Source organism: Exiguobacterium sp. s34 (genome assembly GCF_018617435.1).
In the GTDB taxonomy this organism is placed as follows: Bacteria; Bacillota; Bacilli; order Exiguobacteriales; family Exiguobacteriaceae; genus Exiguobacterium; species Exiguobacterium aestuarii.
Genome location: NZ_JACSKE010000007.1, coordinates 1 through 57,671 on the forward strand (window position 1 = coordinate 1; position 57,671 = coordinate 57,671).

The 57,671-nt window shown below is 46.6% G+C and carries 59 protein-coding genes and 2 riboswitches (1 of these 61 running past the window's edge); of the genes, 23 read left to right on the forward strand and 36 right to left on the reverse strand.

All coding sequences use genetic code 11. The features are described from left to right. Window positions 1-361 precede the first annotated feature (361 nt). A complete protein-coding gene (locus KNO87_RS13495) occupies window positions 362-1,204 on the forward strand; it encodes a VanW family protein (RefSeq protein WP_214814655.1) in 843 nt (280 codons plus the stop codon). Between the two features lie 26 nt (window positions 1,205-1,230). Here the strand turns inward: KNO87_RS13495 and KNO87_RS13500 are convergent, their stop codons facing one another. From KNO87_RS13500 to KNO87_RS13525, 6 genes are all read right to left on the reverse strand, one after another. Beyond that, complete coding sequence (locus KNO87_RS13500) at window positions 1,231-2,586, reverse strand: NCS2 family permease (RefSeq protein ID WP_251126225.1); 1,356 nt, start codon at window positions 2,584-2,586, stop codon at window positions 1,231-1,233. Window positions 2,587-2,674: 88 nt separating this feature from the next. Continuing rightward, a riboswitch (purine riboswitch) is annotated at window positions 2,675-2,776 on the reverse strand. A 134-nt stretch (window positions 2,777-2,910) separates the two neighbouring features. Beyond that, the gene (gene guaA, locus KNO87_RS13505) at window positions 2,911-4,434 is read right to left on the reverse strand and encodes a glutamine-hydrolyzing GMP synthase (RefSeq protein ID WP_251126226.1); all 1,524 of its coding nucleotides are present in this window, start codon (window positions 4,432-4,434) and stop codon (window positions 2,911-2,913) included. Window positions 4,435-4,545: 111 nt separating this feature from the next. Continuing rightward, a riboswitch (purine riboswitch) is annotated at window positions 4,546-4,646 on the reverse strand. A gap of 41 nt (window positions 4,647-4,687) precedes the next feature. Beyond that, complete coding sequence (locus KNO87_RS13510; RefSeq protein WP_214814656.1) at window positions 4,688-6,787, reverse strand: transglutaminase domain-containing protein; 2,100 nt, start codon at window positions 6,785-6,787, stop codon at window positions 4,688-4,690. Then, window positions 6,784-7,854, reverse strand: a complete 1,071-nt coding sequence (locus KNO87_RS13515) for a DUF58 domain-containing protein (protein ID WP_214814657.1) — start codon at window positions 7,852-7,854, stop codon at window positions 6,784-6,786. Before KNO87_RS13515 ends, KNO87_RS13510 begins: the two co-directional genes overlap by 4 nt. Continuing rightward, on the reverse strand, window positions 7,851-8,801 hold the full coding sequence (locus tag KNO87_RS13520; RefSeq protein ID WP_214814658.1) for an AAA family ATPase: 951 nt from the start codon (window positions 8,799-8,801) through the stop codon (window positions 7,851-7,853). Before KNO87_RS13520 ends, KNO87_RS13515 begins: the two co-directional genes overlap by 4 nt. 172 nt (window positions 8,802-8,973) lie before the next feature. Continuing rightward, window positions 8,974-9,579 (reverse strand): flavin reductase family protein, encoded by a 606-nt coding sequence (locus tag KNO87_RS13525; protein ID WP_214814659.1) that lies wholly within the window; start codon window positions 9,577-9,579, stop codon window positions 8,974-8,976. A gap of 243 nt (window positions 9,580-9,822) precedes the next feature. Here KNO87_RS13525 and KNO87_RS13530 point away from each other — a divergent pair, with 243 nt between their 5' ends. Both KNO87_RS13530 and KNO87_RS13535 read left to right on the forward strand, forming a co-directional pair. After that, window positions 9,823-11,664 (forward strand): ATP-binding protein, encoded by a 1,842-nt coding sequence (locus KNO87_RS13530; protein WP_214814660.1) that lies wholly within the window; start codon window positions 9,823-9,825, stop codon window positions 11,662-11,664. Between the two features lie 196 nt (window positions 11,665-11,860). Next, window positions 11,861-12,178, forward strand: coding sequence for a hypothetical protein (locus tag KNO87_RS13535; RefSeq protein WP_214814661.1), 318 nt, complete (start codon window positions 11,861-11,863; stop codon window positions 12,176-12,178). A gap of 52 nt (window positions 12,179-12,230) precedes the next feature. Here the strand turns inward: KNO87_RS13535 and KNO87_RS13540 are convergent, their stop codons facing one another. Continuing rightward, on the reverse strand, window positions 12,231-13,493 hold the full coding sequence (locus tag KNO87_RS13540; protein ID WP_214814662.1) for a helix-turn-helix domain-containing protein: 1,263 nt from the start codon (window positions 13,491-13,493) through the stop codon (window positions 12,231-12,233). Window positions 13,494-13,738: 245 nt separating this feature from the next. On the opposite strand from KNO87_RS13540, the gene KNO87_RS13545 reads away from it, so the two are divergent. The 3 genes from KNO87_RS13545 to KNO87_RS13555 all read left to right on the forward strand — a co-directional run bounded on the left by KNO87_RS13545 (window position 13,739) and on the right by KNO87_RS13555 (window position 16,296). Further along, on the forward strand, window positions 13,739-14,395 hold the full coding sequence (locus KNO87_RS13545; protein WP_214814663.1) for a hypothetical protein: 657 nt from the start codon (window positions 13,739-13,741) through the stop codon (window positions 14,393-14,395). A 64-nt stretch (window positions 14,396-14,459) separates the two neighbouring features. Next, complete coding sequence (locus KNO87_RS13550; protein WP_214814664.1) at window positions 14,460-14,813, forward strand: hypothetical protein; 354 nt, start codon at window positions 14,460-14,462, stop codon at window positions 14,811-14,813. Between the two features lie 184 nt (window positions 14,814-14,997). Continuing rightward, entirely contained in the window at window positions 14,998-16,296 is a 1,299-nt protein-coding gene (locus KNO87_RS13555; protein ID WP_214814834.1) for an N-acetylmuramoyl-L-alanine amidase family protein, read from the forward strand. Window positions 16,297-16,330: 34 nt separating this feature from the next. Here KNO87_RS13555 and KNO87_RS15465 read toward each other — a convergent pair whose 3' ends face one another. The 7 genes from KNO87_RS15465 to glmS all read right to left on the reverse strand — a co-directional run bounded on the left by KNO87_RS15465 (window position 16,331) and on the right by glmS (window position 25,294). Then, on the reverse strand, window positions 16,331-17,701 hold the full coding sequence (locus KNO87_RS15465; RefSeq protein WP_251126835.1) for a GNAT family N-acetyltransferase: 1,371 nt from the start codon (window positions 17,699-17,701) through the stop codon (window positions 16,331-16,333). Window positions 17,702-17,847: 146 nt separating this feature from the next. After that, window positions 17,848-18,996 (reverse strand): mannitol-1-phosphate 5-dehydrogenase, encoded by a 1,149-nt coding sequence (locus KNO87_RS13570; RefSeq protein WP_214814665.1) that lies wholly within the window; start codon window positions 18,994-18,996, stop codon window positions 17,848-17,850. Continuing rightward, a complete protein-coding gene (locus KNO87_RS13575) occupies window positions 18,997-19,428 on the reverse strand; it encodes a PTS mannitol transporter subunit IIA (protein WP_214790991.1) in 432 nt (143 codons plus the stop codon). Between the two features lie 47 nt (window positions 19,429-19,475). Beyond that, window positions 19,476-20,897 (reverse strand): PTS mannitol transporter subunit IIBC, encoded by a 1,422-nt coding sequence (locus KNO87_RS13580; protein WP_214814666.1) that lies wholly within the window; start codon window positions 20,895-20,897, stop codon window positions 19,476-19,478. A 167-nt stretch (window positions 20,898-21,064) separates the two neighbouring features. Next, window positions 21,065-23,095 carry a BglG family transcription antiterminator gene (locus tag KNO87_RS13585; RefSeq protein ID WP_214814667.1) on the reverse strand — a complete coding sequence of 677 codons (2,031 nt, stop codon included), beginning with the start codon at window positions 23,093-23,095 and terminating at the stop codon, window positions 21,065-21,067. Continuing rightward, entirely contained in the window at window positions 23,085-23,354 is a 270-nt protein-coding gene (locus tag KNO87_RS13590) for a PTS sugar transporter subunit IIB (RefSeq protein WP_214814668.1), read from the reverse strand. Before KNO87_RS13590 ends, KNO87_RS13585 begins: the two co-directional genes overlap by 11 nt. A 143-nt stretch (window positions 23,355-23,497) precedes the next feature. Continuing rightward, the gene (gene glmS, locus KNO87_RS13595; protein WP_214814669.1) at window positions 23,498-25,294 is read right to left on the reverse strand and encodes a glutamine--fructose-6-phosphate transaminase (isomerizing); all 1,797 of its coding nucleotides are present in this window, start codon (window positions 25,292-25,294) and stop codon (window positions 23,498-23,500) included. Window positions 25,295-25,707: 413 nt separating this feature from the next. Between glmS and KNO87_RS13600 the strand changes: the two genes are divergently transcribed. Then, a complete protein-coding gene (locus KNO87_RS13600) occupies window positions 25,708-26,043 on the forward strand; it encodes a hypothetical protein (protein WP_214814670.1) in 336 nt (111 codons plus the stop codon). 31 nt (window positions 26,044-26,074) lie between these two features. On the opposite strand, the gene KNO87_RS13605 is transcribed toward KNO87_RS13600, so the two are convergent. The 6 genes from KNO87_RS13605 to KNO87_RS13630 are packed head-to-tail and all read right to left on the reverse strand — an operon-like array spanning window position 26,075 to window position 29,126. Further along, window positions 26,075-26,818, reverse strand: a complete 744-nt coding sequence (locus KNO87_RS13605; RefSeq protein ID WP_214814671.1) for an endonuclease/exonuclease/phosphatase family protein — start codon at window positions 26,816-26,818, stop codon at window positions 26,075-26,077. Between the two features lie 26 nt (window positions 26,819-26,844). Next, window positions 26,845-27,315: a hypothetical protein gene (locus KNO87_RS13610; RefSeq protein ID WP_214814672.1), complete on the reverse strand. Its 471-nt coding sequence runs from the start codon at window positions 27,313-27,315 to the stop codon at window positions 26,845-26,847. Further along, window positions 27,302-27,820: a hypothetical protein gene (locus tag KNO87_RS13615; protein WP_214814673.1), complete on the reverse strand. Its 519-nt coding sequence runs from the start codon at window positions 27,818-27,820 to the stop codon at window positions 27,302-27,304. The genes KNO87_RS13610 and KNO87_RS13615 overlap by 14 nt, the downstream gene beginning before the upstream one ends. Then, complete coding sequence (locus tag KNO87_RS13620; RefSeq protein ID WP_214814674.1) at window positions 27,799-28,254, reverse strand: hypothetical protein; 456 nt, start codon at window positions 28,252-28,254, stop codon at window positions 27,799-27,801. The genes KNO87_RS13615 and KNO87_RS13620 overlap by 22 nt, the downstream gene beginning before the upstream one ends. Next, window positions 28,255-28,683, reverse strand: coding sequence for a hypothetical protein (locus KNO87_RS13625; protein ID WP_214814675.1), 429 nt, complete (start codon window positions 28,681-28,683; stop codon window positions 28,255-28,257). Further along, on the reverse strand, window positions 28,683-29,126 hold the full coding sequence (locus tag KNO87_RS13630; RefSeq protein ID WP_214814676.1) for a hypothetical protein: 444 nt from the start codon (window positions 29,124-29,126) through the stop codon (window positions 28,683-28,685). The genes KNO87_RS13625 and KNO87_RS13630 overlap by 1 nt, the downstream gene beginning before the upstream one ends. A gap of 206 nt (window positions 29,127-29,332) precedes the next feature. Between KNO87_RS13630 and KNO87_RS13635 the strand changes: the two genes are divergently transcribed. The 7 genes from KNO87_RS13635 (at window position 29,333) to KNO87_RS13665 (ending at window position 34,911) form a co-directional block, all read left to right on the forward strand. Beyond that, window positions 29,333-30,043 (forward strand): GntR family transcriptional regulator, encoded by a 711-nt coding sequence (locus KNO87_RS13635; protein ID WP_214814677.1) that lies wholly within the window; start codon window positions 29,333-29,335, stop codon window positions 30,041-30,043. A 154-nt stretch (window positions 30,044-30,197) separates the two neighbouring features. Beyond that, entirely contained in the window at window positions 30,198-30,545 is a 348-nt protein-coding gene (locus KNO87_RS13640; RefSeq protein WP_214696899.1) for a PTS lactose/cellobiose transporter subunit IIA, read from the forward strand. Further along, the gene (locus KNO87_RS13645; protein WP_015880671.1) at window positions 30,542-30,850 is read left to right on the forward strand and encodes a PTS sugar transporter subunit IIB; all 309 of its coding nucleotides are present in this window, start codon (window positions 30,542-30,544) and stop codon (window positions 30,848-30,850) included. Before KNO87_RS13640 ends, KNO87_RS13645 begins: the two co-directional genes overlap by 4 nt. Before the next feature lie 15 nt (window positions 30,851-30,865). Beyond that, complete coding sequence (locus KNO87_RS13650) at window positions 30,866-32,272, forward strand: GH1 family beta-glucosidase (RefSeq protein ID WP_214814678.1); 1,407 nt, start codon at window positions 30,866-30,868, stop codon at window positions 32,270-32,272. Between the two features lie 12 nt (window positions 32,273-32,284). Next, entirely contained in the window at window positions 32,285-33,613 is a 1,329-nt protein-coding gene (locus KNO87_RS13655) for a PTS sugar transporter subunit IIC (RefSeq protein WP_214696903.1), read from the forward strand. Window positions 33,614-33,688: 75 nt separating this feature from the next. Then, entirely contained in the window at window positions 33,689-33,847 is a 159-nt protein-coding gene (locus tag KNO87_RS13660) for a hypothetical protein (RefSeq protein WP_214814679.1), read from the forward strand. A gap of 101 nt (window positions 33,848-33,948) precedes the next feature. After that, complete coding sequence (locus tag KNO87_RS13665) at window positions 33,949-34,911, forward strand: quinone oxidoreductase family protein (RefSeq protein ID WP_214814680.1); 963 nt, start codon at window positions 33,949-33,951, stop codon at window positions 34,909-34,911. Window positions 34,912-34,944: 33 nt separating this feature from the next. On the opposite strand, the gene KNO87_RS13670 is transcribed toward KNO87_RS13665, so the two are convergent. The 7 genes from KNO87_RS13670 to KNO87_RS13700 form a co-directional block, all read right to left on the reverse strand. Continuing rightward, window positions 34,945-35,442, reverse strand: a complete 498-nt coding sequence (locus KNO87_RS13670; protein WP_214814681.1) for a hypothetical protein — start codon at window positions 35,440-35,442, stop codon at window positions 34,945-34,947. 99 nt (window positions 35,443-35,541) lie between these two features. Further along, window positions 35,542-36,894, reverse strand: coding sequence for a GH1 family beta-glucosidase (locus tag KNO87_RS13675; RefSeq protein ID WP_214814682.1), 1,353 nt, complete (start codon window positions 36,892-36,894; stop codon window positions 35,542-35,544). A 24-nt stretch (window positions 36,895-36,918) separates the two neighbouring features. After that, window positions 36,919-37,848: a carbohydrate ABC transporter permease gene (locus KNO87_RS13680; RefSeq protein ID WP_214814683.1), complete on the reverse strand. Its 930-nt coding sequence runs from the start codon at window positions 37,846-37,848 to the stop codon at window positions 36,919-36,921. 3 nt (window positions 37,849-37,851) lie between these two features. After that, the gene (locus KNO87_RS13685; protein ID WP_214696921.1) at window positions 37,852-38,754 is read right to left on the reverse strand and encodes a carbohydrate ABC transporter permease; all 903 of its coding nucleotides are present in this window, start codon (window positions 38,752-38,754) and stop codon (window positions 37,852-37,854) included. A gap of 59 nt (window positions 38,755-38,813) precedes the next feature. Continuing rightward, window positions 38,814-40,124 (reverse strand): ABC transporter substrate-binding protein, encoded by a 1,311-nt coding sequence (locus KNO87_RS13690; RefSeq protein ID WP_214814684.1) that lies wholly within the window; start codon window positions 40,122-40,124, stop codon window positions 38,814-38,816. 201 nt (window positions 40,125-40,325) lie between these two features. Next, entirely contained in the window at window positions 40,326-41,339 is a 1,014-nt protein-coding gene (locus tag KNO87_RS13695; protein ID WP_214814686.1) for a LacI family DNA-binding transcriptional regulator, read from the reverse strand. Between the two features lie 147 nt (window positions 41,340-41,486). Continuing rightward, the gene (locus KNO87_RS13700) at window positions 41,487-42,359 is read right to left on the reverse strand and encodes a TetR/AcrR family transcriptional regulator (RefSeq protein ID WP_214814688.1); all 873 of its coding nucleotides are present in this window, start codon (window positions 42,357-42,359) and stop codon (window positions 41,487-41,489) included. 164 nt (window positions 42,360-42,523) lie between these two features. Here KNO87_RS13700 and KNO87_RS13705 point away from each other — a divergent pair, with 164 nt between their 5' ends. The 3 genes from KNO87_RS13705 to KNO87_RS13715 all read left to right on the forward strand — a co-directional run bounded on the left by KNO87_RS13705 (window position 42,524) and on the right by KNO87_RS13715 (window position 45,509). After that, the gene (locus KNO87_RS13705; RefSeq protein ID WP_214814690.1) at window positions 42,524-44,020 is read left to right on the forward strand and encodes a DHA2 family efflux MFS transporter permease subunit; all 1,497 of its coding nucleotides are present in this window, start codon (window positions 42,524-42,526) and stop codon (window positions 44,018-44,020) included. Window positions 44,021-44,162: 142 nt separating this feature from the next. Then, window positions 44,163-44,786, forward strand: a complete 624-nt coding sequence (locus KNO87_RS13710) for a glucosaminidase domain-containing protein (protein WP_214814692.1) — start codon at window positions 44,163-44,165, stop codon at window positions 44,784-44,786. A 162-nt stretch (window positions 44,787-44,948) separates the two neighbouring features. Then, a complete protein-coding gene (locus KNO87_RS13715) occupies window positions 44,949-45,509 on the forward strand; it encodes a GNAT family N-acetyltransferase (RefSeq protein ID WP_214814694.1) in 561 nt (186 codons plus the stop codon). Here KNO87_RS13715 and KNO87_RS13720 read toward each other — a convergent pair. Both KNO87_RS13720 and KNO87_RS13725 read right to left on the reverse strand, forming a co-directional pair. Beyond that, window positions 45,433-46,545, reverse strand: coding sequence for a HAMP domain-containing sensor histidine kinase (locus tag KNO87_RS13720; RefSeq protein WP_214814696.1), 1,113 nt, complete (start codon window positions 46,543-46,545; stop codon window positions 45,433-45,435). The genes KNO87_RS13715 and KNO87_RS13720 overlap by 77 nt on opposite strands. Continuing rightward, entirely contained in the window at window positions 46,542-47,234 is a 693-nt protein-coding gene (locus KNO87_RS13725) for a response regulator transcription factor (RefSeq protein ID WP_214814698.1), read from the reverse strand. Before KNO87_RS13725 ends, KNO87_RS13720 begins: the two co-directional genes overlap by 4 nt. Before the next feature lie 166 nt (window positions 47,235-47,400). Between KNO87_RS13725 and KNO87_RS13730 the strand changes: the two genes are divergently transcribed. Both KNO87_RS13730 and tnpB read left to right on the forward strand, forming a co-directional pair. Next, window positions 47,401-47,874: a DedA family protein gene (locus tag KNO87_RS13730; protein ID WP_214814700.1), complete on the forward strand. Its 474-nt coding sequence runs from the start codon at window positions 47,401-47,403 to the stop codon at window positions 47,872-47,874. 209 nt (window positions 47,875-48,083) lie between these two features. Continuing rightward, entirely contained in the window at window positions 48,084-49,172 is a 1,089-nt protein-coding gene (tnpB, locus tag KNO87_RS13735; protein WP_214814701.1) for an IS200/IS605 family element RNA-guided endonuclease TnpB, read from the forward strand. A gap of 122 nt (window positions 49,173-49,294) precedes the next feature. On the opposite strand, the gene KNO87_RS13740 is transcribed toward tnpB, so the two are convergent. Further along, a complete protein-coding gene (locus KNO87_RS13740; RefSeq protein ID WP_214814703.1) occupies window positions 49,295-50,308 on the reverse strand; it encodes an ABC transporter permease in 1,014 nt (337 codons plus the stop codon). Beyond that, window positions 50,301-51,029, reverse strand: a complete 729-nt coding sequence (locus KNO87_RS13745) for an ABC transporter ATP-binding protein (protein WP_214814705.1) — start codon at window positions 51,027-51,029, stop codon at window positions 50,301-50,303. Before KNO87_RS13745 ends, KNO87_RS13740 begins: the two co-directional genes overlap by 8 nt. Before the next feature lie 171 nt (window positions 51,030-51,200). Between KNO87_RS13745 and KNO87_RS13750 the strand changes: the two genes are divergently transcribed. After that, window positions 51,201-51,809 carry a TetR/AcrR family transcriptional regulator gene (locus KNO87_RS13750; RefSeq protein WP_214814707.1) on the forward strand — a complete coding sequence of 203 codons (609 nt, stop codon included), beginning with the start codon at window positions 51,201-51,203 and terminating at the stop codon, window positions 51,807-51,809. A 32-nt stretch (window positions 51,810-51,841) separates the two neighbouring features. On the opposite strand, the gene KNO87_RS13755 is transcribed toward KNO87_RS13750, so the two are convergent. Further along, window positions 51,842-52,225 carry a hypothetical protein gene (locus tag KNO87_RS13755; protein WP_214814709.1) on the reverse strand — a complete coding sequence of 128 codons (384 nt, stop codon included), beginning with the start codon at window positions 52,223-52,225 and terminating at the stop codon, window positions 51,842-51,844. A 188-nt stretch (window positions 52,226-52,413) separates the two neighbouring features. On the opposite strand from KNO87_RS13755, the gene KNO87_RS13760 reads away from it, so the two are divergent. The 3 genes from KNO87_RS13760 (at window position 52,414) to KNO87_RS13770 (ending at window position 55,487) form a co-directional block, all read left to right on the forward strand. Then, window positions 52,414-53,910 carry a phytoene desaturase family protein gene (locus KNO87_RS13760; protein WP_214814711.1) on the forward strand — a complete coding sequence of 499 codons (1,497 nt, stop codon included), beginning with the start codon at window positions 52,414-52,416 and terminating at the stop codon, window positions 53,908-53,910. A 113-nt stretch (window positions 53,911-54,023) separates the two neighbouring features. Continuing rightward, window positions 54,024-54,749, forward strand: a complete 726-nt coding sequence (locus KNO87_RS13765) for a hypothetical protein (protein WP_214814713.1) — start codon at window positions 54,024-54,026, stop codon at window positions 54,747-54,749. Window positions 54,750-54,758: 9 nt separating this feature from the next. Then, a complete protein-coding gene (locus KNO87_RS13770; RefSeq protein WP_214814715.1) occupies window positions 54,759-55,487 on the forward strand; it encodes an AAA family ATPase in 729 nt (242 codons plus the stop codon). Window positions 55,488-55,610: 123 nt separating this feature from the next. Here the strand turns inward: KNO87_RS13770 and KNO87_RS13775 are convergent, their stop codons facing one another. The 4 genes from KNO87_RS13775 to KNO87_RS13790 form a co-directional block, all read right to left on the reverse strand. Next, window positions 55,611-56,072 (reverse strand): hypothetical protein, encoded by a 462-nt coding sequence (locus KNO87_RS13775; protein ID WP_214814717.1) that lies wholly within the window; start codon window positions 56,070-56,072, stop codon window positions 55,611-55,613. Between the two features lie 16 nt (window positions 56,073-56,088). Then, on the reverse strand, window positions 56,089-56,550 hold the full coding sequence (locus tag KNO87_RS13780; protein WP_214814719.1) for a hypothetical protein: 462 nt from the start codon (window positions 56,548-56,550) through the stop codon (window positions 56,089-56,091). 129 nt (window positions 56,551-56,679) lie between these two features. Next, entirely contained in the window at window positions 56,680-57,153 is a 474-nt protein-coding gene (locus KNO87_RS13785) for a DMT family transporter (protein WP_214814721.1), read from the reverse strand. A gap of 12 nt (window positions 57,154-57,165) precedes the next feature. Further along, window positions 57,166-57,671, reverse strand: the 3' portion of a protein-coding gene (locus KNO87_RS13790) for a Crp/Fnr family transcriptional regulator (RefSeq protein ID WP_214814723.1). 154 nt of this gene lie beyond the right edge of the window; the window shows 506 of its 660 coding nt (coding positions 155-660); its start codon lies off the right edge, out of view; its stop codon occupies window positions 57,166-57,168.

Consider the following 57,671-nt stretch of genomic DNA (forward strand, 5'->3'; position numbering starts at 1 on the left):
ATATAGCTCTTAAATTGACGAAGCTTGCGCTTCATTCAAAAATTGTAAAACTTATTTTTGCCTCATCGTTCAGTTTTCAAAGTTCGTCTGTCGCTCTTGGCGACTAAATGATAATAACATTTATTTCTTTTTGGTGTCAACAACTTTTTTGTTTGTTCAACGTTTGTCGTTGGCAACAGAGATAACTATATCACCTGCTTTTTAATCTTGCAAGCATTATTCTAAAAAAACTTTAATTAATTTTTCGAATCCTTAAAAGCCTATAACTCATTCACCTAAAAGGAATCGCAACTTGCTTTGAAGAATACAACTATATCTATTGATGAATCATCCACTTACATTCTACAAGGAGTTACATACAATGATGCAAACCGATCTGCAGCAACCTAAAAAACGTTCACCACTCAGAATTTGGTCTGGCACACAAGTTTACACACTCAAACGACGATTAGAATGGATGACGGATAAAAGGAAATACGTCTCGAAACAAAACGCTGAACCTTTACCTTATCTAATCCACACACACCGAACTCCTCTCTATCGACAACTACGTGATATCGATATGGACGTACAGCATAACAAAGTAAAGAATCTGAAGATTGCAATCGCTAAATTAAACGGCGCCATTTTAATGCCGAACGACGTCTTTTCTTATTGGAAGATGATCGGAAAACCAACAAAGCGAAAAGGTTATGTCGACGGCATGATTCTTCATTACGGGAAGGTCACTTCAGGAATCGGTGGCGGTCTCTGTCAACTATCCAACCTGATATATTGGATTACACTCCATAGCCCATTGACTGTAACCGAGCGTTATCGCCATAGCTACGACGTGTTTCCTGACTACCGCAGAGATCAACCATTCGGGAGTGGCGCGACGTGTTCTTATAATTACCTTGACCTACAAATTACAAATCAAACCGCACAAACGTATCAACTTCTTCTATATATAGAGGGAGATCATCTCGTCGGTGAATGGCGCTCTAATATTCCAAATAAAGAACAGTATCGTATATATGAAGAAAATCATCACTTCACCCGCGAATGGTGGGGAGGCACCATCCGACACAATCAGATTTTCAGAGAAGTCACCTCAATGAACGGCACCCACCTCCGGAACGACTTCATCACAGAAAACCATGCCATTACGATGTATGATCCTTTCCTCCCCGAAAACACTGCATACAAAAAAGCCGACTCTTAACAAAAGAGCCGGCTTTTTAAATCGATTTATGCGTGTGGTAAGAACATGAAGTATGCCAAGAAGATGATTAACATCCCGTACATGATCGGATGGATTTCTTTCGTTTTCCCTTTCGCAATCATCATGAGTGGATAAAGAATGAATCCGAGCCCGATTCCTGTTGCGATTGATGACGTCAACGGCATCATGATAATCGTCAAGAAAGCAGGTACTGCAATCTCAATCTTCTTCCAATCGATATCAAGAAGAGCTGAAGCCATGAGCACACCAACAATGATGAGCGCAGGAGCCGTTACCGGTGCTGTAACAACTGCCAAAAGTGGCGAGAAGAACAATGCCAAACCGAAGAACAATCCTGCGAATACCGCTGTCAAACCTGTACGTCCACCTGCAGCAACACCTGCTGAAGATTCAACGTATGAAGTCGCTGTAGACGTTCCGAAGATCGCCCCCGCTACCGTTGCTGTTGAGTCAGCCATCAACGCCTTACTTGCGCGTGGTACTTTATTTTCTTTCATGATCCCCGCTTGACGCGCTACTGCAACGAGTGTTCCAGCCGTATCAAAGAAATCGATGAAGAAGAAAGTCAAGATAACAATCAGCATTTGAAGAGTGAAGACGTCACTGAAGTTGATGAATGCTTGGCCGAACGTTGCCGACATGCTTGGTGGCATCGATACGACATCAGAGATTGCTGTTGGTGTCGGAACAAGACCGAAGATCATTCCAACAATCGCCGTCAACAACATCCCGATGAAAATACCACCTTTGATATCGCGTGCCATAAGCAACGCGCTGACAACAAGACCGAATACAGCGAGAAGCGTCGTCCCCGTTCCTAGTGAGCCAAGACTTACGAGTGTAGCTTCGTTCGCTACTACGATTCCTGCGTTCTTCAATCCAATGAAAGCGATGAAGAAGCCAATCCCTGCAGCGACTGCCATTTTAAGTGGAGCCGGAATCGCGTTTACAATCGTTTCGCGAATACCTGAAAGCGTCAATACGATAAAGAAGAGACCTGACACGAGAACTCCGGACAAAGCCGTTTGCCAAGGAACACCCATTCCGATGACAACACTATATGCGAAGAATGCGTTGAGGCCCATGCCCGGCGCAATCGCAATCGGATAGTTTGCTAAAAGTCCCATTGTCAACGAACCGACTACTGCGACAAGACCTGTTGCGACGAAGACCGCTCCAGTATCCATACCCGCCGCTCCAAGAACGTTTGGGTTAACGAAAAGAATGTACGCCATCGCAAGGAATGTTGTGAATCCTGCAATCAATTCAGTACGGACACTCGTTCCGAGTGCTGTGAGTTGGAAGTAACGATCGATCCGACTCGTTGTAGGTTGTTGTTCTTGCTTGAGCTGTGTGCTCATTTGTTTTCCTCCTTGTACTCGCCGTAAAACGAGAAAAGGTCCCCGGCAAATGACCGAGGACCCCACGCGAAACATACGAGGGCATACACCCTCATCTATGTCTCGCCGTAGTGAAATCATTTAAGGTGATTTCGTAGAGACTCTCGGGCCATATCCCCGACATTATACGGCAAAATATTTTATAATTGTTCGGTTATAATAATAACGTTCTTATCGTATCAGCGTGAAAATAGAATGTCAACTATATTCACGGATTTTAAACTGAAAAAAAACGTTAATGTTCGGTTTTAAGACAAAACAGAGGGGGATTCCCCTCTGTTCGACTTATTCCCATTCGATCGTTGCAGGTGGCTTAGACGTAATGTCATACAGCACACGGTTGACGTGACTGACTTCATTGACGATGCGGACAGAGATTTTCTCAAGCACATCCCATGGAATGCGTGCCCAATCTGACGTCATGCCATCGATTGAAGTGACTGCACGGACGCCAACTGCATAGTCGTACGTTCGTTCGTCACCCATGACTCCGACCGAGCGAATCGGTGTGAGCACCGTGAAGTATTGCCAGATGTCTCGTTCAAGACCAGCTTTCTTCACTTCTTCACGCAAAATCGCATCAGATTCTCGGACGATTTCAAGCTTTTCTTCAGTGATTTCACCAAGTACACGAATTCCAAGACCTGGACCTGGGAACGGCTGACGCCAAACGATATAGTCAGGAAGACCGAGTTCGGTACCGAGGGCTCGGACTTCATCTTTAAAGAGCGTGTTGAGCGGTTCGATCAATGTGAAGTTCATGTCTTCCGGTAATCCACCGACATTATGGTGTGATTTGATTGTTTGTGCTGTATCTGTCCCACTCTCGATGATGTCTGTATAGAGCGTTCCTTGTGCGAGGAAGTCCATATCGACAAGCTTCGATGCCTCTTCATCAAATACGTAGATGAACTCGTTTCCGATGATCTTACGTTTTTGCTCAGGGTCTGAGACACCAGCCAACTTCGTCAAGAAACGTTCTTGCGCATCGATTTTGATGACCTTCATGTTAAATCCGTCAGCGAACGTCTTCATGACGCTATCCGCTTCCCCTTTACGTAGGAGACCATGGTCGACGAACATACACGTCAATTGATCACCAATCGCGCGATGAACGAGTGCGGCAACGACTGAAGAGTCAACGCCGCCAGAAAGGGCACAGAGCACTTGCTTGTCGCCGACGATTTCTCGAATTTTTTCGACTTCGAGGTCAATGAAGTTTTCCATCGACCATTCGCCTTTAGCACCACACACTTCATAAATGAAGTTTTTCAAGATGTCGTTCCCGTATTCTGAGTGACGCACTTCTGGGTGATATTGAACGCCATACATTTTCAACTCATCGTTTTTGATTGAAGCTACCGGGCAAGACGGGTTCGTTCCATCGACGATGAATCCTTCCGGCGCTTCCATAACGAGGTCACCGTGGCTCATCCATACTGTATGCTCGACCGGAAGACCTTTATAAATATCAGAAGCCTCAGGTGTTGAGAACAATGTCGCTTTCCCGTATTCACGGTGAGCAGCACGTTCGACACGACCACCAAAATGATGCGTCATCAGCTGCATGCCGTAGCAGATCCCGAAAATCGGAATTCCTAACTCGAAGATTTCTGGGTCACAACGATATGCACCTTCTGCATATACACTGTTCGGTCCACCAGAGAAGATGATGCCGACCGGGTTCAATTCGCGAATCTCTGCTGCAGTCATCTTATGTGAATGCAACTCGCTGTATACGCCAAGGTCACGGACACGACGCGTGATCAACTGGTTGTACTGCCCACCAAAATCGAGCACCAAAATCATTTCTTGTTCTACTTTCACGAAATCTCCACCTTTCTGCCTTCTCCTCAAAAAAAGGACGAGCCTCTCCCCCAGATCATCTAAACCGAAGAAGAAGCACGCCCTTTTCTTTGTATACGAAACGTGCTCCTTCATAGTCGGTCCATTTACGGTGGTCCGGTAGAGACTCTCGCGCCAATTCACGAGTATATACGAAGGAATGCCATGTTCAATTATCTAACTAATGCGTCTATCTTACTTGATGCATCCCGCCACTTCAACTCATAATTCTGCGAATCACGATTTTCCAATATTCTTTATATTTTGAATTCGGTTCTTGTTCAGCATAAACCGCTTGCTCAAACAAGGCTGTCAGATGCGTCATATCGTTCGTCTCATAGTAGGCATCGACCTCTTTTGCAAGCTCAGAAGGCGTTCGTCCCTCGACTTTAAATCCATTTGCACGGAGTCGTTTCATCAAATAGCGATGCATCGATACGAGGCTTGTATCTGTGAGTGGACGACTCATCCACCAGACGTACATAATTTGTCGCTCAATGATTTTTCGGTTCCAAATGACAACGGCCGCGAGGAAAAGAATAACGATCCATCCCCATACCGGGATACTGCGGGATTCTTCCTGAACCTCACCAGTCGTAACATCATCGATTAACAAATCTTCTTGTGGACGATTTTGCGTGTTGTTGTCCTGATTTGCCTGCGGATCATTCGTAGCCGGTGTCGTATCGTCTGTCTCTGTCTCTTGATCGATTTGTAGTAAATTCGCATCTGAGAAACTGATTGTCGCCTCTAGTGGAACCCAACCTGCACCTTCGACAAAGTACTCCACCCAAGAATGGGCATGACGGTTACGAATCGTATGTTCTTCTTCACCCTGAACAACCCCTCGCGTATCCCCCATCGTAAATCCTTTTACCCAACGTGTCGGGATTCCATTTGCCCGTAATAAAATGGCTGCTGACGTCGAGAAGTTATCGCAATACCCGATTTGTGTATCGAACAAGAATTGGTCAACATAATCTGTGTCCCCTTCCGGTTGTGCCACATTTTCGGTATCGTATTGGAATTCTCCGTTTCGGAAATGCGCTTCTACCGCTTCTGCTTTTTCATTTGGTGTCTCGCTTTCAGCAGTAATCTCCGTGGCCAAGTCGCGTACACGATCTGGTAAAGAATCCGGTAGCTGTAAATAGACCTGTTGCTCTTCTTCTGTGAGCGATGTGATTTCTTCATTTAATGCAAGCTGTTCTTCAGAGAAAGCCGGGACACTATAACGAAGTTGGATCGTTCGCGGAGTTGATTGTTCCTCATTTTCAAATACGATTTTTCCGGACGGTTGCATCGTGATTGTCTCGTTCGGAAAAGCTTGCTCCACGTCACCAACTAAAAATTCCGTACCGGACTCTGTTTCTGCCGCCTGGGGATATTCCCCTCCATACGGAACGAACGACTGTCGGCGTTCAAAACGTAGGAGTGCCTGTTCCGGGGTCGTGTCGACATCCGAATCCACTAATTGTCCCCGATTATAGTCAGAATCGAGCACCGGTGCCTCAATCCAACCTTTTCCGGTATAAATGGCTTTTGATTCAATTCGCCAGTATCGAGCCGGTACTCCACGCGCGATAAAGACAATCCCGTCATCCTGTTCGAACGGACCACCTAGCGATTCGTCGTTCACCCCATACCCGACCCGACCAGGTCCGTTCCCATCGCCTTCGGTTGTCGCATTCCGAAAACTCGTTGTAATTTGATCAGACCAATCGCCTTCTAATGTCGGGGAAGCACTCGCGAGCGCGACAACGACACTTAGTAGCAAACCGATACTGACGAATCGCACGAGCGACTGACTTGGACGTTTCGCTAAATCCGTGACAAATAATAAAAGGAGCGATGTGACGATTGCAAAAAGGATATTGCCTTCCCCGTCATACAGTGTCCATGTATCGAAATAGGCCATGACACCAAGTGTCGAAACAATCATCCCGAGTGCAAATCCGTAACTCGGGTATGTCCGACTAACAAGAATGGCAAATAGTAGACCAATGAGTGCCATCGCAGAAAAAAAGATGGCTTCGTTCGGTAACTCTCCGCTTATGACGCCGAAAAAATCATCCATCCAAAGACCGAACCAGTCAAATATACTTCCATGATAAAGGTATAAGACAACCAGGAAGTTGAGAAGCGAGATTCCAAGGAATGCGCCCCACGGGAGAAGACTGACAAACATCGGTACGATGAGAAGGAAATAAAACGGCCAACTTACATCGAACGTTGTACTCCCGACAATCGGCTCAATCCAGAAAGACAGCAAGTAGGCGGCGAGCGCCGTATATACGATTCGAGTGATCCATGTCTTCATCCCGTCACCTCGCTTACTGCTGTGTATAGGTGATAACTACCTTGCGTCTCATGCATGAGCTCACGAATCGAACTTGTTTCAAACGGACTAATCAAAATCAAATCACCATTTTGTTGAGGCAGATTTCGCTTCACCCGCTCGACAAGTCGCCCTTCCGCTTCTGGAGTCGCGGTCAACAAGTAATGACCGACGTCGGCACTTTGGTCCGGAAGATGGAACAGACGGACCTGTTCTTCGATAACGTATAGCTCAAAGGGTAAGTTTTTTCGCTCTAACTGTCGGATCGCACCGACGAGTAAGGACAAAGATCGTTCAAATGCTTCTTCATAGCCGGCAGAGACAGCCGGGACAAAGACGAGCGAAAGTTTCTTTTCTTGCTCTTGGTCAAACGTTTTCGTCATCAAATTGCCTCGACGTGCGGATGCTTTCCAGTCAATCCGCCCGATTCGGTCCCCTGCCGCATATTCACGGACTCCACTCGTCGTATTGGCCACTTCCGTATATGTCCGCATTTGACGATATTGTTCACCACGACCTCCGACGTGTTCATCTCTTGGAAGATCGAACGGGAGTTCAGCGGGTGACACCTCGACGACCGTCTCGAGTCGTAACGTTCGCTTTCGATCGAACAAACCAAATACATCGCGTACATGGAGAATCGTTCGGTCAAAGACGTGAATTCCACGCTTAATCGCATCGACCTCGTAATGGACGACTTCAGCACGTCGAAAGAAACGGTCTACCGGCACGATGATGGCCTTGTCTTCGTCAATTAATCGTTGGGGCAACCGTTCTTCTAACGTCACCATCCCAATCAAAAAAGGATATTTGCGTTCGATTCGTAATTCGACGTCCATCGCTTGTCCGGAGACGAGACGTTTCGTCGTAACCCGTCGAGATACATTTGCCGCCGTGACCGGATAGATCATAAATAGTGTCCAATAGACAGTCAACACTGCGAACGACCACCATAACGTCGAAGCAACGATACTTCCTTCGATACGGGCAAATGCATACAATCCGAATGCCGCCGCCCATACAACGAACAGCTTCATCCAGTTTTTCATACTTCATTGACCTCGCGATCCATCGGAACAGGTAATGCATCAAGCCAACCTTGAATCAATTGATTCGGTGTTTTTCCTTTATAACGTGCCTCCGCCGTCAGTAAGACACGGTGTCCGAGGACACTCGTCGCCATCGCCTTGACGTCATCTGGTAATACGAATTCACGATTATGGATATATGCCCACGCCTGCGACGCTTTCATCAATGCAAGAGTAGCCCGCGGGCTTCCTCCTAAATACGTATGCGGATCCTTCCGCGACTCATGCACCAATCGCACAATATATTGTTTGACCGCACTCGAAACATGCACATCCCTCACTTCGCGCTGCATCAGTTCAACTTCTTGTTTGGTGATCACACTATGAAGCGCCTCGAGCGGCTCTTCTTTTTCAAAGCGACTTAAAAGTGCAATCTCTTCATTGAATGTCGGATAGCCCATCTCAATTTTGAGTAAAAAGCGGTCCAACTGTGCTTCCGGTAACGGGTACGTCCCTTCATGCTCAATCGGGTTTTGCGTCGCCATGACGAAAAATGGTGAGGGTAGCACTTTCAACTCGCCATCCACTGTCACACTCCGCTCAGCCATCGCCTCTAGAAGAGCCGACTGTGTCTTTGGTGAAGTTCGGTTGATTTCATCCGCCAAGATAATATTCCCCATGAGCGGGCCAGGGCGATATTCAAACTCTCTCGTTTTTTGGTTATACATCGAGATACCGGTCAAGTCAGACGGTAGCATGTCTGGCGTAAATTGGATTCGTTTAAAATCTAAATCAATCGCCCGACTAAACGTACGGACGAGCATTGTTTTTCCGACACCTGGTACGTCTTCTAGAAGAACATGACCTCCCGCCAATAAGGCAGTCAGACTTTTGGCGATGACTTCTTCTTTTCCGACAATCACAGTTTCAATGGCAGTTATAATCGATTGGACAGTTGGACGGTACATGACGGATTCCCCTTTTTCTCTGAATCTAGGATGACTTGAAGTTAGAATGTTCTGACTTTATTGTGACATAAGAGCGTATCGGAATGAAAGGAATACTACATGCAAATACGCTCCTTATTCTTTTACCCAAAAAACGTACCCGTTCTTTAGAAAAAACGGGCACGTTTGTCGATTATTCAGGTCGCTTCACATCAAAAAGGTCGCCAAGTGTCGCATAACTATTTCCAGCCATACGACTGACCGGCGCCAATCGTCTCGCATCGATTCGCCCGTGTTCATACAATTCCCAATCGATGTGAAAACGGACGACCCGGGCAATCAAGAAATCTACAGTCGTTTGCCCTTCATGTTCAATCGGCACATGTTGATGTAATACGCATTCGAAACGAATTTTGGCTTCTTTGACACCAGGTGTCGTAATGACATCACTTGGTTGAAGCGTGAATGTTGTGCGTGATAACTCACTCTCATCCGCGTCGAGATTGGCAGCCGTCTCATTCACATCGAATACATTCGTTTCATCCACAACGTGAATGACCAACTCATTTGTAAGAAGGACATTTCGTGCCGTATCTTTCATCACTCCGCCTTTTCGCTGGACAGAGACGGAAACGAGGGGAGGATTGGAAGCAACCACATTGAAATAACTGAACGGAGCCGCATTGATGACGTCTCCATTCCGGGTCGTTACAAAGGCAATTGGTCGCGGCACAATACTACCAATTAAAAATTTATACGTGTCTCGCTCAGTTAACGCAGACGGTTCGATCGATAACATTTATTCACGCTCCTCATCCTTTTTATCTTAACTTCAAGGTAATGACCTTCTTAAATATTGTCAACTTAGAGAAGGTTGACAGGTGTATTTTTTACTCCTTTTGGGTAAATCGCATTATGTGGATGTGATTTCATGCACTTCGTATAAGCAAATTGTTTCATTTTCCTTTGCCTTTTTCATAAAATGCAGGGCAAGGAAAAGATGACCCATCGTTTTTTATGTTCAAGGAAGGAAGTAAAACGAATGATCAGCAAGTGGATTGAACAACTAAACAGTCGTCAAATACTCAGTATTTTATATAGCGTATGTGGATTTAGTCTCATTTTAACTGCGATTGGAGCCTGGTTTGTCCGAGATGGGAATGTGTCTACGCTCGAACTCACCTCCCTACGGTGGATTTGGATGATCGGACTCGTCATGTTCATCAGCGCCATCCTATTAATTGGACGTCCGCTCATTAAACGAATGGCCGATCAAAACAGCAGACTGAAAATGAAGAAAGAAAAACTAGAAAACGTGATCAAAGAATCAAAGTTGAATGAAATAAATCTCCAATATCGAAATGAATTGATTGAAGTATTGGCATCGAAAGAATCTTTATTTGATTACTCTTCTGTCATCGAAAAAATCGTCTTACTCACGAAATCTGAATTTGGTGCGTTGTTACTCACAAAAGACGGAGAAATCACCTCTGTCGTACCAAAAGAAATGACGGAAGATCAACAAGAGAGTCTTAAGAAAGAATCACTGTTGCTTAAACGTGTCATGATTTCTAAATCACCTGCTGCCACGTCGAAACGGGTCGTGGATGCTTTACACACGTATCCATATTACATTTACGAAACAGTCATCCCGATTATGGACCCGTCTGATAACAGCCTGATCGGTTGCCTCTATTTGGCCCGCTACGATGAACAGTATGATGCGAGTGAAAAATCAGAGTTGAATGCCTTCGCTAGTCAGCTCGCCATCTCACTTCTTCGGATGCAACTTTATCGTCAGATGCAGCAAGATCGAAAAGAAACGGCACAGTTGATCAATTCCGTTCGCGAAGCTATTTTATATGTGAACTACGAAGACGACACTGTCGTTGGGAATCGCGCATTTATTCGTATGTTTGATGATCTTCACTTCGATTATAAGGGATATGAAGAATTGTCAGCGATTGATATTGACATCGAGCAGCTCGCAGAACGCGTCGACCAACATGAGCAATTCGTTCGTTACTTCGAACGCGTCTTTTCACAAGATCCACCGGACGACGGACTTACGATTTCTATCGATCAAGGCGATTGTTTCATTCAGCTTTATGCTGAAAGCGTCTATCGAGACCGTCGACTTCGCGGAACGATGCTCGTCTTACGTGATGTCACAGCCGAGACCGAGGTAGACCGAATGAAGTCCGAGCTCGTTTCAACCGTATCACATGAGTTGCGGACACCCCTTTCATCAATTTACGGATTTACAGAGCTCATGTTGTCACGCGATTTGAAAGAAAATCGACGTGAATTGTATTTAAAAACGATTCATGATGAGGCAAAACGACTATCTTATCTCGTCAATGATTTCTTGGACCTTCAAAAGATGGAGTCTGGGAAACAAACATTCGAGTGGGAGCCAGTCGACTTGTACAAACTCGCTACTGACAGTGTCACGTTTTATCAAGAAACGACTGATCAACATGAATTGTTTATCGACGCCGATCCTGAAGAGAATTTTATAATCGATGCAGACTTAGAAGGAATGCGTCAGTTGCTCGGCAACTTATTAAGTAACGCCATCAAGTACTCACCAGACGGTGGGAATATACTCGTGTCACTTGAACGAGTAGACGAACAAGTCGTGATGAAAGTGAGAGATCATGGAATGGGCATTCCAAGCGCCTCTCTCCCTCACCTCTTTGGAAAGTTTTATCGTGTCGACAACTCAGATCGTCGTAAAATCGGCGGTACAGGTCTTGGTCTCGCTATTTGTAAAGAAATTGCTAAAGCCCATGACGGACAACTTCATGTAGAGTCAGTTTATGGGGAAGGAAGTACCTTCATCTGTGAGCTACCAACTTCAAAAGAGCACATCATGCAATAACACGGTCTTCGTGACCGTGTTATTTTTTACTCATTTCAGAGAAATAGGAAGGAGTTCTTTTACAAAATATAGAAAACCAAGAATAATGATTGATGTCATTCGGAAAGCCATACCCTATTCATTTTTTTCGCACGTTTTAGAGTGAAAACAAGATATACTGAATATAAAGAGATTGCTAAGATCGGAGGTATTGCCATTGGATCATCGTGACCCACCTTTTTCAGAAATTGGAGACTTTAAACAATGGGGGCGTTTTGAAATCGATGTCCCTCACATAGGGGAGCAGGCGAAGTTCCAAACGGCTGCCGCGATAGTTCGAAAACATATTCCGTTGCGGCTTGGTGGATTTTATATCATTGCGAGCGAGGAGCAAATTTTGCATAGCGGTTCGCATGACGGAAATCTGCAAAAGCATTTAATTCATTTATTGCAGCAAGTCCTTAACGGTCATTTATCAGATGAGCGCCTTGTTCAAGAACAGGTATGGACGGTGCATTATTTTACAACACCATAGAACGTCTGTAAGGACATTTAGTTTCATAAAAAATGACGCTCTCTATTGAGCGTCATTCTGTTTGTGACATGATTGAAATTACTTTCTCATAATATTCTGTCGCCAACTTATATTTTCCTGAACCTTTTAATTCTCGTGCTAGCCAAAGTGAATATTTTTGAATATATACGTAATCATTAATTGTCTCAAAATAAGCAACAGCAGCTTTCAACGCGATAATTAATGCATCTTTATCATGCGTACGATAGCAATACTCATAAATTTTAAAATGATGATCAAATTCTTCTAATCCGCTACGATCATTCTTGATTTCATATCCTTTTTCGAGCCAACTTAATATTTCTTCTGTATTTTGATAATTTACATAACCTTCAATAAGAGAAAGTACGCTGTATAATTTACTTTTCACTTCTAATTTATAATCGAAGCTTTGCATAAAATATTCAAGTGCTTTCTCTTGATCGCCCAAAGAAGAATAAATCTCGCCCATATTATTGTAGAGCATTCCAAAATAATCTGTGCGGTCTGTTGCACTAATTACTTTTACTGCTCGATGGTAATGTGCTAACGCTTCAGAAAAACGTCTTCTTCTTTTTAGAGATAGTCCAATTATTAAATGGCATTCTACAATCCTTTCAAGATAGAAATGTTCTTGAAAGTACTCGAGAGCACTTTTTACATTCTCAATAGCTGGTAGGTATTCAGTGAAGCGATAATAGGATGCTCCAATAATATATCTCATATCAGCTAATTCCCAGTCAGGGATGTTTGCTTGGGAAATTTCTTTATTTAAACATTCTAATAGTTTAAACGACTCTTCTTTTGCATTCTGATCAAAAAGAATTAAACTTTTCATCACCATAAAACGTAATTTATTCTCTTTTGATAATTGGTCTTCAACCCATCCGATTTGCTTTATATAGTCGCCTTCTCCATCAGGCATAATTTGAAATCTAGCCAAAGTCATTAATAACGTAATATATAAATCTTTTGATTGGTTTACGACTGGATGATATAAATATTTTTGAATTTGTTTTTGCTTTCCGGAGTCCTCTCTAGTCAATAGAGCGTCTCTAAGAGTATCTCTAATTTCGATTTCGATTTTTTTCGCCTGCTCCGCAAAATCGTAATATAGCGGAACATCTAATTCTAATCTTTCAAATAGTAATTCTAAAACTTCTTCACTAGGAGAAGTTTGGTTGTTTTCAATTTTACTCAAATAAGAAACTGAGCATATTCCCCTTGCTAAAACTGCTTGTTTCATCTCCTTACGCATTCGTTCAATCTTAATTAAATTTCCATAATTATATTCCATTTAAGCGATAGCCCCTTCGACCTAAGTAATTTCTTTTCTTGCATTTTCTACGTTTTATCGCATTCTTAGGAAAATTCATTTCAAATATATATAAATATCGCATGTTATTTGCAGTAGTTTCCCAACCTATAACAGTTCGAAAGACCTGATACCCATGATAAAATTTAACTATAGAACATCACTTCTTAGTCAAAATGTATCATTTGTTCTAAGTATCGCTAAGCTTTTGGAGGTGAATATAACAGATGGGTAAGTTGAATTTTCTTTTAGCAGAAGATTATATTAAACCAAAAATCTATTTTCGTTCTAAAGCTTCTGAAAATAGTATTAATTTTTCTAAAGTTAATAAAAATAACTTTTATGGCCTTGATCATCTATCCCAAATGTTACTCTCATCAAGTGGGTTCATTGTAAATGCTTTTCAAGTTGACTACTATCAATTACTACCAAAATTAATTATTGAAACACTCAGTTCAAATCAGATACACAAAAAACTGTATATTGTAGGTCCTGAGTTATCCCTTTCTATTATAAAACGTGGTCTCAAAACCAACTATGATAAACATTTTTATAATTTTCATTACTTGGGAATCGAAGAAGATCAAGATGGTTTGTTTAACCATTGTCTCAACCTTTTAAAGGAGGGACATATAGTATACGTTCTCCCGGAGGCTTCATTTCACTGGAAACCGAGCCATTTAAGAGAAAATCAATATAATGTCATCCCATTATGCAGTAGTTTTTTGAGTCAAAGTGCAGACGTCCCGGTGTTAACCACCTCTTTAAATGATGACTCAAAAATTGTATTATTTGAGCCAAGCTATCCGAATGAATATAACGGCTGTATAAATGAGTGTATTGAACAGCAATGTGACTCTATTTACCAATTGCTCAAATCTTAGTTTTGTAAATTATCATAGCTTTCATGGCTATGTAATTATATCAAATAATAATGGAGGCATTATAATGAAAAAAGTAGCAGGAATTCTATGTATCGCTGGAGCAGTTTTACTACTAGGAAGTTCAATCAAGCCACTCGGAGAGGATCTTCCTCGTATCGCAGAATTCAATAATACGATTCGTCCGATGGGTGAAGATCTTCCTCGCATCGCAAAACTTAACACTGATATCCGTCCTATGGGTGAAGATCTTCCTCGTATCGCTGGAATTAATGATATGATTCGTCCAATGGGTGAGGACCTTCCCCGTATCGCAAAAATTGAAGAGCCAATCAAGCTATTTGGTGAAGATTTACCGCGAATCGCCTTTTTAGAAGAAAAATCAAATTCATCATTTGAAGAACTTCCAAGATTAATCTAAATATCACAAAGACGCCTCGTGCGTCTTTTTTTGTTGTCAAAAGACCTCTTTATTTCAAAAAAAGATAAATAAATTAAATATTAATGCCCATTTTTTTCTTTATTATCTATATAATAATAGTGATTTGTTGATCGAATTATTGAAATGTTCAACTATTTTCTGCAAAGGAGTCACTATTTTGAATATGCTAAAGTCCAAATTACATACAAAATTATTTATTAGCTCGACACTCATTGTTTCTGCTGTTACGTTCACACCATTTGATTTCCAATCTGCTACACCTTTCAATCATCGCGTGGAAGCAGCCGCGAAATATTACACGACTACTGTAAATTTAAATCTTCGTAAAATGGCCTCGACCTCGGGAACGATTTTAACGACAATTCCTTCTGGGAAAACCGTAACTTATTTAAGTACATATGGATCATGGTACCGCGTTTCTTATAACGGAACTGTTGGATATGTGTCTTCTCAATATCTTAAAGCATATCAACCGACCACTGTGAAAACTTACACGACCACGGCCAATTTGAACCTTCGTAAAATGGCCTCCACTTCAGGCACGATTTTAACGACCATTCCGAGCGGGAAAGAAGTGATTTACCTCAGTACATATGGCTCGTGGTACCGTGTTTCTTATAATGGAACAATCGGTTACGTATCTTCTCAGTATGTAAAGGTCACTTCTTCATCTACCATCACGCCGGATTCAACAACGACCTACTATACTACAGCCAATTTGAACCTTCGGAAGATGGCCTCGACTTCGGGCACGATTCTACTGACAATTCCTTCTGGGAGTGCCGTGACGTATTTGAGCACGTACGGTTCCTGGTATCGCGTCACGTATAAAGGTGTCACTGGCTATGTCTCTTCACAGTATGTGACAACGTCAAGCGGAAGCGATACGTCTAAAAAAACTATCGTCATTGATGCGGGACATGGTGGGAATGATCCTGGGGCCGTTTATGGGTCAGTATATGAAAAAGTCATTGCACTTGATATGGCCAAGCGATTGATGAGTACATTGACGAACACATATGACTATGACGTCAAGTTGACACGTTCGACTGATACGTATCTTTCCCTGTCAGAGCGAGTCTCATTGAGCAAATCGTATAAAGCTGACGTTTTTGTTAGTCTCCATGCAAACTCATCTGTTTACACTTCTGCGAATGGACACGAGGTACTCGTGCCGACAACAGAAAGTTATACGACAAATCCATATATTTCTGCGAGTCGATTGCTTGGCTCATCAATTAATCGAGAGATCGGTTCACGTATTTACGCCGTTCAAAACCGTGGTGTGAAATACCAAAATGTATACGTCGTCGGAAAAAATGTCGTGCCTTCAACACTCGTCGAATATGGCTTTATCAGTAATTCAAACGATCGTGCTTATTTGACGAATGGAACGAATCGCCAACAAATGGCGAATGCGACAGCGACCGGTATCCATCAATTCATGCGTTCGTATTACTAAAAAATAAGGAACTTAGCATTCATCGCTAAGTTCCTTATTTTATATTCACTTCCCAGATCATATGAGACGCTCCCTGTCCCCAATAATGCTCGAGGATTAATGACGGTTCACCCAATTGTTTTTGCCAATAGGCCTGAGCGCTAGGAAATCCCGCATCCAAATAAAAGACGTGGTGCTCTCGCGCGAGGATTTCTCGTTTCATCTCTTCTAATAAAAACTGCCCGACTCCTTTGCGTTGCATACGAGGAAGGACATAGACACTCCCTAGTTCAATGGCATCTCGCTTGATTTCCAAATGTCCCGATATGATATCGTTCGGAGGCAGCAATGCCCCCGCTCCAACCAGAACTCCTTCTTGTTCAACCACGTACAGTTGAACATGGTCGTCTTCAAAATGATCCTGAATCGTCGTGTTCAGGCGTGCCACTTCCTCATCGAGCAGGTCAGCGTCTTCAAAACGCTCTCGCCGAATCAAATCACTCAAACTCTCCATAAATAAGCGCTGCAAAGATTTAACGTCGGATTGCTCGAGTGTGCGAAAGTTCAAGACGTCCACTTCCTTTTCTCTTTTATATTGTGATTCTTTACCCTCACGAATTCGGTGCGTAACACTCGGGTACGAAGGAATGAATTCTTCGAGCGGTTCATAATTCAACTTCCCATACGTTTTCCAGATGATGATGATGGCTGCCGTCAATACCGTAATCGTTAGATGAATAAAACCAATTGGATATCCATTCTCTGCGTGTAACCCAGTCATAAAGAGCATCACGTTAAACATGGTATGCATGAGAAAGGCTGACCACAGATTACGAGAGGTAGCATTGTATAACCAGCTGATGAGAACGCTATATGAGATCACGGTCAACCCATATGCCCAAAATGGAAAGTTCGCCTGCCCTGTTCCGACCATAAAGAATAGCGGGATGTGCCAGCTCGTCCAAATCGCACCAAGCCCGATACTCGCCCATAGTGGAGACAGTCTCGATTGCAGCGCATCCAGCAAGTATCCGCGCCATCCATACTCCTCTTGGAGGGTTCCGCCGAGAAATAACATATAAAGAAAATAAGGCACAATCCACCAAGGTTCTCGAACGATTAATGCATCGCTACGATCTGTCCACCAATAAGCGATAAGGAATAAGAATGGAACCAATAAGAACGGAATCGCATAGTACTTCCAGTTTATCCTGAACTGAAGACTCTTTTGAAACAGGTGTCTTACACCCGCACGACCGCGAAGTCGATACATCGTCAGAAAGCCAGAAATGCTTGGTCCGAATGCTCCTATGATGACGATTGCCACAATCGGTAAATCGGTCCACCAATATAGGCTCGCCCAGACAATCCAAGAATATCCGAACGTGATTGTGATAAATCGAATGATTTCTGAAGTTTTGTACATAACGAGTCTCCTTCCTGTTGATAAGTACCCGTTATTTCATCATGAAATACCCAACCCACTCATTCTTCTCAATTTGTTCAATAAGGCCTCAATAAAAAAGAACACATATGCTTTCACATATGTGCTCATCACTATATCTCATTCTCTTAAGAAACTCGCTCTTTTTCTTCTTCTCGAATCAAATGATATTGGTCGAGAATCAATTGCGTCAATGTGTCTCCCTCATGGAGCTGCAAATATTTTTCAATCGTTAACGAGATACCGTGTTCTTCAATCGACAAATTCAGTTCTGACGATTCCGAATCCTCCGGGTTATGGTAATGGAGGGCAGCCGCAATCCCGTAGGCGAGTTCGTTCGGCTCGATTCCGTTATCCATCAACTCACGCGCTGGTTTGACGAGACGATCGCTCGGTCCGAGCTTACGAATCGGCGAACGCGCCACACGTGACACTTCATCCTTTAATTTCGGATTTTCAAAACGCTTGATGATTTTTTGGATGTATTGGCTATGCTCTTTCGCCTCAAAACCATATTTCTCAAGCAGTAACCAACCCGTCTCATACAAGGCTCCTTGAACGACTTGACGCACGCGGCGATCCTTCAGCGCCTCGTCAATCGTCGCCTTTCCGAACAACGAACCGATATAAGAGGCGATGGCATGTCCTGTATTGACTGTGAAGAGCTTCCGCTCGATGTACGGTCCGATCTCTTCGACCCATGTCACACCTTGAATCGGTGGTTGCGCGTTCAGTCCTTGTGTCTCGATGACCCATTCATGGAACGTCTCGACTTCTACGTAAAGCGGGTCTTCATGTTGTTGGAGTGGCACGATCCGGTCGACCGCCGCGTTCGGGAAGAAGACGTTCGCCTCCCCGACGCCACCACATGCCTCTACTTCTTGACGAAGAATGGCACTCCCACCAATCATATTCTCACATGCGATGACATAGACCGGTGCGTCCTCGACTTCACGCGCCCGGAGCCCTTCGCTGATCAATGGCGCTACTTTTGAAAGAAGTGAGGGTCCGACAGCCGTCGTTACGAGGTCTGCTTCTGCAATCAAAGCTGCGACGCGGGCTGGTTCTTTCAAACTGTTAACCCCACGTACCCGGTCGACAATGATCCGATCGACCCCATCCTCTGCGAATCCGACCTCATAATGACGTTTTGATTCGAGTGCTTCGATGACCGTGTCGTTAATGTCGACGAACGTCACTTCATAACCACTTTGATTGAGCAACAATCCGATAAACCCGCGTCCAATGTTTCCTGCCCCAAAATGAACAGCTTTCATTTATGCCACCTCTTCCATGAAGAGCGCCAAGATTTCCTCTTTCGTCTTCGCCTGAACAAGGCGCTCCACGTTTTCTTCATCCGAGCAGAGGATCGCGATTTGCGAAAGGAGCTCTAAATGTTCATCATTCACGCCTGCAATCCCGATGACGAGTTTTGCCGTCTGTCCACCAAAGTCGACACCGTCCGGTACTTGCAGGAACGAGATTCCCGTCTTTTGAACCGCTGACTTCGCTGCTTCTGTACCGTGTGGAATGGCGACGTGATTACCGATATAGACGTTTGCGATCGCTTGACGTTCATGCATCGCCTCTACATACTCCGGCGTCACACAACCGGCGTCCTGTAGGACTGTTCCGGCCGCTGTGATCGCTTCCTCTGTCGTTGCGAATGTTTGGTTAAGTCGAATCATCTCTGTTTGAATGAATGGCATTTTAATTTCCTCCTAATGGCTAAACCGTATCTCTATCTGTTCTGTTTTCAAGAAATTTTACTGCGTTCGGCTTTAATTTCTTCTACCAATTGATCATAGTAATCGGCGTTCAAGAAGTTCGTCACTGAACGATGGATTGCATTCGGTGCTTGCGCTTCTGCGCGCTCGGTTAAGTCCTCATGGGTGATGACAAACTGTGCATCTTTCGGTAAGTTGCTGATTGACGTGTTCGTCACTTTGATTGGCAAGTTCGCTTTGTTGACCTTGTTCCGGAGAACCGATGCCCCCATCGCACTTGAACCCATACCTGCATCACATGCGAAGATGATGTGGTCCACTTTATCAAGACGATCTGTCACAAGAGCAGATGCGTAAGACTGTTTGCCTTTCATCGCGCTCACGTTTTGTGTCGCTTCTTCGAGTGATACTTCCTCTGCTGCGCTTGATTTCAAGATGACGCTCGCCACAGCGAATGTGACCGCTGCTGACAAGAGAATCCCTGCCACGAGTCCGAGGTATGAACCACGTGACGCCATCGCGAGAATCGCGAAGATACTACCTGGTGAAGCCGGTGCGACGAGACCAACATCAAAGAGAACGAATGTGAAGATCCCTGTTGCGCCCCCTGCGATCATTGCCAAAATCAAAATTGGCTTCATCAATACGTATGGGAAGTAAATCTCATGAATCCCACCGAGGAAGTGAATGATTGCCGCACCCGGTGCTGTACGTTTCGCTGCACCTTTAGCGAAGAACATATATGCGAGAAGTAATCCAAGACCTGGTCCTGGGTTTGCTTCAAGTAAGAAGAGAACGGATTTTCCAGCTTCTGCGACTTGATCGACACCGAGTGGGCTCAAGATCCCGTGGTTGATGGCGTTGTTCAAGAAGAGAACTTTTGCCGGTTCGATGAAAAGACTCGCGACCGGAAGCAATTTCGCTCCGACGATCCAGTCAACGCCTGCTGCCATCACTTTATCGAGGGCGCTCATGATTGGACCGAAGATTTCGAACCCACCAAGCATGAGAAGACCACCGATGATCCCGACCGAGAAGTTGTTGACGAGCATTTCGAATCCTGCTTTGACTTTGCCTTCAAGGGCACGGTCGACTTGGCGGATGATATAACCACCGAGTGGACCCATGATCATCGCTCCAAGGAACATCGGAATGTCTGTCCCGACGATGACCCCCATCGTGGCGAGCGCTCCGACGACCCCGCCTCGTACGTCGTGAAGTAATTTACCACCCGTGAAACCGATGAGTAATGGTAAGAGATATGTGATCGTTGGACCTACGAGTTCTGCCAAGTTTTCGTTTGGCCACCATCCTGTTGGAATAAAGAGTGCTGTGATAATCCCCCAGGCAATGAAGGCACCGATGTTCGGCATGACCATCCCACTGAGGAAACTACCGAACCGTTGTACTTTGACTCGGACCCCGCCCGAGCTCGCTTGCGTATTCGCCATGTATAAAACCTCCAGTCGTTTAAATGTGAAAGGTTGAATGTGTAGTGTAGCTAACCGGTTTGTGCTCTACACCTGTATTGTATGCCTGGAGTAAGCGCTTTCTCAATTCAATCCAGTTCACACTTTGGCAACATTCTGTGCCAAACAAAAAAATGACCATGGTTCGGTCATTTTTCATACAACGTCTCATGAATCATTTTCTTCATGCATTCATGCAACAACAAACGAAGGTCCTCTTTCGTCCCCGTGCTGTATAGACGCATGTGTTCCTCACTCTCAATGAGCGAACCACTAATCGCGCTTAAAAATTGAAGTTCGACATCCCGTGCTTCTTCTGGTGCCAAGAGCACGAGCAGTCGTGTCACGGGTTCAGTCGATTGATCCATCATGAGAAGCGGGATTGACGTCGTTAAATCAAACGCGAATACACTCGCTTTCTCAATTGAAGTGTGTCGTCCGTGAAACAATGCGAGTTTCGTACCCGGCACCCCAAGACCTGCGACCTCGTGACGACGAAGCAATTGTGCGGATAACTGAATCCCGCTTTGCACGAGTTCCCGTTCCTCGAGATGTGTCCCGATATCAACCAGAATATCCTCTAAGCGGTCTGTATTGTTGAGTGTGACCAAGTCAAACTGATGATCCATCCGCTCGAACGTCTCTACGAGCTCTCCTAGTTCGGCAAAATCAAGCATCGTTGAACGTGGTTTCGGCGTTAACGTTTGGAATGATTGCGGTAACGACAATAAAAGATGACGGACACGCTGTACTTCCTCACTCGTCAATAACGGATTGACAATCAACGTTGGCACGGAGAGCGGTGGTAACGGAACGGTCGACAAAATCACATCATATTCTTCAAGTCGATGTTGTTCTAAACCAAATAGAGACGAGTTGACAACGTCTTGCATCTCCGGGAACTCTTGACGTACCCGATTGACGAGCATCTTCGACGAACCGAGTCCGGCCGAACAGACGACAAGCGCCCGATATTCACGACGCCGTACTGGCTTGACGAGCGCTGCCGCGAAGTGCATCGCCCAAAAAACAGTCTCTTCTTCGGAGAACGTATTCGTCCCAAAGACGATATCGGCAGCCTGTTGGATTGCCGAACGAAGTCCCGGGTAGTCGCGGTCGATATGGGGTTTCACCGTACTCGTCTCCGGCAAAGCCTGCGTGTTCATACTCGATAGGATGTGCGCGAGCAGCCCTCGTTCAAGTGCCGCGTCATCCGTAAAGGTGAATCCATAGATGAGTGAGACGTGATGAATCAGTTTATGCACCCGAATCTGCATGATCCATCGTTCTTCTTCATCTTCTTTCATTTGATCTTTAATCGAGCGGAGACGATTCGCCTCCTCCGCGAACCAGACACGTTCCGCCATCGAGTAAGTGATCCCCAGTGCCTCTTCCATATCGGTGGCGACTTTCAAATAGTCCTCAGACCGTCCTTTCGTATACATCTCTAAAAAGAATCCGGACGCTAGCCGCTCTTGTTGCACTCCATAGGCGAACGTGACCCGCATGATGGTGCGGTCATCCATCCGTTCAAACGAGCGTGACTTCAAATAATCATAGCCGTCTCGAAGAGCTTCGAGCATCTCTTCACATGGCACGGTCTTTAAAAATGCTGGAATGTAGTCATCCTCGCCACGGACGAAGCGATAAAAGGCAAGCGTGTCCCAGTGGGCAAGGAGGGCGTTAATCAATAGCTTACGCTTCTCTGACTCATAGCCGAGCACTCTTGCACCGACACCCTTTTTTCGCTCGACTTCCAAATGATATTCTTCGAACCAACGATCCAATTTCTCTAGGTCTTGTGTCAACGTGCTCGGCGACACGTGCATCTGTTTGGCGACCGCCTGCAATTTGAGCGTATCGCTCTCGAACAAGAGGCGCCACGCCAGCTCAAATAAGCGGTCCTCGCTCGTCGGGATCGCTTCTGCAGATAAGATGAGGTCTTCTCGTAACTGTTGTTTCGCCGACGGTTTGCCGACAAGGCTAAGTCCATGCCCCCGTTGCCAGGCAAGTTCGAGCTCGAACTCTTTCAAGATGCCTTCAAGTAATTGTCGTTCGCGTTGAATCGTGCGTTCAGACAAATTCACCGCCTGCGCGATTTCGGCGAGCGGTGTCGATGTCTCGGTTGCCAATAAGTGTAGTAAGATTGACCGCTCTCGTGCGGTCCACTCATGTCTCATGCTCATCCATCCATTCTTCGACAAGTAGTCGGTATTCCTCGAGCGACAGGAGTTGTCGGACTGATCGAACACGTGCGGTTGGATGGGTGACCGGGGTCGCCCCTTCCTGATAGAGAATCAAATCCACCTCGTTTGGGATGTTTTGAATCGTTCCGTGCGTAATCGTACAAGACAAGCTCCCATCGCTTGCCTGTGCAAATAACTTCGCCGCTATCGCACTCGTCACAAAACCGCTGTGGCAAGCAATGTATACGTTCATGTCAGCCCTTCTTTCGTCGCTTATCTTTATCTAATCATAAGTTGGAACCGCTTACTTCTCCTACTATTTTGCTTGTTGGCAAAGATATCGGCAAGTAGTAAAAAGCACCTCTCGTAATGAAAGGTGCTTCTTCACTATTTAATTTATTCCACCGTCACCGATTTCGCCAAGTTACGTGGCTTGTCGACGTCACAACCACGGGCGAGTGCCGCGTAATATGCCATCAATTGAACTGGCAATACGTTGATGAGCGGTGCCAAGAGTGGCTCGACATGCGGCAAGATGAAATCATCGTTCTCGTGTTCCACACCTTGCATGGAGATGATACAAGCGTTCGCGCCACGAGCGACGACCTCTTTGACGTTCCCACGAATATTCAAGTTCGTTTTCGGTTGTGAGATGAGTGCGATGACCGGTGTCCCGTCTTCGATCAAGGCGATTGACCCGTGCTTTAGTTCCCCACCCGGGTACCCTTCCGCTTGGATATACGAGATTTCCTTCACCTTGAGCGCTCCCTCAAGACAAACAGACGCGTCGAGCCCACGCCCGATGAAGAACGTATTCGGTGTCGTCTTCAAGTAACGTTCCGCAAGGTCTTCGAACAACTCTTTTTGCGCCATGATGGAATCCATGATCGTCGCGACACGAGCGAGTTCCGGCATAAGGTCGAATGGTAACGCTTTACCCGTCGCACGAGCGATGTCGTATGCGAGAATCGCGAGGACGGCAATCTGAGCCGTGTACGCTTTCGTCGAAGCGACCGCGATCTCCGGTCCGGCATGGAGGAGCATCGTCTCGTTCGCTTCACGTGAGAGTGTCGATCCCGGGACATTCGTCATCGTGAGCGCTTTATATCCGCGCTTCTTCACTTCGACGAGCACGGCTCGGCTGTCCGCTGTCTCACCGGATTGTGATAAGAAGACGAACAACGGACGTTCACTTAAGAGAGGCATGTTGTAGCCAAATTCAGAAGAAACATGCACTTCTGTCGGAATACCGGCAATGCGTTCCAAAATATCTTTTCCGACGAGTCCGGCGTTATAGCTCGTCCCACACGCGACGATATAGATGCGGTCCGCTTCCGAGACGAGCTCGCGCACGCCTTCTGTGAGTTCGATGTCGCCGTTCTCGTTCTGGTAGTGCTGGATGATGTTGCGGATGACGGCCGGTTGCTCGTCCATCTCCTTCAACATGTAGTGCGCGTACGTGCCTTTCTCGATGTCTGACGCATCGATTTCGGCCGTGTACGGTGCACGCTCGAGTACGTCACCGTCGAGCGTCTTGATCGTTGCCGATTCACGTGTGAGGATGACGATCTCGCCGTCGTGGAGCTCGAGGTACTGGTCCGTCACCTGGAGCATCGCCATCGCGTCCGATGCGACGACGTTGAACGTGCCGTCCCCGAGTCCGACGAGAAGCGGTGACTTGTTCTTCCCGATATAGAGGCGCTCTTTGTCTTCTGAGTCGATCATCGCGATCGCGTATGAACCGTGGAGGTCCGAGAGCGTCTTGCGGAACGCCGCCTCGACATCACCGAGCTCGACGAAGTGCTTCTCCATGAGCTGGACGATGACTTCCGTGTCCGTCTCTGAAAGGAACGGGACCTCGAGTGTCGCTTTTAACTGTTCATCATTCTCAATTACACCATTGTGGACGAGCGTGAAGCGTCCTGTCGTACTTTGGTGCGGGTGGGCGTTCGGTACGCTCGGTACCCCGTGTGTCGCCCAACGTGTGTGACCGATTCCGATCGTTCCTTCTGCGTCAGCCGATACGATGTCACGGAGTGCTTGGATTCGTCCAACTTCTTTGAATATACGAACGTCATCACCGACCAAGGCAATCCCTGCCGAGTCATAACCACGGTACTCGAGCTTTTCAAGTCCTTTCAATAAAATCTCTTTCGTTCCAACTTGTCCGATCATCCCTACGATTCCACACATAAACAAATCTCCTCTATTCTTCGATTTCTCGAAAAAGGAAACGGGCTTTTTAGAGTGATGTCATCAAGTCTCGCTTTGTCCGTCCGGTCGCCCGAGCGTTTTATCGAGACTCTCTCAGTCGTGACACGCGACTGGAAGGCATCCGCCGAATTCCTCGATCACCTTCGTCCTCGTCAACTCCGCAGAGTTCTGGCGCTTTTATCTCATATCCAGCCGTTTCTCCAGATACGCTTTCATGCTATCGAGTACAAGATGTGTTGGATAGTGGAATCGTAAAAATAGTCGTTCAATACTTTTTTACCGTTCATGTAAAAGTCACCACTTTCACTAAAAAGCCATCCGTTCATCAGGTTTTCGAGTGGGGATAGAACGGGCATGATACAAGTAACGAGTAAAGAAATGAGGGGAAACACATGGGTGGCATCTTCCTATTGATCGGCATACTGTTATCCGTCTTATCCAGGTGGCTCGAATTTGAAGGGAATAACACGTTAGGAGACGTCATGTTGTTTCCTGCGATTTTTTTCATGGCCATGGCATTCTTATGCAGTTTTCCTTACTTCAAAGACTGGTGGGACGACCGCTCCACACGTAAGAAAGCATTTTTATTCGTGATCTTTGCCGCAGTTGCCATCCTCTGTCTACAAGCCGCTTTCTGGTTTGTCGTCTGGCGAGATCAATGGCTCGGGCTCCTTTTCGTCATACCGTTCTTGGCATGTGCGGGGTTCATCGCTCGGTTGTTCAAATAATTAGGAGGATGCGCCGCAGCACATCCTCCTTTTAGTTCACGATGACATCGACGACCACTCCGTAATGATCACTCGGTACAATGTCGGTACCCGTTTGCATGTCCCCGAACACGTTGACATCCTGGATCTCAACATCTTTCCACTCGGAACGGATCAAAATCCAATCGTATCGTTCAGACTGCGTAAGATGAGAAGATTGTAAGTACGGATTCTGTTTTACGTCTAGCGTCGGCAGTGGCTCTTCCGCAACAAACGTCGTCACGTCCCGCCACCCTACATCCGATAAGTCATGATAGATAGTGGATTGAGGGTGATCATTGAAATCTCCACACAACACTTCGATCAACTTCTGGCATCCTTTGCTTAACCAGTCTTGAACCGCTCTCATCTGACGTTCTCGAATCGAAGGAGAGCGCCAGTTCAGATGGACGTTGGTGATGCCCCATTCCTGGCTTCCCCGTCCAAGCGTCACTCGTGTCGCACAAAAGTTTGACTCTTCAACATCTTCTTCCCAAATCGCTTCAACTGAAGACAAGGGAATCTTGCTCAAAAAAGCGAGTCCTTCGTCTGGTGAGTCAGGGTAAGGATGAAAAACGCAGAACGGATACCTTGTTTGTTCAGCAATGTCATGAGCCACACTTCCCTGTTCATAAGAACGGACTTCTTGCAGGGCAATCACATCCGCGTCGATTCGTTTTACTTCTTGGCAAACCGCTTCGATTCGCTCTTGCCATAACGTTTCATTGTTCCAAATGTTATATGTCGCAATCCTCACTTCATATTCCTACTTTCTAGAGTGAGTCACGCGCTCCCCCACTTCTGTTCTTCCTTTAACTCTCGTTCCGTGACATAGTTCTCATCAAGACGAACCATATATCGCTCATACCATTTATGTCCGATGACTGATATGACACCTCCAGTGACCATCAATCCGATAAAGTAAGGTGTCTCAATTTGTTTCGTGATCCATCCGAACATGAGGATTAGCAAAACCGGGAACGTCAAAAAATTAAAAATCGACATCAAGTGTATGTGACGTTTGGCGTCTCGATTCGTTAAATATTTCAATTGAATCGTTTCTTTCTTCCAAGATTTCTTAATCGCAAATAGGCCTGCAAATTGACCAATCAAAAGAACGGTTTCTGCTGACACCCATCCTTTTTCAGTCGCAACAAACAGCGAAATACAGATCATCCACGACAGAAAAGTGAAGACTCCATTCTTCTCAGACTCAACACTGGCGAGCTCTCTCATTTGATCACGTTTGTTCACGACGTTGCTCCTTCTCGTATTCACGGACCTCACGAATCTCTTTCAAATCTTTATCCGTCAAATAGTTCTCATCATAGGACTGAATAACGCGGTCGAACCGTTTCGCCAAGTATTCAATCCCGAAAAACGTCAGCTGCGAAAGGAGGAACACACGGAATGATTGTGGACCTGTCGTTTCACTCGTGAAATAAAAGAGTCCATAAATCCCGACACCCGTCAAAGCGAGCGTGTGTGCAATCATTTTGAACGATAAGAGGTTACGTGCCGTTTGATTTTTCACGAAACGCAGCCACATCTGGTATCGAACAAAAATACCTGTCAACACGACAGCGAGCACCGCATATAATGCTCCCGTGACGACCCCATCTGAGAGTGTCCAATACGAGGCGTAAATCAAAAAACTGACAACAAGCCCGATGCCGATGATTCCGACACCCCATCCGGTCCAGCGGTCTACTTTTAAAATCGTATCGATTTGTGATTTTACTTTTGGTGATAATTCCATACGTCACCTCTCCCTTCTATCACTTCCTCGTACGTCGGTAGCTCTGGTTCAATATGTTGGAGTTGTTTCGTAAACCACTTCTGGCGAATCGGACTGAGTACTCCCCATATTCCAAAAAAGAGACCAATCATGAGACCAAATTCTTCTGCTGTCAGCAGGGTCACCATGAGTGTAGTCAACAAAATCGCGTCCATCCATTCAAACATGTATTGGAAAATGAGGACTCGATGCGCTTTTGGATGTTTTGTCATTCGCCACATGATGCGCATCTCTTGAAAACCCGTCACGACGATGAGTACAGAGACCGACACCATAATAGGAATCAACCATATTTTCTCTAACAAGAGGGCGACAATGACGGCCGTGACATACAAGATCAAGACGGGTACGGCATAACGTCGCATCCGTTGCACCCACTTTACATCTTGCTCCATCTATACCGCCTCCTTGTCTATTTTCATATACCCTTCGTCTTGTCGTTTCGTTTGTTTGTTCACGTTCAACGTCCATAGTATCGCGCCACCGATGAACACCGTCACATAAATGTACGCTACGTTAGACGTGAACAATAGTTGATCATTCAATGCGAGAAAACAGGCAACACTATTAATCACGTCCCGAGCAAGCTGACGATGATACAACCCTTTCAACTTTGGTTGAAACCCCAAACGCATCTGATAACGCTTCACGTATAAGATGTTCAATGGAATGAGTGCACAGGTGATATACAGCACGCCCCATGTGAGCTCATCGGTCAATAAGCTAATCGGTAACATCAGTACCACAAATGTTCCAAACAGGCCGAAAATCCATTGGTCGAATAAACGTTTCCATGCCTTCTCTTGCGTCATGCGTTCATTCATCATTTTTGCCGTTCCTGATCCAACTGATGTAATAGCGGGGCATGTTCCTTTAGTTTCTTTTGAAACATGCGCGACACCTGATCGCTCACCGCTCCCCATACAAGCAGTCCAATCGCTAACGCCAAACTGTCATATTGAAAGATGAGAAGAGCTGAAACCAGGGAGACAAGCACACCTGAACTGATCAAGTCATAAAGTAGGTTCCACTTCAGTAATTGCACTACATTTCGATCATTCATATGCGTACGACGCATCCGATACTTCTTCACGTCTAACCCAATCATAGCGATTCCAATCAAGAGAAATGGAACGGTCAACCAGACATAACGACCAAAGAACGATAGGACAATGGCGACCACAATAAACGTCAGCATTACGTAACCGACCCGAAGATGTGACTTCCGCCATGCTGTTTCTTCCGTATACCAATGTGTCTCAGTCAAATCAAACACATCCTTTCTCTAGCGTGCATTTCTCTTATATACGTAATCTCACCCTTCATTGTTTCACATTTTCCGAATATTCCCTCAATGATTCGTTCGACTTTTTTCAACAATTGATAAATGAAACGTATCCGCTTACAAAGGTTATCTGCTATACTGGTAGCAAATTCATTCCTACAAATTTTTTGTGAAAGGTGTAGAACTGTATGTCTCCGAAGTACAAGCAAGTTGCGAGTCAGATTGAATCAGACATTGTCAATCATGTCTACCAACATACGAATAAACTATTGACCGAGGATGAGTACGCCAATAAATACGGTGTCAGCCGCAACACGGTCCGAAAAGCGATCGAAATTCTCGTCAACAAAGGATATGTCTATCAAGTTCAAGGGAGTGGCGTCTTCGTCCGCGACCACTACAATAGCGATTACATCAATCTTGAAAAACTCCAAGGTCTCACGAGTGACTTCAGTGGTCGGAAAGTCGAGACGCGCGTCTTACATTTCGAACAGACGGTCGCGAACGATGAAGTCGCGGAGCGGATGAAGTGCCCAATTGGTACACCCGTCTATTTCGTGAAACGGCTACGTCTCGTCGATGATCATCCGTTCTCGGTAGAGGATTCGTACTTCCGAAAAGAGCTCGTTATCTACTTAGACGAAAACATCGTTCAAAAGTCGATCTATACGTATTTACGAAACGATCAAAAGCTCGCCATCGGATTTGCTGATCGTGTCATTTATGCGGATTTCCTCGATGCAGACTCAGCTAGCCTGCTCGACCTGAAAGAGAACGACCCTGCTTTGATTGTCGATAACACCGTTTACTTAACAAACGGACAAATCTTCGACGTCTCTCGTTCCACCCATCATTTTAAACATGTCAAAATGCTCAAAGTCTCGAACATCAAGTCCTAAACGCGCCCGAGAGATGCTTTTCTCGCGCGCATTTTTTTATGCCATTTTCTAAAAAGTAAGGGTTTACACGAAAACGCTTTCGTGCTACTATCAACATGTAGAAAATAATTTGTACCTATGAATTCCATTTATCCATACAAAAAGGAGAGATATTATGGTTTCGGAAACAATTGAAATCTCACCGGAAGATATTTTCGGTCTCATCGCCCTCTCGGGTGACGCCAAAGCGAGCTACCATCAAGCGATGCTCCTCATGCAAGAAGGAAAAAAAGAAGAAGCAGAGGCAGCAGTCGTTGCTGGTGACGCGACATTAAAAGAAGCACATGCGATTCAAACGAAATTCGTGACGCTCGAAGCACAAGGTAAATCGGCAACGGTCGGTGTCCTCATGGTGCACGCGCAAGATCACTTGATGAACACGATTCTCGTCAAAGAAATGCTTGGATATATGATGAACATGCAAAACGAAATCAACGAATTGAAAGGAATGGATCAAAAATGATTAAAATCGGACTCTTCTGTGCGGCAGGAATGTCAACAAGTATGTTAGTAGAAAAAATGAAAGCGGTTGCCTCTGAACGTGGCATCGAAGCTGAAATCGCAGCTTATCCAGAATCAGAGATGGAAACTTACGTTGACAACATCGACGTTGCACTTCTCGGACCACAAGTGAAGTACCTCCTTTCAAAAGGAAAGCAAATCTGTGAACCAAAAGGTGTTCCAATCGACGTCATCAACACAGTCGACTACGGCATGATGAACGGTGCGAAAGTATTAGACCACTCATTGAAACTTGTAAATAAATAAACTGAGGTGACTACTTTGAAAATGCCTAAAGATTTCTTGTTCGGCGCTGCTTCGGCCTCTTACCAGGTCGAAGGCGCATGGAACGAGGACGGGAAAGGCCTCTCGAACTGGGACGTCTTCTCGAAAATTCCTGGTAAGACATTTGAAAACACAAACGGCGACGTCGCAGTCGACCATTACCATCGTTATAAAGAAGACATCGCGCTCATGGCGGAGATGGGACTCGAATCGTATCGCTTCTCGATCTCATGGCCACGTGTCTTCCCGAACGGTACGGGTGAAGTGAACGAAAAAGGACTCGAGTTCTATAACAACTTGATCGACGAATGTTTGAAACATGACATCGTCCCATTCGTCACGCTCTACCATTGGGATCTTCCACAAGCACTTGAAGAAAAAGGCGGCTGGAAGAACAAAGAGACGGTTGACGCATTCGTCCGTTTCGCGGATACTTGCTTCCAATCGTTCGGTGATCGTGTGAACCACTGGATCACGTTCAACGAAGCGGTCATCTTCTGCTCACTTGGATACTTAACAGGCGCACACCCGCCAGGCATCGAAGGCGACGTCAAAGGTTATTTCCAAACGACGCATAACGTTTTCGTCGCTCACGCCCGTGCTGTCGAGCTCTTCAAACGAAACGGTCACACTGGCGAAATCGGGATCACACACGTGTTCAACCCAGCGTTCAGTATCGATGACGCAGAAGAGAACAAGTTTGCTGAAATGCACGCGAACGCTTATGCGACACATTGGTTCTACGATCCAATCTTAAAAGGTGAATATCCGGAGTACGTCGTGAACGGTTTAAACGAACAAGGTCTTCTCCCTGAAATGACGGAGGAAGAACTCGACGTCTTGAAACGTACTGCTCCGATGAATGACTTTATCGGTCTCAACTACTACAGCCCGCAGCGCGTCATGAAAAATGACTCTGCGCTCGTCATGGCTGGTGGACGTGAGAACTCGACAGGTCGCCCTGGTAACCCATCGTTCGATGGTGTCTACAAGACAGTTAAGATGGACGACAAAGTGTACACGAAATGGGATTGGGAAATCTCACCGGAAGCGTTCCTCGATGGCATGCATATGTTGAAAGATCGTTACGGCGACGTCAAAATCTATATCACAGAGAACGGTCTCGGTGATGTCGACCCGATCGTCGACGGCGAGATCATGGATACGCCACGGATCGAGTACATCGAAGGTCACCTTCGCGCAGTAAAACACGCTGTTCAACAAGGCATCAACGTTGCCGGTTACTATGCTTGGTCTGCAATCGACCTACTTAGCTGGTTAAATGGTTATAAGAAACAATACGGGTTCATCTACGTCGACCACAACAATGGTCTCGCACGGAAGAAGAAACAGTCGTTCCACTGGTATAAAGAGATCATCGCCACGCGCGCTGAAGACCTATAAGGAGGTTCCCCTATGAGCCGCTTAGAAAGAGTATTTGAAAAGTTCACCCCTGCTTTTGTTCGCTTTGCGAACGCCAAGCCCGTCCTTGCGATTAAGGACGGGTTCATCCTCACGATGCCGATGACAATCATCGGATCGTTGTTCCTTCTCATCCTGGCGTTACCGATTCCAGGTTGGGCTGACTTCATGTCAGGTCTATTCGGAGCAGACTGGTCACTCCCGCTCACGCAAGTCGTCGGTGCGACGTTTGACATCCTTGCTTTAATCGGTGTTTTTGGAATCGCTTACTCATACGTCAAGAACGAAAAGATCGAAGGCGTACCAGCTGGTATCCTTGGAATCATCTCGTTCCTCATCATCACACAAGCTTCTGTCTTGTCTGAATCTGGGGAATTCGTTGGTGGCGTCATTCCAAAAGTATGGACAGGTGGACAAGGTGTCCTCGCTGCCATCATCGTTGGATTGACAGTCGGATTTATCTACTCGCAGTTCATCAAACGCGGAATCAGCATTAAAATGCCAGACGGTGTTCCACCAGGCGTATCGAACTCATTCTCTGCACTTGTTCCTGGTTTGGCAATCATCTCACTCGCCGTTGCGACGTTTGCGATTTTCCAAGCGGTTGCAGAGCGTACGTTCACAGAAGTCATCTATGATGTTCTTCAAGCTCCACTTCAAAACTTGACGGATACACTCGCAGGAGCCGTCATCATCATGGTGCTCATGTCTGTCATGTGGTGGTGTGGAATTCACGGAGCCGCAATCCTTATGGGAATCATGGGACCTCTTCTCACAGCGAACGCGCTTCAAAACCAAGCGATCATCGATGCTGGTGGTACGCTCGTCGCTGGCGAGAACGCAAAAATCGTTACGATTCAATTCCTCGATGTGTTCACGAAACTTGGTGGATCAGGGATTACAATCGGCTTCATTATCGCGACACTGATCGTCGCACGTTCGGCACACTTGAAGCAGCTTGGGAAGTTGTCACTTGCACCAAGTATCTTCAACATCAATGAGCCGGTCATCTTCGGGATGCCAATCGTCTTCAACCCGATCATGTTCGTCCCATTCGTTGTCGTGCCAGCTATCGCTTCATTCATGGTTTACTTTGCCATCCTTTGGGGTTGGGTCGAGCCGTTCAACGCGCTTCAAGTACCATGGACGACACCTCCAGTCATCTCTGGATTCTTGATCGGTGGATGGCGTGCTGCCCTCTTACAAATTGCAACAATCGCTATGGCCGTTGCGGTGTATCTTCCATTCGTTCGCATTCAAGACCGCGTCTCGTATGGTGAAGAATTGAAAGCACAAGAAGAAGCAGACAAAGCATCAGCCTGAAACAAAAACGACAGCCCTTCTCAGCAATGAGGAGGGCTGTTATGATGTAGGAAAAGATTGGAAAGTTGGAGTAAGATGAAAAGAAATGTCACCGTCATGTTCGCGCTATTTGCCTCATCCTCGTTTGCAGCAGGTCTTGCCTTTCAGTCAGTCATTCCTTTCATCGTAGGTATCTTATTCATTTTAGCGGCCGGCTATCAAGCAGGAAAGCAAATCGAGACGAAGAAAGCCTGAGTTCATCAAATTGGACTCAGGCTTTGTCTTGGGCATCTCTACAAGTGATTCAAGCAACATATGCTATAGTTTGAGTGAATCTAACGAAGGAAGTGATCAGTATGAAGGCACTCGTCTTCCATCAGTTTGGCGGTCCTGATGTCTTAACGTATGAAGAAGTCCCGACACCGATGCCACAAGTCGATGAAGTATTGGTCCGCACGAAAGCAATTGGACTGAACTATGCCGATGTATATCGTCGAAAAGGGAATTATCATCTTGTCGGAGAACCTCCATACATTCTCGGGTATGAAGGGGCAGGCGTCATCGAGGCGGTCGGAGCGAACGTCACGTCGCTACAAGTCGGAAATCGAATCGCCTTTGCGGATGTCCCGCATGCCAACGCAGAATTCGTCGCTGTCCCACTCGACAAGGCGATTCCCCTCCCAGACACCATTTCATTTGAAACGGCCGCATCGGTCATGCTTCAAGGATTGACGGCTCATTATCTCGTTCACGATAGCTATCGGATTCAACCTGATGACGTTGCGGTTGTTCACGCAGCCGCTGGCGGTGTCGGTCAGTTGTTGACGCAGATGATTCAACGCCTCGGCGGACAGGTCATTGGTCTCACGTCGACAGACGAAAAAGTCTCGACCATTCAAACGCATGGTGCCCGTGCCTATCGCTATGACGAAGCATGGGTTCAACATATTCGTACCGTGACAGACGGTCGTGGTGCTGATGTCGTCTATGACTCGGTCGGTTCGACATTAGAAGACAGTTTCGAAGCAACTCGCATCGGTGGGACGGTTGTCTTCTACGGCATGGCCGGTGGCGACCCAAAACCGGTCGACCCGCGTATGCTCATGGACACCTCGAAGACGTTGACGGGTGGGGACCTATGGAACGTGCTCACGTCAATGGAAGAACGAATTCGCCGGTCACACGAATTGTTCAGTTGGATCGACGACGGGTCACTTATCGTTCCATCGCCAACGACGTTCGCCTTATCAGACGGGTCATCAGCCCACGCCTTTTTAGAAAGTCGGAAGAGCCAAGGGAAGATCCTCTTGATTCCATAAACAAACGCCAGCCCTTTATGAGGTGCTGGCGTTTTACATATCGTCTTTTCGGAGCGAGTATCCGTCGACCTCCAGTAATCGCATCCGCCTTTGGTCAATCGCCGCATGTACAATCACGGTCACACCCGGATTGAGCTCCATCATCTTTTTGATTTTTCGCAAGTCATCCCCATTGATCTCGACGGGCAACACGAATTCCCCTTCTCTCAAATGAACGAACTTGATTTTCCCTTGGTCGTCATATCCCGTTACCTCATACGTCGAAAATTCACGTTTCATCAACATTTCCCCTTCCTCCGAATCAATCTCGACATTTAATTTTCGTATTTCCCGTTCGCGTGTAATTCGTTTATCACGTTCAATCAGTCCCTTCACTCCTAAAAAAGAAGAGAAGAGGACAAATACGATAAAGAGAACGTTTAAATAAACCAATCCATAGAGCAGTCCGTAGATGAACCAGCACATTAACCAAATCATAATGAGAGAGGACGTTTTATCCTCCTCCCGCTCCTTTTCCGTTCTATAATCCAATGCCATCTCCCCTCCTTCCCTCTCTACTTCATGCATTCCCCCCTTGTATGCGTTGCACACAAAAAAATCCATCCCCGTAGCGGCAGGGATGGATACATGTTACGCCTCGACGCTATCCGCGTGTTCGGCCTTATGGTCGGCGATGACACCGGCATACCACTTCGCGCTGTCTTTCCAGATGCGCTCTTGCGTCTCAAAGTCGATATAGAGGATTCCGAAGCGCTTCTCGTATCCGAAGCTCCATTCGAAGTTATCCATGAGTGACCAGAGGTAGTAGCCTTGAATGTTCATGCCTTCATCGTTCAAGTCAGAGACAGCTTCGAGGTGCTGGCGGACGTAGTCGATCCGGTTATCGTCATGGACTTCGCCATTCTCCAGCACGTCGTCAAATGCGGCGCCGTTCTCTGTAATGTAGATTGGAAGGTCAGTATACTCGGCGCGTAAACGACGGATCAGGTCTTTGAATTCGTTCGGGGCGATATCCCAGCCCATGCCCGTCTTCTCGTAGTCCGAGTAAGCGTCTGCCTTCAAGAAATCATTTGCTGCGTTGAACTCGACAATACCACGGCTATAGAAGTTGATGCCGAAGAAATCGCAAGATGTCGAGATCGTCTCCATATCACCCGATTGGATGAAATCGAAGTTATGCACATATTTGGAGAACAGGTTCATCATGTCGACCGGATATTGGCCTTTGAAGACCGGATCGAGGAACCAGCGATTCGAATACCCGTCGGCATTGTTCATCGCAAGGCGGTCATTCGCCGAATCCGTCTTCGCATACATCGGTGACAAGTTGAGAGTGATGCCGATCGGGGTCGTGGACTTCATCTCTCGCTTCAACAATTCGACCGCTTTTCCGTGCGACAACAAGATGTGGTGCACGGCGCGTACCGCTTCATTCATGTCACGATGACCCGGTGCGTGAACACCGACATGGTAGCCGAGGAAGCCGGCACACCAAGGCTCATTGTGGGTAATCCAAGAGTCGACGATGTCATCAAGTTCTTCAAAACAGACTTTCGCATAATCGAGGAACCAGTCGACCGATTCACGGTTGACCCAGCCACCTTCATCGTGAGCCCACATCGGAAGGTCCCAGTGGTAAATCGTGACAGCTGGTTTGATTCCTTCTTCACGGAGACGCAGCGCCAAGTTTTTGTAGAACGCCATACCTTCTGGGTTGTACTCTCCCTTGGCAGGGAAGATTCGTGGCCATGCGATGGAAAATCGGTACGTGTCGACACCTAGCTTTTTGATGTGCTGAATGTCTTCCTCGTAACGATGGTAGTGGTCACATGCGACATCGCCGTTATGCTTTTCAAACACGCGCCCGTCGATGTCACAGAACATATCCCAGATAGAAGGAGTACGTCCTCCTTCGTTGTGTGCGCCTTCAATTTGGTACGAGGACGTGGCTGTCCCGAATACGAAGTCTTTCTTAAAATGCATAGTGTTTTCCTCTTTTCTCTATATTTATTCTTTGACAGCACCTGCCGAAATACTGCTGACGATGTACTTCGAGAGGAACAAGAAGGCAATCATGATCGGTACGACCGAGATCGCGATTCCTAGGTAAAGCGCGCCAAGGTTTTCTGCGACTTGTGATCCTTTCAAGAAGCCCATCAAGACAGGCAACGTGTATTTCTCAGGAGAGAATAAGAGAACAAGTGGCATCAAGTAGTTGTTCCACGAGCCGATAAACGTGAAGATCGACATCGTCGCAATGGCTGGCATCATCATCGGGAGCGCAATGGTATGGAAAATGCGCAATTCGCTCGCACCGTCAATCCGTGCCGCTTCAATCAAGCTGATGTGAAGCGTCGCTTGTGTGTACTGACGGATGAAGAAGACGGTGAACGGTGTCGCAATCGCTGGAACGATCAATGGGATGAACGAATCGAGAATTCCAAGCGTCTTCGAGATTTCGTAGAATCCGATGAGTCCGAGCTGTGCCGGTACCATCATCATGACGAGCATGAAGATGAACATCGCATTCTTCCCTTTGAAGTTGTAGAACGTGAATCCGTATGCAGTGAGTGCCGAGAAGTATCCAGAGAGGACAGTCACCGATACCGAGATAATCAAGCTGTTTTTGAAGCCGGTCCAGATGTTGATGTACTCGCTGAGGGTAGCGTAGTTATCGAGCAACGCATTACCAGGGATCAGGGTGAAACCAGATATGACTTCTCCGTTCGTCCGAGTCGCGTTGATGATCATCATCAAGAACGGGATGAAGCATATGATCGCAAGAATAGTCAAGCTTGCATAAATCAAGCCTCGAATAACACGATGTTTCGACTTTTCTTTTTTAGGTGGCGCCACTTTGAGTGGACGGTCTTCTTTACGTTTTGGCTGTGCTTCGCTATCAGGAAGCATACGCCGTGTTTCTGCATTTTGTTCCATCGCTTACGCCCCCTTCTTCTGTGTTGCGCGTTCGTTGCGGAACATACCTTTGAAGACGATCGCCGAGAAGATGAGCGTGATCAAGAATAAACCGTAAGCGACCGCAGATGCGTAGCCGTAGTTATTGTATTTGAAGGCTTGGTTATACAAGTAAAGCACCATCGTATTCAACGAACCGTCCGGTGAACCAATTCCATCGGTAATCAACATCGGAAGGTCGAACAATTGAAGTCCACCGATGAGCGATGTGATCATGATGTAGAGAAGGATTGGCTTCAAGAGCGGCAACGTCACTTTCGTAAACATTTGCCAACGGTTTGCACCGTCGATGTGAGCGGCTTCGAAGTAATCCGTTGAGATTCCTGAGACACCAGCCATCACGATGATAAAGGAGTGACCGAACCACATCCATGTCAAGATGAGTGAGACGGATAATTGAGCCGTCACTGGTTCTGCCAACCAGTCGATCGGATTTGAGATCAAACCGATTTTCATCAACACCATGTTGAGTGAACCGTGCTGCCAGTCGAGCAAAATACCGAACAATAGCGCGACCGAGCTGATTGTGATCAAGTTTGGAAGATAGAAGAATGAACGGAAGAAGTTTAATCCTTTTAGCTTCAAACGAAGATCTGAGAATAAGAGCGCCAATAAAAGTGCCATTCCCATCTGCAAGGCGAAGTTGACTCCCCAAATCTTGATGGTGTTGAAAAACGCTTCGATGAAGTATGTGTCCGTCAACAACCGTGTATAGTTCGCAAATCCGACAATCTCTTCTCCTGGGCTACCGGTGTAGTTCGTGAAGCTATAGTAAAGCGTCAAGAAAACCGGATAAATGCTAAACGTCAAGAAAACAACCCAGAACGGGGCGATGAACAGATAGCCGTAACGATCTAATTTTTTCACGTGTATTTCTCCTTCCATAAGAACCGAGGGAGGAACTTCCTCCCTCGTGTTGGTCATCGTCAGTCAACAACGATGTCTGGGTAAGCGTTCTTCACTTGTTTCTTGAATTCTTTGATTGCATCTTCTTTCGATTTCTTACCTTCTACGTAAGAGTTAACCGCCGCTCCGTAAAGTGTGTCGAGCTGTTGGTCGTATTTCGTAACAATCCCTGGTTTGATTGATTCAGCTTCGCCGAGGAAGAACTCATAGTTGTTCTGTCCACCGAGGAACTCATCGCTGAAGTCTGTTTTGATTTTTTCTGTAACTGGGTTATAGGCAAGTACGTCGCCTGTTTCTTTCGCCCATTCAGTCAAGAACTCTTCATCTTGTGTCATGAGTTTGATGAAATCATAAGCTTCTTCTTTATGTTTAGAGTCTTTGTAGATTCCGACCCATGTACCGCCCCAGAAGTACGGGCTCGGTCCGCTTGTAACAGCCCAGTCACCAGCAGTGTCTTTCGCGTTCTCTTTCAAGACAGCGTGGAGACCCCAAGTTGGGAGGACGTAAGAGAAGACTTCTGTTTCCGTTTCTTTGCCGCCTTCTTTAACTTTGATCGGTTTGTCCATTCCTTCGAACCAAGATGGTGACCATTCTGGTGCGAGGGCAGTAAGGTTATTTTCACGAAGCTCTTTTGCGTAGTCGAAGTAGTTTTGTTTCCCTTCAGTCAAGACAAGCTCATTGTCTTCGTTTACCCATGCTTGTGGGTCATCCCCTTGTGCGAACCAACGGATTGAACCTTCGTCTGGGAAGAGTTTATAGCCTTTATCTTTAAGCTTCTCACCGACTTCGAAGAGTCCGTCCATTGAGCTCATCATTTCGCCGACTTCAGCCGGGTCATCTGTACCGAGCGCTTCTTTTGCAATGCTACGTTTGTAGTAGATTCCACCTGGAGTTGTTTGCCATGAAAGGGCACGAACGTTTCCGTCCTTGTCTTTCCCGAGGTCGAAGACGTAAGGAACGATGTCTCCAGAAACTTCTTCTGCGTTGTATGGCTCTTCAGAAAGGTTTTCCCAGTATCCAGCGTCAATCCATTGCTTAAGGAATGCGATTTCACCAGTGAAAACGTCCGGTGCGCCGACGCCACTCTCGAGAGCTGGCTTCAACTTCGTTGCGTAGTCAGCCGTCGGTACGATTGTCAATTCGACTTTAACGCCGTTACGCTCTTCGAATGTTTTGATTGGCTCTTTCAATTCATCCGTGAATGACCAAATTTTTAAGACATCGTCTTTTGAACCCTCTGAAGATGATCCTTCGCTGCCGCCGTCAGAGCAAGCGCTCAAGACACCGACTGAAAGTGCTCCAATTGTAAGTAAGCTAACAAGTTTACGCATGTGTTGTTCCCATCCTTTTTATAAGTAATAGTAGAAAGCGCTTGCAAAAAGAGGTAAATAATTGTCGAAAGCGCTTTCGGTTTATTCGAAATAAAATATCGAAAGCGGTTTCGATTTTTCTCAAAATGACTTTCGAAATCGCGCTCCCCTCTCCATCCACTGAAGAAAAGAGAGCGACTTCGAAATATCATTGACTATAAATCACTGTTTGACCGGGGCACAAGAGGCCCGCTCTACTAAGCGTACCGGAATGATGCGACGTTCTGTGAGTCGCTCTTTCGCGGTCATTTGTTCAAGTAAAAGTTCTGCTGCCGCTTCCCCGATTTCATCCGTATCTTGGCGAATCGTGGTCAGTTTCGGCGTAATGTATTGGATCATTTCAATGTCGTCGTATCCGATGACAGAGATGTCATTCGGGACGTGAAGACCATGTTCGTGAATCGCTTCGATGACGCCGATTGCCATTTGATCTCCGGCCACAAAGACAGCGGTCGGTCGATCGTCAAGTTCAAGCAATCGTTCCATCGCTTGCTTCCCTTCCTCAACTGAGAAGAAACCGGCGTTGACGAGGTAGCCTGGTTGAATCGGAAGGTTCAGTTCTTGCATCGCAAGTTCATATCCTTTGATTCGTGCCGCTCCAGCGTCAATCGTCTCATCCCCAGCGATGTGGGCAATTTTTCGGTGACCGAGTTCATGGAGATAATTCACAGCGAGACGGGCCCCTTCGATGTTATCGGAATAGACGACGCTACAATTGGCGCTGTCCATATCGACGACGACGATCGGGATGTCACTTCGCATGAGCTCCTGAACTTGCTCATCCATTCGATCCGAGCAGATGACGACGATGCCGTCGACCGCACGGTGTTTGAAGTGTTCGAGATAACTCATATCACGGTTGCGCAGGTTACGCGAGGCGAAGATTAAATCGTAGCCTTGCTCCTCTGTCGCGTGACGAAAACTTTCGATGATTCCGTTGAAGAACGGGTGTTTCATCCCGACTTCATTTGCTTCTGAGAACATGACCCCGATCGCCCATGATTTTTTTGTCGATAACGACTGGGCATGTGCGTTCGGCAAGTAGTCCATCTCAGCAGCGGCTTGAAGAATCTTCGCTCTCGTCTTGTCACTCACGTCTTTGTAGTTGTTCAACGCTTTGGACACTGTCGTGATTGAGAATCCTGTTTTTTTGGCTAAATCATAAATCGTACCCATGTTATTCTCCTCTTCCCGAAAGCGCTTTCGGTAACTTGATTGTAGCGCATGAATTTGTAGGAATCAATTCTTTTTCAAGGAAACTTTTTGATTCTTTTTTCCATTCCTTGTTTCTTCTATATTACTGCATCTAATAATTTTTTGTCGTTAATGTGTCCGTGTATACAGCCACACAAGATTCGTGAACTTTTGTACTTCTGTCTCGCCTGTCACACCTTTGAATAGTCGTTGGAATGGCTTCAACAACTGCTCCAGAACAATTTTTCGAAGACGATCTTGTTTCAACTCATGTGAGATTGCATCGAACAAATCTCGTTGTTCTTCCGTCATCTCGACATGCTCTTCGATACGAGCAGCCATCTCAATCAATTCTTCAATCGTGACAAGATGCTTATCTGTCGTTCCACGCATTTGCTCGACCGTGACCGGGTTCAAGACGTGCTCCCCTGTCTCTATCATTCGTGCAGCAATCAGTTCTACGTACGCATATAAACTCCTCACGACTTTTTGAGGAGAGTAAGCGGCATTCGTAATCCGGTTCGTGAACAAGATATGTTGCAACATTCCGTTGAAGAGCAGCGTCAATTCCATCGAATATGGTCTTACAGCCTCTCCGATGATTTCCGTCAAACGCATCGCAATCCATTCAATTTCATAAATGCGATGTTGAAGTACAAGTTTCTTCAGTTCATTCTCGTTTGACGACATGATCGATTCAAATAACGCGTGCAAGTTCCGTTCTTCGTTCAATTGAATCAAAATCGAAATCTGTTCGATAAAGACGTCACGATCTCGTTTGTCACGTCCCATCTGCATCTCGATCCGGCGCTGTCCGGCATCATATCGCAAGTTTTCGAGAATACTGGCCACACAATCTGTCTTCGATGAGAAGTAATTGTAAAACGTTCCTTTGGAGATGTTGGCACGATCGATAATCTCTTGCACCGATGTGTGTTGCACCCCATTTTCGATGAAGAGAGACATGGCAATATCTGCGACTTTTCTCTTTTTCTCTTTCATATTTCCGTGGCTCCGTTCTATCTGGTTTGTACATCTACTATAGCACCGAAAACCATTTTAGACTAATAGTACAAAATGGTTGCTTTATTTATACAACGGGTATAAAATCATTTCATCGACACTTACCAACACATAACTATTTAGAAAATAAAGGAGCCATCCATATGAAACCAGAATTCCAAAAGAAACCGCCGTACGTTATGCTGGCGGTCCTCTTTGCGGGTGCGTTCATCGCATTTTTAAACAACTCATTACTGAACGTCGCACTCCCATCAATCATGGTCGACTTAGAAATCGCTGACTACTCGACCGTACAATGGCTCGCGACCGGCTTTATGCTCGTGACGGGTGTGCTCGTCCCGGCATCCGCCTATCTAATCACTCGTTTTTCAAACCGGAGCTTGTTCATCACCTCGATGAGCATCTTCGCGCTCGGTACGGCTATCGCGGCCTTCTCGCCAAACTTTGGCTGGTTGTTGACCGGTCGGATGATTCAAGCCGTCGGAGCCTCGACAATGGGGCCACTCTTAATGAACGTCATGCTCGTCAGCTTCCCACGTGAAAAACGGGGGATGGCGATGGGAATCTTCGGGCTCGTCATGATCTCGGCACCTGCGATCGGGCCAACACTCTCAGGTTATATCGTCGAGTACTATGATTGGCGCGTCTTATTCGAAATGATTTTACCGCTCGCCATCATCGGTCTCGCGCTCGCTGTTTGGAAAGCGGAAAACGTCATGGTCCAAAATAAGGATCAGTCTCTCGACTACTTGTCGCTCGTCTTATCGACACTCGGATTTGGTGGGATTTTGTACGGTGTCAGCTCGGCAAGCTCGGACGGCTGGGATAACCCAATCGTCTTGGCGACGATGATCGTCGGTGCCATCTCGTTGATCGCCTTCATCTACCGCCAACTTCATATGGAAAAACCATTGCTCGACTTGCGTGCCTATAAGCACCCGATGTTCGCACTCGCGTCAGTCATTGCGATGGTCAACGCGGTCGCGATGTTCTCTGGAATGATTTTGACACCGGCTTACGTCCAAAGCGTTCGTGGCATCTCCCCACTCGATTCAGGGCTCATGCTTCTCCCTGGTGCAATCATCATGGGAATCATGTCGCCGATCACGGGTAAACTATTCGATAAATTCGGACCGAAGTTACTGGCGATTACCGGATTGACGATCACCGCCGTATCGACGTACATGCTCGCAAACGTCCAACTCGATTCTACCTATACGTACATCGTCTTGACGTACACGTTGCGTATGTTTGGGATGTCAATGGTTATGATGCCAATTATGACTAATGGACTTAACCAGTTACCGACTCGCCTCAATCCGCACGGGACGGCCATCAACAACACGGCCCAACAAGTATCCGGTGCGATCGGCACGGCAGTTCTCGTCACGATTATGAACTCGGTGACGCGCACAGAGGCTGAATCATTGATGACAGGCGTCGATCCTGCGACACTCACAGAGAGCTCGATGGGTGCCATCACGCAGCAAGCCCTCTTGTCTGGGATTCAATATTCGTTCTACGTCGCACTCGGGATGAACCTCTTGGCGCTTGTTTTAGCCTTTTTCGTGAAGCGAGTCGATGTTCGTAATTTTGAAGACAATGTAGAAACTGTTGAAGAATTGAAACAAGCGAATTAATATGGAAAAGCCGTTCTGAACGATAGATTCAGAACGGCTTTTTAATTTCTCATTCCCTTCATGCGTAAATATGAAATTAAACTTTAATACATATATGGTATTATTTCTCAATGGATAGGATTCGTTTAGGAGGGTACATATTATGAAAAAAGGGTTTGGCTTAATTATAGTTTTTCTTTTGATTACTTCATCTTTCGGCTCGACTGGAACAATCGTCGAGGCAGCCCCAAAGAAGCAGAATCGTGCTATTATGGGAGTATCGGCTTTGACTCCGCAACAAATGGCGGATTACGTAAAAAAGAAGAATCCTCGTGATGTCCGACTCGCCAAAACGTCTGTCGAAGATTTGGCGAAACTTTTCGTCATCATCGGTGCTAAAGAAGGCGTCCGTGGTGATGTTGCGTTCGCACAAGCACTGAAAGAGACTGGCTATTTTCGTTATGGCGGCGATGTCCTTCCAAAGCAGCATAACTACTCGGGGATTGGGACGACTGGAAACGGCGTGAAGGGACACTTTTTCCGTTCCCCACACCAAGGGGTAACCGCTCAAATTCAGCATCTAAAGGCATACGCCTCGAAGGATGCGTTGAATATGACGAAGGTCGATCCACGCTTCCATCTCGTAAAACGAGGTTCGGCGACAACTTGGCCGTCACTTCACCGAAAGTGGGCCATGCAGCCAAAAGGAAATTACGGGAATGAGATTCTTTCGATTTATCAAGAAATGTCGAAAACACCGAAACGTGTCGCTAAAGCAAAACGATGAAGAAATGTAGGGGTGAAAGAACGTGACGTGCAAACAAGTTAGACTCGCGAGCGGAATCGCATTATTCGTGACCGGCGTGATGTTGTTACTCAAGCGCTAATGAGCATTTCGGGCAATTGTCCGAGTGCTTTTTTTATGACCGATATGACAAAGGAGGATATTATGAAACCTATTTCATACATACGAAACGAACGACATTGCCTCATCCGTCTCGCTACACAAAATGATGCGAAGTCCCTTGTTTCCGTTCGTTTGCAAATCGATCAAGAAACGGACTATTTAGACCGCGAACCTGGGGAAGGTATTCTCGATGAGAAGTCATTCAGGCAGTTAATTGAACACGACTCAAGTACAACGAATCGTTTATTTCTTGTAGCCGAAGTCGATGGGAAGCTTGTCGGGTTTGCTCGATGTGAAGGGAGTTCTCTTGCTCGTAAGTCTCATACTGTCGAGTTTGGAGTGGGCATTCTTCAGGCATACTGGGGACTAGGTTTGGGGTCAGCTATTTTGCGTTATAACCTCGACTGGGCACGAACAAGTCGTATCCACAAAATCAATTTGAGCGTTATGGAAACAAACGAAAAAGCCATAGCACTTTATGAGCGCTACGGCTTTGAAGTCGAAGGTCGGTTACGGGACGATAAGCTCATTGATGGGCAGTACTTCGATACGATCTTGATGGGCCATCTGATTCAATCGGGAACGATACCCGAAAACAAATGACCTGATTTTCTATCGGTTCGGCCGTCAACTTCCCGCCATGCAACAAAATAATTTGTCGCGCAATCGATAAACCTAATCCATCACCTGGAGTGACCCCTCTCGAAGAATCGACTCGATATGTGCGATCAAACAGATGAGGGATAGCATGAATCGTTTCGACCGTTGTCGCATTTGAGATGGACCACTCAAGCATATCGTCCTTGGTCTGGAGTTCAATGTGAATCGGACTCGTTTGCTTGGCGTATTTCCAAGCGTTCGAGAAAAGGTTCTCAAATACACGAATGAGCTGTTCTTGATCTGCTTCCATCCATTGATCGGGTTGAATTGACACATGCAATCGATGTCCTCGTTCATTGAACAATGGCTCCATCTCGTGAATGAGTTGCGTCGTCAATAAGCTCAAGTTGAGTTTCTGTTTCTTTAGTTGCATATTCGGGGCGTAGAGTCGGTTCACGTCCATCAACTGATCTAGCAGATGTTCGAGCTGATCTGTCTTTTCATTTAAGATACGAAAATGATCGTTCTCTTCAGGTGTCAGGTCACGATTCATTTGGAGTAGCTGGGTATAACCTTTGATGCTCGTGAGCGGTGTACGCAAATCGTGGGAGAGGTTAGAGAACAATTGATTTCTCTCTTCTTCGTGTGCCCGTTCCTTCTCAAACAACTCACTTAACTGCTTCGACATTCGATTCACACTACCTCCAAGCGAAGCAAGCTCATCGCGCCCTTCCACCTTGACCGTACGACCAAGATCACCGTTTGCGATCTGTTCGATTTCACTTGATAAATATGTGATTTTCCGAAGTGTTTTTCGCATCATGACTGAAAATCCAATAATAAAAATCAGTATGACAATGAACGTCACCCCTAAAAATACTAAATTGGCTGTTAGCGGATCAGGTGTGGTTTCGTTTTCGATGTAATATAGACTAATCGAATAACCCATGATTAGAAAAGCAATCGTCGCAATCAATGCGTTGACTAAAATGATGCCAATCAACTTTACAAGCAAACGATCCCATTGCCTTTGTTTCATAGCCGATACCCCACGCCCCACACCGTCTTGATTATGGTTGGTTTTCGTGGTGTGTCTTCTAACTTTTCACGAATCTTCGTGATATGGACCATCACTGTGTTGTCGACCTCAAATGCCGCCTCACCCCACACCGCCTCATAAATCTGTTCGACCGTTAGGACTTGGTTTGGATGACGCATGAAATAGGCGAGGATATCAAACTCTTTCGGTGTAAGCCGAACTACGGACTCCCCTTTACGACACTGTCGCGTCTGTAGGTCGAGTGTGACTTCCTCATGGGTGAGCATGGTCTGTGTTTCGGTCCGATCTGCCCCATAATCACGATATCGTCTGAGTAACGATTTGACACGAAGTGTCACTTCAAGTGGATTAAATGGTTTTTTGATATAGTCGTCCGCCCCGACAGAAATCCCCTGCATCAAATCCAAGTCGCTCGTTTTTGCTGTTAACATCAAGATTGGCATAAATTGTGTCTTCCGAACTTCGATACAGACTTCAATTCCATCCATGATGGGCATCATCAAATCGAGAATGAGTAAATCAATCGTTTCGGTCGATGCGAGGTCGAGCACTTCTTGCCCATTTTTCGCAAACCGAAGTGCATATCCTTCATTTTTTAAATAGATGGCAAGTAATTCCCGAATCGCCTCATCGTCGTCGGCGATACAGATGACGGGTTGTGATCGCATATCTTTCCTCCTCATCCTACATAATGAAATTGATCCATCTTATTATTGAGTGTAACAAACCACTCAATAACACATTCTGACGAACTTCTTAAGATTTCTTAAGAGAATACTAAAAACTCCTTACGCTTGCGAGTGAATACTAGACAAGGTAAGGAGTGAATTTATTATGGAACTGATCATACATTATGGCATGCTTGCCATCGGCATCATGTTTACCCCATTATCTGATGACGTCTTAATGATCACCCATCTGACCGTTGCAGGCGCATTTGTTCCAGGGTGGCTTTTATTTATCTCTACCTGGATTCTCTTCACGCTCACGTTCAGCTGGTTCTATTTAATCGGGAAAGGACTTCATCGTATTTTACCCGTGCGACAACGAGAATCACGTTATCTCAAGAGAGCTGAGGCACTTTATCAAACATACGGGGCACGCACGATTATGATTTCTTATTTTATTCCCGGCCTTCGGCACTCGCTCCACTATATCGCCGGGTTCACATCGCTCAAACTTCGCACGTATGCTTTCTATACGACCATTTCTGCTTTCTTCTATACCGGTGCCTGGTTTCTCGTCATCGGACTGGCCAATCAAATCCCAGTCTTTCAACAGTTTCAAGACTGGGTGTTGTCCTTTTAACAAAAGTAGGCGAGAATTCTCCCTCCTCTAAGCGTCTCGGGGCGAAGCCCAGCGTAGGTGGGAGATGAATCGCCCGATCCAAAACTCTTCTCTCCCTGTGACAGATATGACGAACAAAAGTTCGTGATTCCGTCAGATTCTCCCTCCCCCTCCACGGGTATCGGATGAGGAAGACACATCACGATCTTCGGAAGGGAGGAGGGACGGACATGCTGAAAGGCTATACATACCGGCTCTACCCGACGCCTGCACAGGCCGAGTTCCTCATCAAGACCATCGGCTGTGCCCGGTTCATCTACAACAAGCTGCTCGAGGACCGCATCGCCATCCGCGAGGAGGCGAAAGCGGGGATCGTGACGAGACGGAAACCGGCGACACCCGCATCCTACAAGCCCCTGTTCCCGTTCCTCGCCGAGGCGGACAGCCTCGCGCTCGCGAACGCGAAGCTGAACCTTGATGCGGCGTTCGCGAAGTTCTTCGCCGGGACGGGCGGATTCCCGGCCTTCAAATCGAGACGACGGTCGCGCGCCTCCTACACGACGAACAATCAGCACGGTACGATCCGCATCGAGGCGGGCAAGGTCCGGCTGCCGAAGATCGGGTTCGTGCGGTTCACACAACATCGCCCGTTCGAGGGCGTCATCCGGTCGGCGACGGTCTCGATGACGAGGACGGACAAGTTCTTTGTCTCCATCCTCGTCGAACAGGACGATGAACCATGGGTCCCAGCCGAGAACAAGGTCGGGATCGACCTCGGTCTGGAACACTTCGCCGTCATGACGAACGACGCGATGGTCTCGGAGAAGATCGACAACCCCCGACTCCTCCGGAAGTCCGAAGAAAAGGTCAAGAAGGCACAACGGACGCTGTCACGCAAGAAGGCCGGGAGCCGGAACCGGGAGAAGGCCAGGCTGATCCTCGCTAAGAGACATGAGAAGATCGCGAACCAACGCAAGGACTTCCTTCACAAGCTGTCGAGACGGATCGTTGACGAGAACCAAGTCATCGTCGTGGAGACATTGAAATCGAAGGACATGATGAAGAACCACAAGGTGGCGAAGTCGATTGGAGATGTCAGTTGGTACGAGTTCGTCCGTCAACTCGAATACAAATCAAACTTCTACGGACGGACGCTCATCAAGGCAGACCCCTGGTTCGCATCGACGCAGATCTGTTCTTCTTGCGGCGTAAAAGGCGAGAAGAAGGCGATGGATGTCCGTGAATGGACGTGTGCCTGTGGCGCGCATCATGACCGTGACATCAATGCGAGCCTCAACCTATTGATGTTGGCCGACTGACAATCCTTCAGGGCAGGGACTGCCCGACGAGCTTGGTCCATAACCGTGGCTGGTAAAAGCACGGTCTTCCCAAGAAGCTCCCACTTCCATTTGTGAAACAAATAAGTGGTGAGTAGTTCACCTTAGTGTCCTCTGTATTTCCCGAGCGCACGCATGTTCAAGAGATATAAGACACCTGCATAAAGAATCAACCCGAGTAAATACATCCAAATGCCTGAGAACCCACTTCCGTATACCATCACTTCCTTGATTGCCGTTGCCCCGTAAAAGATTGGCATGACGTAACTCAAGTTTCCGAGACCGTACGGAATCAAGTCGAGTGGAATGAGTCCTGAGAAGAACACTTGCGGGATGATCGTAAATGGAATCATCTGAACGACCTGTAGTTCCGATCGGGCAAACACGGAGATGGTCGCCCCGAAGAGGACGGCTGTTCCCGCCATGAGTAGCATCGTCAGCATGACCCACGCCATATTCCCGAGCGAAGACAGCCCGAGTACATAAATCGAATAGAGTACGATGAAAATCGACTGAACGACCGCAAATACACCGTATCCGAGCGTATATCCTAAAATGACTTGTCCCCGCTTGATCGGCGTCATCAAGAGTCGTTCAAGCGTGCCCCCGCTCCGTTCTTTGACGAGTGCCATCGCAGAAAGGATGAACACGAAGAAGAATGAGAAGAGTGATAGGAAGACGAAGCCAAACGAATCGAACGTAGATTGGTCTTCTTCTCCGTAGACGAATGACGTATCAACCTCGGCTGCCGGGTTGAGCGTCGTCAACGCATCTTGAATTTCACGAACTGCCTTTGAAGACTTTGTCGACGGTTCACGTAACGTGATGGCCGTGCCTTCCTGATCCATTTCAAAAACGGCATCGACCTGTTCATTGTCTTCGATATACGTCTTCGGATCATCGAACGATGCCTGTTCCACCTCGAGCGTCTCGTCCTCAAATGCAGTGACGAGCTGTTCTGGTGCATTTTCATCGAGAACGACGGTCGGCACGTAATCCGAGTCTCCAAGTAAGAAGTAGACGAGTGTCAAAATGAGAAGCGGTGCGATTAAAATCAAAGCGACACTGCGCTTGTCGTTCAACGTTTGGAAGATGACACGTTTCGCTAAGTTACGCATGGTCACCCACCTCCTCTTTCCCAGCAATTAAGAACAGTTCTTCGACGCGACCGTTCTCGGTCTGGTCGAGCAAGCCTTGCACATGATCGTACGCAATCAATCGTCCATTATAGACGAGTGCAGCACGGTCACACTCGAGCACTTCATCCATGACGTGTGTCGAGACGATGATGGTCGTCCCTTCCGCTCGAATCGTTTGGAACTGATCCCAAATCTGGCGGCGTAAAATCGGATCAATCCCGACCGTCGGCTCATCGAGAAACAACACGTCCGGCTTATGAAGGATCGCAATGGCTAAGGAAAGACGCTTCTTCATCCCTCCCGAAAAATTTCGGACGAGTTTATGCCGATCGTTTGTTAAATCAACAAGCGCGAGCACTTCTGTGATCCGTTCCTGAAGCGCCTTTTTCCCTAACTTATAAATCGAACCGAAGAAGGCAAGGTTCGCCTCGGCCGACAGGTCTTCATACAACCCATCGTTTTGCGGCATAAATCCGATTTGTTGGAGCATGGCCATACTCGGCATCTTTGTTTCCCCGATATGGACACTTCCTTTGTCCGGTGCAAGTGCGCCAATCATGAGTCGAATGAGCGTCGTCTTACCCGATCCGGATGGCCCGAGCAAGCAACAAATCTCTCCAGACGGGATGGTAAAGTCGATGTTGTCGATGGCGAGCTGGTCACCGAACGATTTCTCGACATGTTGCAATTGAATGTTCATGCCTATCACTCCTTTTCGGCGCCTCATCGTGTATACTCAAGATAATCGACACCGTGTTGGTTTATATGTTCAGTATAGACCTCGTTCAGAACAGCAACAATCGTCAATATTGGTCATCGTGTCGGTTTTCCGACAGATGAATGGATTGTGTTGAGAAAAAGGAGAAATAATATGGAACAAACCGATTTACGCGTCATCCGTACGAAAAAATTGATTAAAGATGCTTTCTTTAGTCTCATCGAAGAGCAAGGATTCGAAGCCGTCACCGTCAAGCAATTGACCGAACGAGCTGGAATCAATCGAGGTACGTTCTATAGTCACTATGTGGATAAATTCGAGTTGATGGAGAAATGCGTCAACGAAATCTTTGAAGAGGCCGAACAAAAGTTGATTCATCATTTGCCACATATCTTCGGAGACGAACGGACCGACAACTCGTACCATTACCTCATTCCGTTCATCCGCTTCATCGAAGACAACCAAATCATCATGAAGCCACTTCTTGGACCGAACGGAGACCCGACATTTCAGACGAAGCTCCGTGCATTCATGCAGGCCGCCTTGTTTCAGCGTTCACCCGCAACGTTGTTTGACCTAGACAAGATGATGGTCCCGCCCCCGTATCTCGTCGCCTATCTCTCTTCGGCGCACATGGGGGTCATCTACGAATGGTTGAATAATCCGTCAGCAGAAGAGACAGCAGAGGACATCGCTCGCATCATCTATACAATCACGTTTGAAGGACCGCTCGTCGCTGGCGGTGTGAAATCAAACGACTAAAGCCTCCCGCATATTTTTGCGAGAGGCTTATTTTATGAGACGCGAACCTGTACGTGCAAGCTTCCATTCTCTTCAGTTGTCTCCTGATAAACGTTTTGTGACGCCTCCAAATCATGCCACGCGATGCGGTACGACTTCCCTCGCATCCCTTCAAACTCAAAAGTGAGGTGCTGTAAGTCCGCGATTCGACGCAGACGGTCAAACGGTTCCTCGTGTCCGCTCCATTCGACTTGATTCGCTGAATCTTTCAATACGAGGTCGAGTCCATGCATCACTTTTTCTTTAATCACCTGACCATCCGTCGCTAAACGCATCCCGTCTTTTATATCATGCATCCGACATGACTCAATGTCGTCAAACGGGATTATGATCTCATCGCCGTTCGCAAATTGAAGTGTAATTGTTTTTACGATCATCCTACATTCCTACTTTCGTTCAGACTCTGTTCCCTTACTATACAAAACTTTTCTCCGTTCAGGGATGACATCTTTGTGTGGATGTGGCAAATCCGTAAAAGCATGTTCAATTCATTTGGAAACGGGAATAGAAGAGGTAGCAATCATTCTGTTTTTTGAAAATAATACTTCAGAAAGGCGGCGAATATATGCCATCAGTGAATAAGTCGGTCATCGTCATCGGCGGAGGGCTCGGCGGATTGTCTGCAGCCATCTCGCTCACTCAAAAAGGTTACGACGTCTCACTCTATGAAAAGAACGACCACATCGGCGGGAAAGTGAATCGGCTCGAACAGGATGGATTCGGTTTCGACCTCGGGCCTTCGATTTTAACGATGCCTCACATCTTCGATAAGCTGTTCCGCGGAAGCGGCAAACGTATGGAGGACTATGTTTCCATAAAGCGGCTTGAGCTCGAATGGCGCTCGTTCTTCCCGGACGAGACCGTACTCGATTTGTATCATGACCTCGAACAGATGCAACGCGCAAATCCTTCCCTCTCTCGAAAAGACATGCAGGAATATCGTGAGCTGCTGAATTACGCAGCACGCATTTATAAGACGACGGAAAAGGGATACTTGGCCGAAGGCTTTGAGTCCCCTTTAGAAGCGGTCATGAAGACAGGTATTTTCCCAACTCTCTTCGGGTTCGATTTGACGTCGACCATGTATAGCGCCATCAAAAAACGCATCAGTAACCCTCATTTACGCGATATGCTTTCGTATTACGTCAAATATGTCGGGTCGTCTCCATATAATGCACCAGCCGTCTTAAACATGATGATTTACATGCAGTATGCACAAGGATGTTGGTACGTCGAAGGCGGGACTCACAAGCTCGCGGAAGGATTGACGAAGCTTGCCGAAGAGATTGGTGTGAAGTTACATACCGGAGAAGGCGTCGTTCGTGCCCATACGGTAAATGGAAAGATTTCAGCGATCGAGCTTGAGGATGGACGTCTCCGATCAGCCGATTATTTCGTCTCGAACATGGAAGTGATCCCGTTCTATCAGAAGATGGTCGACGCGGACGAACAGTACGTCGACAAACTCGTCGATAAATACGAACCAGCAAGCTCAGGCTTCGTCCTCCATCTCGGGGTAAAGAAAGCTTATCCACAACTCGCACATCATAACTTCTTCTTCTCCGAAAACTTGCATGAACAAATGGACAAAATTTTTGAGAAACATGAATTGCCGGACGACCCGACGATTTATCTCGTCAACGTCAACAAGACCGACCCGACTCAAGCACCACCAGGACATGAGAACATTAAAATCTTGCCACACATCCCGTATATCCAAGACAATCCGTTCACCGCAGAAGAGTACGCCGCCTTTGAAGAGCGTGTACTCGATAAGTTAGAACGGATGGGACTCGAGGGCTTGCGTGAACATACGGTGACGCGTGACGTATGGACACCTCACGATATCGAGCGGACATATGGATCGGACCGAGGTGCCATTTATGGAACGGTCGCCGACAAGAATCGGAATGGCGGCTTCAAACATAAGAAGCAGAGCGAACTCTATCATAACCTCTACTTTGTCGGCGGGACCGTCAACCCGGGCGGCGGTATGCCGATGGTGACGTTGAGCGGTCAGCAAGTGAGTGACAAAATCGCGAAACGCGACAAAGTGAAATGATTATCTTCAATCCCTCATTCGATGTGAGGGATTATTTTTTGAAACTTTTTCCAATCAACTTCCGTATATTGTGCTACGATACAAACATTCAAACATACAAACGGAGGAACAGGATGCATCAAATCACAAGTTATTTCTTTATGTATGCCAAAGTTGTCGCCACTGATAAAGTTCCATTCATCTGGACATTCGGAATTCCGCTCATGATCGCCTTGACGCAGTCGTTTTCAGATATTCGCCAAGCAACGACAGCGGAATACTACCCAGAGCTCTCTTATTTCTGGGTGTATATTATTCTTGCTACATATGTGAACGGTGTCGGCATCGAACTCGCTCGTATGCGTGAATACGGGCTGATGAAAACGTACGTGATGATTTCTGGGAACAAACTGACGTATGTCATCGCCGTCATCTTGGCGCAGCTCTTATTCGCCTCCATCAGCCTACTTTTATTCACAACGGTCGTCACGCTCGTACACGGGTTCTTCTCGTTCAAGTTGATTGCAACGTCTCTACTCGTATTGATCGGCAGTATGCCGTTCGCGATTGCAAGTGTCGCCATTACGGCACTTCCAGTGAAAGTATCGAGTCTCGGTACATTCGCGAACATTCTGATGTTTCCGCTTTTTTTATTGGCAATCAAGTCACCTGATCAATGGTTCAGCTTTCTCAACCCGTTCTTTGCGCTCCATGAATTCGCGCTCGGATTGCTGCACCTGACGACTCAAGTCGACCTCTCGTTCGGAGCATGGGCGACATCCCTTTCCGTACTCGGTTACTTCATCATCGGTGCGATTGCGTTGAAACGCTTCAGTCTCGTCTCACTTATCACACGCTAGGAGGTTCTTATGCACGTAAACCAACTCACTTATCACTATCCGAAAGCGACACGTCCTGTGCTCGACGGCGTCTCGTTCACACTGCAACCCAATAAGCTGAACGTATTGATCGGACAAAATGGTGCCGGGAAGACGACATTGTTTGACTGTATGACGGGTACTCTTCCCGTTGACAAGGCGTCACTCGACCTCGTCCCGACGACGGACATGCTCTATTTGACGCAACTCATGTACAACCATCATGAATTGACGGGGAAAGACTTCGCCTATTTCATTGGACGACTGTCGCAGCGCCCCGACTTCAAGAAACTCGAGTCTTATGTAAATAACCTTTCGACGTCCCGAGAACAAGAACTGTTCGAACATCTATGGACGATGAAACTCGGAAAGATGTCCGTCGGGGAGAAAAAATGGCTCTTCGTGACACTATTGTCTTCCATCAAGCGTTCCCTCTATTTATTTGACGAACCGACGAGCGGGGTCGATCCGGCATCACGCATTCAAATCATGCGCCGCCTGCAACGCCTCGTCGACGAGGGCAAGACGTGTCTCATCTCAACACATCAGTTGCATGACTTGGTTCAACTTGATGCCCACGTCATCTTCCTACACGGTGGACGTATTTTATATGAAGGTGACTTCCAAGACTGGCTCAAAGAATCTGGAACGACCGACCCGGACGAAGCATTCGTTCGGATGGTCGATACACCACTTGATGATGTGGCGGTGACACGATGAATGACTCGTTTTGGGAACGACACCGGTTCACATTCTATACAATCGGGATGGTCGTCTGCGGCTTTCTCGTTGCGATGTTCTCTTGAACAAATCAGCCCTGACACGTGTCAGGGCTGATTTTTATTATTCACGATGTGCGCGTCGTAATTCCCGATTCGTCACATGTTCCGGGTCCGCTTCACGCAGTTTACGGTCCATCGGTATGTACCAGATGAGGAGCGGGATGACGCCAATTAATGCGACAACGAGTAGTTCCTGCATCGAATCCAACACGAACCACGTGAGGAAAGTAAATACACCAAGTGACACAAACATGGTGACGATGATGAGAAATTCTTGACGAACGAGGTGTTGGTATTCCTCGTCTTCGTTGAATGTGCGTAACAACTTCATCCGTCGCCACGCTTGATAGAGCATCGGCAGTTGGGTCACGAGGAAAGAGAAGGCAACGGTCGTCACCGTGACACCTTTTATGACCGAAACAACCAGAAACAGAAAGAGACCGATGATTCCAAATATCGCACTGATCCCTCGTGCGTCGAGGTCCTGTTCGACCATTCGCGGGATACGTTCTTGTTTATCCATTTACCTTCCTCCTTCTTTATTTCTCCCGATTCATCAGTCCTAATAAGCTCTCGACGACATGCTCGTCATCGACCTTTAGAATCTTCCAGTCGATCCATGAATCTAAAAGAAGACAACTTGCGATAAGAATGGCTCCTCCAAGACTCATCGTGTCTAGCGTGATGTACTTCAATGAGTAGAACGCGAGCATCGACATGACGCCAATCAAGAGAATAAACTGGGTCACACCTTTTAGATAGATAAAGCGCCGATACGTGGGCGAGTCATTGAACTGTAAAAACAACTGAACTTTATGCCACGTCGAAAACAGAAGCGGCATGAACATCACCGCGCAAAAAATGAACAGGAACAGGCTCATTCTTGAATCGTTGAACCATAACCAAAGTGCCGTCACCGCACCGATGATCATCACAAGAAGGGGCCCCTTTTTCGTCCACGATTGATCGTATAAGTACTCTATTCGTTCGTCACGCAACATCTCATACACCTCCAGCAGTAAAAATCATCCAATTTTCTCGGTAATTTTATCTTACCAATCTGAAAGCGAAGTTTCGAGGATTTTCCATTAAAAAGGAAAAAGCACCTGATGGATATCAGATGCTTGTCGTTAACCCGCTTTTGAGACTTTGGCTGATGTGACTCGTGTCTTCCCACTCAACTGAAACACGAGTACCCCACCAACAATCAAGACAATCCCAACGACCGTCTTCCATGTGAACGGGACGGCCGTCAATCCGAACCATCCTAACGTATCCCAGAGGAGAGCAAACAGGATTTGTGACACCATGACAATCGAGATGGCGTAACTCGGTCCGAGCCGTTCGACACCTTGCGTCACACTCATGACGACCCCGACACCAAGGATTCCGCTAAACCAGTACCATGTCTCCATCTCATCTACTCGGAACAAGGCACTCCCTTCTTGGAACAACCCAATGAGCAGTGACGCTAAAAATCCAAGACAGAGAACGAGTGTCGTCGTCGCCCATGCACCGACACGCTTTTTGACGTTGGCGTTAAACGTATTTTGCACACAGACGAGCATTCCGCCGAAGATGGCAAGCATCATTCCAATCGCCACGGTTCTTCCCTCCTATTCATAAATGCTCTCCCCGACAATCTCTACCAACCCTTCTCGGTCAATAATCGTAATCATCCGTCGATTGCGCTCAATCAAGCCCACTTCAACAAAACGTCGAAGCGTTCGATTCACATGACGATAACTTGTCCCGATCAAATCGGCGATATCCGTCAATTGATCCACGGTCGAGCCGAGCGTTTGGTCATCTGGCGTCATCGATAACAGATAACTCGCCAGGCGTACTTCAACGGGATAGAACAGGTTGAAGCTGAGCGATTGCGACTTCCGTTCGAATTTCCGGGTGATTTCTTCTAACAAATAATGTAACCAGGCGACTTCTTGGTGCGCGTGCTGGACCAAGTCCTCGAACCGGATGACGAGCATCTCGACTTCTGTGACCGCCTCAACCGTATTCAAATAAGGAGTTCGTTGAATATATTCGATATCCCCAATCAAATCGAGCGGATATTTGAAAGAAAGGACGAGTCGCTTGCCGGTAGCGGAAGTGTGTGAAACGC

Bases quoted from the DNA above. Each gene is read 5' to 3' on its own strand.
- KNO87_RS13495 (WP_214814655.1), top strand. From the start codon at position 362: ATGATGCAAACCGATCTGCAGCAACCTAAAAAACGTTCACCACTCAGA.
- KNO87_RS13500 (WP_251126225.1), bottom strand. From the start codon at position 2,586: ATGAGCACACAGCTCAAGCAAGAACAACAACCTACAACGAGTCGGATC.
- guaA (WP_251126226.1), bottom strand. From the start codon at position 4,434: ATGATTTTGGTGCTCGATTTTGGTGGGCAGTACAACCAGTTGATCACG.
- KNO87_RS13510 (WP_214814656.1), bottom strand. From the start codon at position 6,787: ATGAAGACATGGATCACTCGAATCGTATATACGGCGCTCGCCGCCTAC.
- KNO87_RS13515 (WP_214814657.1), bottom strand. From the start codon at position 7,854: ATGAAAAACTGGATGAAGCTGTTCGTTGTATGGGCGGCGGCATTCGGA.
- KNO87_RS13520 (WP_214814658.1), bottom strand. From the start codon at position 8,801: ATGTACCGTCCAACTGTCCAATCGATTATAACTGCCATTGAAACTGTG.
- KNO87_RS13525 (WP_214814659.1), bottom strand. From the start codon at position 9,579: ATGTTATCGATCGAACCGTCTGCGTTAACTGAGCGAGACACGTATAAA.
- KNO87_RS13530 (WP_214814660.1), top strand. From the start codon at position 9,823: ATGATCAGCAAGTGGATTGAACAACTAAACAGTCGTCAAATACTCAGT.
- KNO87_RS13540 (WP_214814662.1), bottom strand. From the start codon at position 13,493: ATGGAATATAATTATGGAAATTTAATTAAGATTGAACGAATGCGTAAG.
- KNO87_RS13545 (WP_214814663.1), top strand. From the start codon at position 13,739: ATGGGTAAGTTGAATTTTCTTTTAGCAGAAGATTATATTAAACCAAAA.
- KNO87_RS13550 (WP_214814664.1), top strand. From the start codon at position 14,460: ATGAAAAAAGTAGCAGGAATTCTATGTATCGCTGGAGCAGTTTTACTA.
- KNO87_RS13555 (WP_214814834.1), top strand. From the start codon at position 14,998: ATGCTAAAGTCCAAATTACATACAAAATTATTTATTAGCTCGACACTC.
- KNO87_RS15465 (WP_251126835.1), bottom strand. From the start codon at position 17,701: ATGTACAAAACTTCAGAAATCATTCGATTTATCACAATCACGTTCGGA.
- KNO87_RS13570 (WP_214814665.1), bottom strand. From the start codon at position 18,996: ATGAAAGCTGTTCATTTTGGGGCAGGAAACATTGGACGCGGGTTTATC.
- KNO87_RS13575 (WP_214790991.1), bottom strand. From the start codon at position 19,428: ATGCCATTCATTCAAACAGAGATGATTCGACTTAACCAAACATTCGCA.
- KNO87_RS13580 (WP_214814666.1), bottom strand. From the start codon at position 20,897: ATGGCGAATACGCAAGCGAGCTCGGGCGGGGTCCGAGTCAAAGTACAA.
- KNO87_RS13585 (WP_214814667.1), bottom strand. From the start codon at position 23,095: ATGAGACATGAGTGGACCGCACGAGAGCGGTCAATCTTACTACACTTA.
- KNO87_RS13590 (WP_214814668.1), bottom strand. From the start codon at position 23,354: ATGAACGTATACATTGCTTGCCACAGCGGTTTTGTGACGAGTGCGATA.
- glmS (WP_214814669.1), bottom strand. From the start codon at position 25,294: ATGTGTGGAATCGTAGGGATGATCGGACAAGTTGGAACGAAAGAGATT.
- KNO87_RS13600 (WP_214814670.1), top strand. From the start codon at position 25,708: ATGGGTGGCATCTTCCTATTGATCGGCATACTGTTATCCGTCTTATCC.
- KNO87_RS13615 (WP_214814673.1), bottom strand. From the start codon at position 27,820: ATGGAATTATCACCAAAAGTAAAATCACAAATCGATACGATTTTAAAA.
- KNO87_RS13620 (WP_214814674.1), bottom strand. From the start codon at position 28,254: ATGGAGCAAGATGTAAAGTGGGTGCAACGGATGCGACGTTATGCCGTA.
- KNO87_RS13625 (WP_214814675.1), bottom strand. From the start codon at position 28,683: ATGAATGAACGCATGACGCAAGAGAAGGCATGGAAACGTTTATTCGAC.
- KNO87_RS13635 (WP_214814677.1), top strand. From the start codon at position 29,333: ATGTCTCCGAAGTACAAGCAAGTTGCGAGTCAGATTGAATCAGACATT.
- KNO87_RS13640 (WP_214696899.1), top strand. From the start codon at position 30,198: ATGGTTTCGGAAACAATTGAAATCTCACCGGAAGATATTTTCGGTCTC.
- KNO87_RS13645 (WP_015880671.1), top strand. From the start codon at position 30,542: ATGATTAAAATCGGACTCTTCTGTGCGGCAGGAATGTCAACAAGTATG.
- KNO87_RS13655 (WP_214696903.1), top strand. From the start codon at position 32,285: ATGAGCCGCTTAGAAAGAGTATTTGAAAAGTTCACCCCTGCTTTTGTT.
- KNO87_RS13660 (WP_214814679.1), top strand. From the start codon at position 33,689: ATGAAAAGAAATGTCACCGTCATGTTCGCGCTATTTGCCTCATCCTCG.
- KNO87_RS13665 (WP_214814680.1), top strand. From the start codon at position 33,949: ATGAAGGCACTCGTCTTCCATCAGTTTGGCGGTCCTGATGTCTTAACG.
- KNO87_RS13675 (WP_214814682.1), bottom strand. From the start codon at position 36,894: ATGCATTTTAAGAAAGACTTCGTATTCGGGACAGCCACGTCCTCGTAC.
- KNO87_RS13680 (WP_214814683.1), bottom strand. From the start codon at position 37,848: ATGGAACAAAATGCAGAAACACGGCGTATGCTTCCTGATAGCGAAGCA.
- KNO87_RS13690 (WP_214814684.1), bottom strand. From the start codon at position 40,124: ATGCGTAAACTTGTTAGCTTACTTACAATTGGAGCACTTTCAGTCGGT.
- KNO87_RS13695 (WP_214814686.1), bottom strand. From the start codon at position 41,339: ATGGGTACGATTTATGATTTAGCCAAAAAAACAGGATTCTCAATCACG.
- KNO87_RS13700 (WP_214814688.1), bottom strand. From the start codon at position 42,359: ATGAAAGAGAAAAAGAGAAAAGTCGCAGATATTGCCATGTCTCTCTTC.
- KNO87_RS13705 (WP_214814690.1), top strand. From the start codon at position 42,524: ATGAAACCAGAATTCCAAAAGAAACCGCCGTACGTTATGCTGGCGGTC.
- KNO87_RS13710 (WP_214814692.1), top strand. From the start codon at position 44,163: ATGAAAAAAGGGTTTGGCTTAATTATAGTTTTTCTTTTGATTACTTCA.
- KNO87_RS13715 (WP_214814694.1), top strand. From the start codon at position 44,949: ATGAAACCTATTTCATACATACGAAACGAACGACATTGCCTCATCCGT.
- KNO87_RS13720 (WP_214814696.1), bottom strand. From the start codon at position 46,545: ATGAAACAAAGGCAATGGGATCGTTTGCTTGTAAAGTTGATTGGCATC.
- KNO87_RS13725 (WP_214814698.1), bottom strand. From the start codon at position 47,234: ATGCGATCACAACCCGTCATCTGTATCGCCGACGACGATGAGGCGATT.
- KNO87_RS13730 (WP_214814700.1), top strand. From the start codon at position 47,401: ATGGAACTGATCATACATTATGGCATGCTTGCCATCGGCATCATGTTT.
- tnpB (WP_214814701.1), top strand. From the start codon at position 48,084: ATGCTGAAAGGCTATACATACCGGCTCTACCCGACGCCTGCACAGGCC.
- KNO87_RS13740 (WP_214814703.1), bottom strand. From the start codon at position 50,308: ATGCGTAACTTAGCGAAACGTGTCATCTTCCAAACGTTGAACGACAAG.
- KNO87_RS13745 (WP_214814705.1), bottom strand. From the start codon at position 51,029: ATGAACATTCAATTGCAACATGTCGAGAAATCGTTCGGTGACCAGCTC.
- KNO87_RS13750 (WP_214814707.1), top strand. From the start codon at position 51,201: ATGGAACAAACCGATTTACGCGTCATCCGTACGAAAAAATTGATTAAA.
- KNO87_RS13755 (WP_214814709.1), bottom strand. From the start codon at position 52,225: ATGATCGTAAAAACAATTACACTTCAATTTGCGAACGGCGATGAGATC.
- KNO87_RS13760 (WP_214814711.1), top strand. From the start codon at position 52,414: ATGCCATCAGTGAATAAGTCGGTCATCGTCATCGGCGGAGGGCTCGGC.
- KNO87_RS13765 (WP_214814713.1), top strand. From the start codon at position 54,024: ATGCATCAAATCACAAGTTATTTCTTTATGTATGCCAAAGTTGTCGCC.
- KNO87_RS13770 (WP_214814715.1), top strand. From the start codon at position 54,759: ATGCACGTAAACCAACTCACTTATCACTATCCGAAAGCGACACGTCCT.
- KNO87_RS13775 (WP_214814717.1), bottom strand. From the start codon at position 56,072: ATGGATAAACAAGAACGTATCCCGCGAATGGTCGAACAGGACCTCGAC.
- KNO87_RS13780 (WP_214814719.1), bottom strand. From the start codon at position 56,550: ATGTTGCGTGACGAACGAATAGAGTACTTATACGATCAATCGTGGACG.